Annotated in this window: 48 protein-coding genes and 2 tRNA genes (1 of these 50 running past the window's edge); 10 read left to right on the forward strand and 40 right to left on the reverse strand. The window is 67.6% G+C overall.

The genetic code is table 11. The annotated features are described in order from the left end of the window. Positions 1-455: 455 nt before the first annotated feature. A complete protein-coding gene (locus ACX93N_RS01250; RefSeq protein WP_459426570.1) occupies positions 456-914 on the forward strand; it encodes a RidA family protein in 459 nt (152 codons plus the stop codon). A gap of 250 nt (positions 915-1,164) precedes the next feature. Here ACX93N_RS01250 and ACX93N_RS01255 read toward each other — a convergent pair whose 3' ends face one another. Both ACX93N_RS01255 and ACX93N_RS01260 read right to left on the reverse strand, forming a co-directional pair. Beyond that, positions 1,165-2,094: an electron transfer flavoprotein subunit alpha/FixB family protein gene (locus ACX93N_RS01255; RefSeq protein ID WP_459426571.1), complete on the reverse strand. Its 930-nt coding sequence runs from the start codon at positions 2,092-2,094 to the stop codon at positions 1,165-1,167. Continuing rightward, a complete protein-coding gene (locus ACX93N_RS01260; RefSeq protein WP_459426572.1) occupies positions 2,094-2,843 on the reverse strand; it encodes an electron transfer flavoprotein subunit beta/FixA family protein in 750 nt (249 codons plus the stop codon). Before ACX93N_RS01260 ends, ACX93N_RS01255 begins: the two co-directional genes overlap by 1 nt. A gap of 272 nt (positions 2,844-3,115) precedes the next feature. Here ACX93N_RS01260 and ACX93N_RS01265 point away from each other — a divergent pair, with 272 nt between their 5' ends. From ACX93N_RS01265 to ACX93N_RS01285, 5 genes are all read left to right on the forward strand, one after another. Continuing rightward, positions 3,116-4,252, forward strand: a complete 1,137-nt coding sequence (locus ACX93N_RS01265; RefSeq protein ID WP_459426573.1) for a sulfotransferase — start codon at positions 3,116-3,118, stop codon at positions 4,250-4,252. Next, positions 4,249-5,379 carry a glycosyltransferase gene (locus tag ACX93N_RS01270; RefSeq protein WP_459426574.1) on the forward strand — a complete coding sequence of 377 codons (1,131 nt, stop codon included), beginning with the start codon at positions 4,249-4,251 and terminating at the stop codon, positions 5,377-5,379. The genes ACX93N_RS01265 and ACX93N_RS01270 overlap by 4 nt, the downstream gene beginning before the upstream one ends. Continuing rightward, a complete protein-coding gene (locus tag ACX93N_RS01275; protein ID WP_459426575.1) occupies positions 5,376-6,110 on the forward strand; it encodes a polysaccharide deacetylase family protein in 735 nt (244 codons plus the stop codon). The genes ACX93N_RS01270 and ACX93N_RS01275 overlap by 4 nt, the downstream gene beginning before the upstream one ends. Next, positions 6,101-7,363, forward strand: a complete 1,263-nt coding sequence (locus ACX93N_RS01280) for a valine--pyruvate transaminase (RefSeq protein WP_459426576.1) — start codon at positions 6,101-6,103, stop codon at positions 7,361-7,363. The genes ACX93N_RS01275 and ACX93N_RS01280 overlap by 10 nt, the downstream gene beginning before the upstream one ends. A gap of 103 nt (positions 7,364-7,466) precedes the next feature. Then, positions 7,467-9,122 (forward strand): electron transfer flavoprotein-ubiquinone oxidoreductase, encoded by a 1,656-nt coding sequence (locus ACX93N_RS01285; protein ID WP_459426577.1) that lies wholly within the window; start codon positions 7,467-7,469, stop codon positions 9,120-9,122. 26 nt (positions 9,123-9,148) lie between these two features. Here the strand turns inward: ACX93N_RS01285 and ACX93N_RS01290 are convergent, their stop codons facing one another. The 21 genes from ACX93N_RS01290 to ACX93N_RS01390 form a co-directional block, all read right to left on the reverse strand. Further along, a complete protein-coding gene (locus tag ACX93N_RS01290; RefSeq protein ID WP_459426578.1) occupies positions 9,149-9,685 on the reverse strand; it encodes a DUF1285 domain-containing protein in 537 nt (178 codons plus the stop codon). A 44-nt stretch (positions 9,686-9,729) separates the two neighbouring features. Continuing rightward, positions 9,730-11,610 carry a SurA N-terminal domain-containing protein gene (locus tag ACX93N_RS01295; RefSeq protein ID WP_459426579.1) on the reverse strand — a complete coding sequence of 627 codons (1,881 nt, stop codon included), beginning with the start codon at positions 11,608-11,610 and terminating at the stop codon, positions 9,730-9,732. Positions 11,611-11,743: 133 nt separating this feature from the next. Continuing rightward, entirely contained in the window at positions 11,744-12,019 is a 276-nt protein-coding gene (locus tag ACX93N_RS01300) for an HU family DNA-binding protein (RefSeq protein WP_350035467.1), read from the reverse strand. Positions 12,020-12,145: 126 nt separating this feature from the next. After that, complete coding sequence (gene lon / locus ACX93N_RS01305; protein ID WP_459426580.1) at positions 12,146-14,566, reverse strand: endopeptidase La; 2,421 nt, start codon at positions 14,564-14,566, stop codon at positions 12,146-12,148. A 131-nt stretch (positions 14,567-14,697) separates the two neighbouring features. Beyond that, positions 14,698-15,990, reverse strand: a complete 1,293-nt coding sequence (gene clpX, locus ACX93N_RS01310; RefSeq protein WP_459426581.1) for an ATP-dependent Clp protease ATP-binding subunit ClpX — start codon at positions 15,988-15,990, stop codon at positions 14,698-14,700. A 137-nt stretch (positions 15,991-16,127) separates the two neighbouring features. Beyond that, positions 16,128-16,775: an ATP-dependent Clp endopeptidase proteolytic subunit ClpP gene (gene clpP, locus ACX93N_RS01315; RefSeq protein WP_459426582.1), complete on the reverse strand. Its 648-nt coding sequence runs from the start codon at positions 16,773-16,775 to the stop codon at positions 16,128-16,130. Between the two features lie 81 nt (positions 16,776-16,856). Continuing rightward, positions 16,857-18,185 carry a trigger factor gene (gene tig / locus ACX93N_RS01320; RefSeq protein ID WP_459426583.1) on the reverse strand — a complete coding sequence of 443 codons (1,329 nt, stop codon included), beginning with the start codon at positions 18,183-18,185 and terminating at the stop codon, positions 16,857-16,859. A gap of 77 nt (positions 18,186-18,262) precedes the next feature. Then, a tRNA-Leu gene (locus tag ACX93N_RS01325) sits at positions 18,263-18,349 on the reverse strand. 163 nt (positions 18,350-18,512) lie between these two features. Then, the gene (locus tag ACX93N_RS01330; protein WP_459426584.1) at positions 18,513-19,580 is read right to left on the reverse strand and encodes a beta-N-acetylglucosaminidase domain-containing protein; all 1,068 of its coding nucleotides are present in this window, start codon (positions 19,578-19,580) and stop codon (positions 18,513-18,515) included. A 284-nt stretch (positions 19,581-19,864) separates the two neighbouring features. After that, positions 19,865-20,215 (reverse strand): PilZ domain-containing protein, encoded by a 351-nt coding sequence (locus tag ACX93N_RS01335; protein ID WP_459426585.1) that lies wholly within the window; start codon positions 20,213-20,215, stop codon positions 19,865-19,867. Then, complete coding sequence (gene holB, locus ACX93N_RS01340) at positions 20,212-21,228, reverse strand: DNA polymerase III subunit delta' (RefSeq protein WP_459426586.1); 1,017 nt, start codon at positions 21,226-21,228, stop codon at positions 20,212-20,214. Before holB ends, ACX93N_RS01335 begins: the two co-directional genes overlap by 4 nt. Next, complete coding sequence (gene tmk, locus ACX93N_RS01345; protein ID WP_459426587.1) at positions 21,225-21,872, reverse strand: dTMP kinase; 648 nt, start codon at positions 21,870-21,872, stop codon at positions 21,225-21,227. Before tmk ends, holB begins: the two co-directional genes overlap by 4 nt. Next, the gene (gene mltG / locus ACX93N_RS01350; RefSeq protein WP_459426588.1) at positions 21,873-22,904 is read right to left on the reverse strand and encodes an endolytic transglycosylase MltG; all 1,032 of its coding nucleotides are present in this window, start codon (positions 22,902-22,904) and stop codon (positions 21,873-21,875) included. It abuts the gene before it with no gap. Further along, positions 22,886-23,725: an aminodeoxychorismate lyase gene (gene pabC / locus ACX93N_RS01355; RefSeq protein WP_459426589.1), complete on the reverse strand. Its 840-nt coding sequence runs from the start codon at positions 23,723-23,725 to the stop codon at positions 22,886-22,888. The genes mltG and pabC overlap by 19 nt, the downstream gene beginning before the upstream one ends. Before the next feature lie 7 nt (positions 23,726-23,732). Next, positions 23,733-24,974, reverse strand: coding sequence for a beta-ketoacyl-ACP synthase II (gene fabF / locus ACX93N_RS01360; RefSeq protein ID WP_459426590.1), 1,242 nt, complete (start codon positions 24,972-24,974; stop codon positions 23,733-23,735). 128 nt (positions 24,975-25,102) lie between these two features. Continuing rightward, on the reverse strand, positions 25,103-25,339 hold the full coding sequence (gene acpP / locus ACX93N_RS01365; RefSeq protein ID WP_459426591.1) for an acyl carrier protein: 237 nt from the start codon (positions 25,337-25,339) through the stop codon (positions 25,103-25,105). 130 nt (positions 25,340-25,469) lie between these two features. Then, on the reverse strand, positions 25,470-26,213 hold the full coding sequence (fabG, locus tag ACX93N_RS01370) for a 3-oxoacyl-ACP reductase FabG (RefSeq protein WP_459426592.1): 744 nt from the start codon (positions 26,211-26,213) through the stop codon (positions 25,470-25,472). Then, positions 26,210-27,175: an ACP S-malonyltransferase gene (fabD, locus tag ACX93N_RS01375; RefSeq protein WP_459426593.1), complete on the reverse strand. Its 966-nt coding sequence runs from the start codon at positions 27,173-27,175 to the stop codon at positions 26,210-26,212. The genes fabG and fabD overlap by 4 nt, the downstream gene beginning before the upstream one ends. A gap of 113 nt (positions 27,176-27,288) precedes the next feature. Further along, entirely contained in the window at positions 27,289-27,471 is a 183-nt protein-coding gene (gene rpmF / locus ACX93N_RS01380) for a 50S ribosomal protein L32 (protein WP_459426594.1), read from the reverse strand. 4 nt (positions 27,472-27,475) lie between these two features. Then, positions 27,476-27,991: a YceD family protein gene (locus tag ACX93N_RS01385; protein ID WP_459426595.1), complete on the reverse strand. Its 516-nt coding sequence runs from the start codon at positions 27,989-27,991 to the stop codon at positions 27,476-27,478. Between the two features lie 165 nt (positions 27,992-28,156). Next, positions 28,157-29,140 (reverse strand): RluA family pseudouridine synthase, encoded by a 984-nt coding sequence (locus ACX93N_RS01390; protein WP_459426596.1) that lies wholly within the window; start codon positions 29,138-29,140, stop codon positions 28,157-28,159. Between the two features lie 589 nt (positions 29,141-29,729). Between ACX93N_RS01390 and rne the strand changes: the two genes are divergently transcribed. The 3 genes from rne (at position 29,730) to ACX93N_RS01405 (ending at position 33,764) form a co-directional block, all read left to right on the forward strand. Then, entirely contained in the window at positions 29,730-32,717 is a 2,988-nt protein-coding gene (gene rne / locus ACX93N_RS01395; protein ID WP_459426597.1) for a ribonuclease E, read from the forward strand. Positions 32,718-32,777: 60 nt separating this feature from the next. Further along, positions 32,778-32,865: transfer RNA gene (locus ACX93N_RS01400), tRNA-Ser, on the forward strand. A 131-nt stretch (positions 32,866-32,996) separates the two neighbouring features. Further along, positions 32,997-33,764 carry an enoyl-CoA hydratase/isomerase family protein gene (locus tag ACX93N_RS01405; RefSeq protein ID WP_459426598.1) on the forward strand — a complete coding sequence of 256 codons (768 nt, stop codon included), beginning with the start codon at positions 32,997-32,999 and terminating at the stop codon, positions 33,762-33,764. A gap of 1 nt (position 33,765) precedes the next feature. Here the strand turns inward: ACX93N_RS01405 and ACX93N_RS01410 are convergent, their stop codons facing one another. Then, positions 33,766-34,515 carry a class I SAM-dependent methyltransferase gene (locus tag ACX93N_RS01410; protein ID WP_459426599.1) on the reverse strand — a complete coding sequence of 250 codons (750 nt, stop codon included), beginning with the start codon at positions 34,513-34,515 and terminating at the stop codon, positions 33,766-33,768. A gap of 36 nt (positions 34,516-34,551) precedes the next feature. Further along, the gene (locus ACX93N_RS01415) at positions 34,552-35,052 is read right to left on the reverse strand and encodes an Lrp/AsnC family transcriptional regulator (protein ID WP_459426600.1); all 501 of its coding nucleotides are present in this window, start codon (positions 35,050-35,052) and stop codon (positions 34,552-34,554) included. 71 nt (positions 35,053-35,123) lie between these two features. Here ACX93N_RS01415 and ACX93N_RS01420 point away from each other — a divergent pair, with 71 nt between their 5' ends. Beyond that, on the forward strand, positions 35,124-36,359 hold the full coding sequence (locus tag ACX93N_RS01420) for an aminotransferase class I/II-fold pyridoxal phosphate-dependent enzyme (RefSeq protein WP_459426601.1): 1,236 nt from the start codon (positions 35,124-35,126) through the stop codon (positions 36,357-36,359). 734 nt (positions 36,360-37,093) lie between these two features. On the opposite strand, the gene ACX93N_RS01425 is transcribed toward ACX93N_RS01420, so the two are convergent. From ACX93N_RS01425 to ACX93N_RS01495, 15 genes are all read right to left on the reverse strand, one after another. After that, on the reverse strand, positions 37,094-38,173 hold the full coding sequence (locus tag ACX93N_RS01425) for an alpha/beta fold hydrolase (RefSeq protein ID WP_459426602.1): 1,080 nt from the start codon (positions 38,171-38,173) through the stop codon (positions 37,094-37,096). After that, the gene (locus ACX93N_RS01430) at positions 38,170-39,702 is read right to left on the reverse strand and encodes a serine hydrolase domain-containing protein (protein WP_459426603.1); all 1,533 of its coding nucleotides are present in this window, start codon (positions 39,700-39,702) and stop codon (positions 38,170-38,172) included. The genes ACX93N_RS01425 and ACX93N_RS01430 overlap by 4 nt, the downstream gene beginning before the upstream one ends. Before the next feature lie 76 nt (positions 39,703-39,778). Beyond that, positions 39,779-42,397 carry a TonB-dependent receptor gene (locus ACX93N_RS01435; protein WP_459426604.1) on the reverse strand — a complete coding sequence of 873 codons (2,619 nt, stop codon included), beginning with the start codon at positions 42,395-42,397 and terminating at the stop codon, positions 39,779-39,781. A 41-nt stretch (positions 42,398-42,438) separates the two neighbouring features. Beyond that, positions 42,439-43,440, reverse strand: coding sequence for a FecR family protein (locus ACX93N_RS01440; protein WP_459426605.1), 1,002 nt, complete (start codon positions 43,438-43,440; stop codon positions 42,439-42,441). 8 nt (positions 43,441-43,448) lie between these two features. Continuing rightward, complete coding sequence (locus ACX93N_RS01445) at positions 43,449-44,018, reverse strand: RNA polymerase sigma factor (protein ID WP_459426606.1); 570 nt, start codon at positions 44,016-44,018, stop codon at positions 43,449-43,451. A 200-nt stretch (positions 44,019-44,218) separates the two neighbouring features. Then, positions 44,219-46,576 (reverse strand): S9 family peptidase, encoded by a 2,358-nt coding sequence (locus ACX93N_RS01450; protein WP_459426607.1) that lies wholly within the window; start codon positions 46,574-46,576, stop codon positions 44,219-44,221. A gap of 47 nt (positions 46,577-46,623) precedes the next feature. Beyond that, the gene (locus ACX93N_RS01455; protein WP_459426608.1) at positions 46,624-48,255 is read right to left on the reverse strand and encodes a serine hydrolase domain-containing protein; all 1,632 of its coding nucleotides are present in this window, start codon (positions 48,253-48,255) and stop codon (positions 46,624-46,626) included. Positions 48,256-48,337: 82 nt separating this feature from the next. Further along, the gene (locus tag ACX93N_RS01460) at positions 48,338-48,886 is read right to left on the reverse strand and encodes a sarcosine oxidase subunit gamma family protein (RefSeq protein ID WP_459426609.1); all 549 of its coding nucleotides are present in this window, start codon (positions 48,884-48,886) and stop codon (positions 48,338-48,340) included. After that, positions 48,879-51,746, reverse strand: a complete 2,868-nt coding sequence (locus ACX93N_RS01465) for a 2Fe-2S iron-sulfur cluster-binding protein (RefSeq protein WP_459426610.1) — start codon at positions 51,744-51,746, stop codon at positions 48,879-48,881. The genes ACX93N_RS01460 and ACX93N_RS01465 overlap by 8 nt, the downstream gene beginning before the upstream one ends. Continuing rightward, positions 51,743-52,036: a sarcosine oxidase subunit delta gene (locus ACX93N_RS01470; RefSeq protein WP_459426611.1), complete on the reverse strand. Its 294-nt coding sequence runs from the start codon at positions 52,034-52,036 to the stop codon at positions 51,743-51,745. The genes ACX93N_RS01465 and ACX93N_RS01470 overlap by 4 nt, the downstream gene beginning before the upstream one ends. Before the next feature lie 26 nt (positions 52,037-52,062). Further along, complete coding sequence (locus ACX93N_RS01475; RefSeq protein WP_459426612.1) at positions 52,063-53,310, reverse strand: sarcosine oxidase subunit beta family protein; 1,248 nt, start codon at positions 53,308-53,310, stop codon at positions 52,063-52,065. A gap of 55 nt (positions 53,311-53,365) precedes the next feature. After that, positions 53,366-54,610: a metal-dependent hydrolase family protein gene (locus ACX93N_RS01480; RefSeq protein ID WP_459426613.1), complete on the reverse strand. Its 1,245-nt coding sequence runs from the start codon at positions 54,608-54,610 to the stop codon at positions 53,366-53,368. Continuing rightward, the gene (locus ACX93N_RS01485) at positions 54,607-55,773 is read right to left on the reverse strand and encodes a CapA family protein (protein ID WP_459426614.1); all 1,167 of its coding nucleotides are present in this window, start codon (positions 55,771-55,773) and stop codon (positions 54,607-54,609) included. The genes ACX93N_RS01480 and ACX93N_RS01485 overlap by 4 nt, the downstream gene beginning before the upstream one ends. Before the next feature lie 44 nt (positions 55,774-55,817). Next, positions 55,818-56,960, reverse strand: a complete 1,143-nt coding sequence (locus ACX93N_RS01490) for a DUF819 family protein (protein WP_459426615.1) — start codon at positions 56,958-56,960, stop codon at positions 55,818-55,820. Between the two features lies 1 nt (position 56,961). Then, positions 56,962-57,671 carry the end of a TonB-dependent receptor gene (locus tag ACX93N_RS01495; protein ID WP_459426616.1) on the reverse strand. 1,504 nt of this gene lie beyond the right edge of the window, so only the last 710 of its 2,214 coding nucleotides appear in the window; its start codon lies off the right edge, out of view; the stop codon is at positions 56,962-56,964.

Raw genomic sequence — 57,671 nt, forward strand, 5'->3', positions numbered from 1 at the left:
CCCACTGAGAGCCATGCTCTCCCTGATGCTCAAGCACCATGCGAACAGCTCGCTCCCGGAACTCCGGTGGATACTTCGGTCGTTTGTTCATCGCTCCATCCTCTCAAGGTCTGGAGCCTCCGACAAACCCGGAGCGATTCAATCAACGAATCGTTTCAACGATGTTCTTGCCATCAGCTGCATTGGTCGCAGAGGAAATGGTGCGGCTGCTCCAGAGCGACCATCCATGACCCTCGTTCTGACGCGCCAGCATGGGCCCAATCGCTGCGTGGCGGGTCGAAGACACCAGGGCAGGGCATTAGCCAACGCATTACGTCGGAAGCGGACGTTGGCACAATCTGCAGGCAAACGCCCGCTTTCGGCCAATGGCAGACAAGCTCGTAATCTGTTGTCATGTTTCTAGAGGCGACTGCTCAAAGCGGCACCGCACCATGCCAATCTGTCAGGAGGTACTCATGAGTGCCAGATTATTGATCATCTCGGTCCTTTTGCTTAACTGCTTGGTCTCGCGAGCCGAAGAACTTCGCCCTGAGTACTTCATGCTGCGGCCTGATGTAGAAAGGGCCTACGGATATACACATGCAGTGAAGATCGGAAGCGAAGTCAGGATATCCGGCGCCGTGAGCATGGACGACCAAGGGCAGCCCACTGCGGTGGGAGATATCCGGCAACAGATGATTAACGTCTACTCCGACCTGGCGAGGATACTCGCGCACTACGACTTAACTTTCTCCGATGTCGTCGTCGAAGACGTATTCACCACCGATATGGCGGCGTTTCTTGAAGTTTCGGGCGAGTACCGCAACGAGATTTACAAAGGTAGCTTCCCGACCGGAAGCTGGCTTGAGGTCAAGGGTCTGGCATTGCCCGAATTCATGATCGAGATCGAGTTGGAGGCGTACAGCCCCCATTAAGGCGCCCGAAATGTATTGGAGGCCAGTACTCCCAGTTTTCCTGTATGGCTCTTTTGGGTCGAAACCGGCCACCGAGAACTGTAGACCCTTCGGCCGATTCTCGACTGTACTTGACGGCATCGAGTGTGGGCGAACGGCCTTGCTCACTGCTTTAACGCGCCAAGCGGCGGCTCGGTGCCCGAGAAAGCAAAAAAAAGCCGGCACAAAGGCCGGCTTTCAGCAAGTGGTGCCCGCCGGGCAGGCGTGCCCGTCAGAGCTTGCCTTCCAGCTCCGGCAGGGCCTCGAACAGGTCCGCCACCAGGCCGTAGTCTGCGACCTGGAAGATCGGGGCATCCTCGTCCTTGTTAATGGCGACGATGACCTTCGAGTCCTTCATGCCGGCGAGGTGCTGGATGGCACCCGAGATGCCCACGGCGATGTAGAGCTCCGGGGCGACGATCTTGCCGGTCTGGCCGACCTGCATGTCGTTGGGCACGAAGCCGGCATCCACCGCGGCGCGGGAAGCACCGATGGCCGCACCGAGCTTGTCGGCGATGCCGTCGAGGAGCTTGAAGTTGTCGCCGTTCTGCATGCCCCGGCCGCCGGAGATCACTACCGGTGCGGCAGTCAGTTCCGGACGGTCGGACTGCGCCAGCTCTTCGCCGACGAAGCTGGACACACCCGCGTCGTGCACGGCGTCCACGGCTTCCACGGTCGCTGAACCGCCCTCGGCATCCGCGGCGTCAAAGGCCGTTGCCCGTACGGTGATGACCTTCTTGGCATCGGCCGTTTGTACCGTCGCGATGACGTTGCCGGCATAGATCGGGCGCTTGAACGTATCGGCGGACTCGACCGCGATGATGTCCGAGATCTGCGCGACGTCGAGGAGCGCAGCCACCCGCGGCATGACGTTCTTGCCGCTGGTGGTCGCGGCGGCGACGACGTTGTCGTAAGCGGCGGCCAGCTCGGCGACGAGCAGGCTCGTGTTCTCGGCCAGCGCATGGTCGTAGGCGGCGTTGTCGGCGACGAGCACCTTGCCGATGCCCGGCACCTTGGCCGCCGCCTCACCGACGGCGGCACAGCCGTTGCCGGCGACCAGGATGTCGATGTCAGCGCCGAGGGCCTGGGCGGCGGCAACCGCGTTCAGCGTGGCCGGGTTGAGGGTCGCGTTGTCGTGTTCGGCTACTACCAGGGTTCCCATCAGATCACCTTCGCTTCGTTCTTCAGTTTGTCGACCAGCTCATCGACGCTCTCGACCTTGATGCCGGCCTGGCGCTCGGCCGGCGGCTCGACCTTGACCAGCGTCAGGTGCTGCCTGACCTCCACGCCGAGGTCGGCCGGGGTGTAGACATCCAGCTGCTTCTTCTTGGCCTTCATGATGTTCGGCAGCGACGCGTAGCGCGGCTCGTTGAGGCGCAGGTCGGTGGTGACGATCGCCGGAAGCTTGAGGCTTACCGTCTGCAGGCCGCCGTCGACTTCCCGGGTGACCTGGACCTGCTCGCCTTCGACCTTCACCTCGGAGGCAAAGGTCCCCTGGGCCATGCCCGCGAGCGCGCCCAGCATTTGTCCGGTCTGGTTGTTGTCACCGTCGATGGACTGCTTGCCGAGGATGACCAGCTGCGGCGCTTCCTTCTCGACTACGCCCTTGAGCAGCTTGGCGACCACGAGCGGCTCGACGGGACCGTCGGTCTCGACCTGGATGCCGCGATCGGCGCCGAGGGCCAGGGCCGTGCGGATCTGCTCCTGGCAGGCCTTGTCGCCGATGGAGACGGCGATGACTTCCGTCGCGACGCCGGCTTCCTTCAGGCGCACGGCCTCTTCCACGGCGATCTCGCAGAACGGGTTGATGGACATCTTGACGTTATTGAGGTCGACGTTGGAACCGTCGGCCTTGGCGCGGACCTTGACGTTGTAGTCGACCACGCGCTTCACAGCGACCAAAACCTTCATGAAAACTCCAGTGTCGTGTGGTTGGAAGGGGGCGGGATCACGCGGCGAACTGACGGGCCGGGACCCGGGATGCGCCCCGGGGGGCGGAATCGGCGAGACATGTTGCCGAGTTTGCGCGGGGGGGTCAATAGGCATCCGGGACGACCCCTCGGGCGCCAGGCCCGCGCGGAGACGGTGGCCAGGAAGCGCCGGGGCGCCGCACACAACCGGTGCCGTTGCCGCCGCGTTGCCTGTAAACTGCGGGGCTTTTCGGGCCGGCCTCGCGGGGAACCATGCTGGAGAGCTTTCTGATCGCCATGGGCAGCTACGGCCGGTGCTACCTGGAAAGTGCCTGGCCGGGGCGCCACCCGGCAGCGCCCCTGCGGCCGCGGCGCCTGCTCTTCCTGCTTCTTTTCCCCCTCTTCCTCCTGGTGCAGCTCGGGCACTGGCTGGCCCTCGCCCTGGACGAGCTCCTCTATCCCGACTACCGCCAGCAGCCCGTCCGGGCGCCGGTCTTCATCACCGGCATCCCGCGCAGCGGCACGACCTACCTGCACCGGCTGCTCGCAGCCGGCGGTGCTTTCACCACGGTGCGCACCTGGGAGGCACTGCTCGCCCCCGCAATCTGCCAGCGCCGGGCACTGCGCGCGCTCGCCCGCCTGGACCGGCGCTTCGGTGCGCCCCTGCAGCGTCTCATCCAGGGCGCGATCGCCCGCGGCAGCGGCGACTTCGCAAGCGTTCACGCGGTGGGGCTCCACGACGCCGAGGAGGACTACCTCTGCCTGCTGCCGGCGGCCGGCTGCTTCCTCCTCCTCATGGCCTTTCCCTTCGACCGGGAACTCGAGCAGCTGGGCGCCCTCGGCGACCTCCCGCCACGACGCCGCCGTGCCCTCCTCACCTTCTATCACCGCATTATCCAGCGCCATTGCTACAGCCACCACGGGAAGCGTTTCCTGTCGAAGAACGCGGCCTTTGCCAGCTGGCCGCCCTATCTCGCGGAGCGCTACCCGGATGCGAGGTTTCTTCTCTGCGTGCGCCGCCCGAGCACGGCTCTCGCCTCCCAGCTCAGTGCGCTCAGGCCGGCCCGTCGGATCTTCGGCACCGACCTGGGCGGGGAGCACACGACAGCGCGCTTCCGCCGTCTCTATGGTGCTTTCCTCAATGACCTGGCGGCGTTTGCCGCGGCGCAGCCCGGGCGCGTGAAAGTCCTCGAACAGCGGGACCTGCGCGCCGCGCCGGCGGCGACAGCGGAAGCCCTCGCGGACTGGCTCGCGATCCCGCCACCACCCCTGCGGCCGGCCGAGGCCACGGGTAGCCACCGCTACGACCCCGCCGCCTTCGGCCTCTCCCCGGAGACGGTGGACGAGGAGCTTGGCGCGTCCTACGCGGCGCTCCTGGCCAGCCCCGCGCGGCTGGCAGTTGCCGCGTGAGCGCCTCTGCCGCTACCGGTGCCGCCGAGGCGCCGCTGCGCGTCGCCTTCTTCTCCGATGCCTTCCCGGAGCGGAACGGGACCGGGGCCTACTACCACGACCTGCTGCCGCAGCTCGCCCCGGGCCTGGCAGGCCTGGCGATGTTCCAGCCCAGCGACCAGCCACCCCGCCCCCTCCTTTCCATCGCCATGCCCGGCGACCCCAACCAGCGGCTCGAGGGGCCGCCGCTGCGCCGTATCAGCCGGCGCATGGGGGAGCTTCGCCCCGATGTCGTGGTCGTGGTCACGCCGGGGCTCTACGGCCTCCTGGGCGCCTGGTACGCCCGGCGCCGCGGCCTGCCCCTGGTCGCGGCCTTCCACACGGATTTCGAGCGCCTGGCCCGCCTCTACTGGCCACCGCTGGCACGCTGGCTGGTCAACGCCGTGGTCGGCACCGCCAACCGGCTCATCTGCCGGCGCGCCAGCCGGGTGCTGATCAATAACGCCGGCCTCACGGACGCGGTGCGCGCCTACGGCGCGACGCGCGTGCAGGTGGTCGGCACCCCGCTGCCCGGGGAGTTTCTCGAGCGCCCGCGGCGGGCCATCCCCGGGCGGCTGGCGCGGGTATGCTTCGCCGGCCGCCTCGCCCCGGAGAAGAACGTGGACCTGGTGATCGAGGCGGCGAAAACACTGCCGGCGGTCGAGTTCGTCATCGGTGGCGAGGGTCCTCTGCGCGAAACGCTGGAAAAACAGGCGGCCGGGCTCGGCAATGTGCATTTCACCGGCTGGCTGGACCGCTCGGCACTCATCGACCTGATTGACAGCTCGAGCCTCCTGCTCCTGCCCTCGCGCTTCGAGACCTTCGGCTCCATCGCGCTGGAGGCCATGGTCCGGGGGCGCCCGGCGCTCGTGTCTACGGCGGCGGGCATCCACGACTGGCCCTCCCTGCGCCCCGGCCTTGTCCCCTTTACCCCGGGTGAGAGCCTTGCAGACTGCCTGCGATCGCTGCAGGCTTATGGGCCCGGGCGCTGGGAGCAGCTCGAGCGCCGCTGCCACGCGGCGGCCGTGGCCCTCAACGCTGCGACAACCGCCGAATGGCATTCGCTCATCGAGTCGGTGGCCGGAAACGACTACGGGGAAACTGCATGAAACCGACGGCCCTTGTATCCGTGCACGACGTGATGCCGGACACGCTGCCCGCCGTGCAGGGCTGCCTGGCCATCCTCGCCCAGTTCGGCATCCGCCGGGCCGCGCTGCTGGTCGTGCCCGGAGCCGGCTGGGACGCCGCCGGAGTCGCCGTACTCCGGGAACTCGCGGACGCCGGTCACGAGCTGGTCGCCCATGGCTGGGTCCACCATACTGCGCCACGCTCGGCCTGGCACCGAACCCACGCGGCGCTCCTGTCGCGCAACGTTGCCGAGCACCTCGCCCTTGACCGCAGCGGCGCCATTGCCCTCACCCGGCGCAGCCGGGACTGGTTCATCGGCAGCGACCTGCCGGAACCGCAGACCTACATCCCGCCGGCCTGGGCCCTGGGGCGGCTGCGCGGCAGCGCGCTCAGGGAGCAGCCCTTTCCGGTGCTCGAGTCCCTGCGTGGCATCCACCTGCGCGAGGCGACCGGCGCCTACCGCTTCGTGTCCCTGCCCCTGGCCGGCTTCGAGGCGGACACGCGGCTGCGCGCCGAGGTGCTCGGCAAGTGGAACCGGCTGCAGCTGCGAAAGGCCCGCCGCCGCGGTCTCCCGCTGCGGATCGCGGTGCACCCGCGGGACCCGGAACTGCAGCTGGGGCAGCAGCTGCGCGCGGTTCTCGGCCTGGGCTGGACGCCGATCACCTATGCCTCCCTCTGCCCCGTGCAGGGCGCCGCCGCACTGTGCGCCTGAGCCGTTTCGGCGAAAAGTTCGCCGGCCGCTCCGGGGTCGTCGACCTGATGAGCGACCTCGGCGAGGCTCTGCGGGCCGACCCGGATCTCGTGTTCATGGGCGGCGGCAACCCCGCGCGGGTCCCGGCGGCCGAAAAGACCTTTCGCGACGCGCTGGCAACCCTGCTGGCGGACCCGGACGCCTGGCAGCGCCTTGCCGGCGCCTACCAGTCGCCGCAGGGGGACCCGGCCTTCCGCGAGGCACTCGCGCGCTACCTGCAGAACCACTATGGCTGGCACGTGGGGCCGGAACACATCGCCGTTGCCAACGGCAGCCAGTCCGCCTACTTCATTCTCTACAACCTCTTCGCCGGGGCCATGCCCGACGGCAGCGTGCGCCGCATTCACCTGCCTTTGGTGCCCGAGTACATCGGCTATGCCGACGCGGGCCTGGCGCCGGATTTCTTCTCCGCGACCGCGCCGGCCATCGAGTTGCTGGAAGACCGGCAGTTCCGCTACCACGTCGATTTCGACCGGGTGTCCATCGATGCCGGCGTCGGCGCGCTCAGCGTGTCACGGCCCACCAACCCCACGGGGAACGTGCTCGGCACCGAAGAGCTCACACGGCTACGGGCGCTTGCGCGCGAGGCCGACATCCCGCTGATCGTTGACGGCGCCTACGGCGAGCCCTTCCCGGGGATCACCTTTGCAGACGCCACGCCCCACTGGGACGAGGACACCGTCCTGACCCTCAGCCTCTCCAAGCTGGGGCTGCCCGGCGTGCGTACCGGCATCGTGATCGCCGCCGAACCGATCATCCAGGCCTTCGCGAGCGCCAGCACGATCATCAGCCTGGCGGCCGGCAACCTTGGCCCGGTGCTGGCCACCCGGCTTCTGGAGGACGGCACCCTGGACCGGCTCGGCAGCGGGGTACTGCGCCCCTTCTACCGCTCCCGCTGCGAAGAGACCCTGGGCGGGCTGCATCGCGAACTCGAGGGCCTGCCCTGGCGGGTGCACCGCGCGGATGGCGCCTTTTTCCTCTGGCTCTGGTTCGAGGACCTGCCGGTGCCCTCGAGCGAACTCTACCGGCGCCTCAAGGCCCGCGGTCTCCTCGCCATCCCCGGCGAGCGCTTTTTCATCGGCATCGATCCGGCCTGGGACCATGCCCGGCAGTGCCTGCGCCTGTCCTACGCCCAGGACCCGGCCGCCGTGGCCCGCGGCCTGCGCCTGCTCGGGGAGGAGCTTCGGCGCCTCTACGACACCGGAGGGCGCTAGTTTTTAGGCCCCGGGGGCCTTATAATCCCTTGTCTTTTCAATCCCTTACCCCCTATTCCGAAAGGACGCAGCACAGGACGCAGCGAACATGCAGGAGTCAGCCGTGGAACGCGAGTCAATGGAATTCGACGTGGTCATCGTGGGCGCGGGCCCGGCCGGGCTGTCTGCTGCCTGCCGCATCATGCAGCTCGCCCAGGCCCGGGAGCACGAGGTCACCGTCTGCGTGGTCGAGAAGGGCTCGGAAGTCGGCGCGCACATCCTCTCCGGTGCGGTCCTTGAACCCAGGGCCCTCGCCGAGCTGTTCCCCGACTGGCAGGACATGGACGCCCCGATCCAGACGCAGGTGACGGAAGACAACTTCTTTTTCTACACCAGCGAAAAAGGCGCCGTGAAGCTGCCGAACTTCGCGATCCCGAAGCCCACCCACAACGAGGGCAACTACATCGTCTCCATGGGTAACGTCTGCCGCTGGCTCGCCCAGCAGGCGGAGAACCTCGGTGTGGAGGTCTACCCGGGCTTCGCCGCCGCAGAGGTTCTCTATCACGACGACGGCCGCGTGAAGGGCATCGCCACCGGCGACATGGGCATCAGTGCCGACGGCGAGAAGAAAGACAGCTACATGCCGGGCATGGAGCTCCACGCCCGCTATACGCTGTTCTGCGAGGGCTGCCGCGGCCACCTGGGCAAGCAGCTCATGGAGCGCTTCGACCTCAACGCGGACCGCGACCCGCAGCACTACGGCATCGGCATCAAGGAGATCTGGGAGATCCCGGCCGAGCAGCACCAGGAGGGCCTCGTGGTGCACGGTCTCGGCTGGCCGCTCAAGGAGAGCGGCTCTTCCGGCGGGGCCTTCATGTACCACGCCGAGAACAACCAGGTGTACCTGGGCTTCATCACGGACCTCAACTACGAGAACCCGCATGTCTCGCCTTATGACGAGTTCCAGCGCTGGAAGCACCACCCGGAAACCCTCAAGTACCTCGAAGGCGGCTCGCGGCTCAGCTACGGTGCCCGCGCCATCACCAAGGGCGGCCTCAACTCCCTGCCGCGCATGCACTTCCCCGGCGGCCTGCTCCTCGGCTGTGACGCCGGCACGCTGAACGCGGTGAAGATCAAGGGCAACCACACGGCCATGAAAAGCGGCCTGGTCGCCGCCGAGGCCGTGGTAGAGGGCCTCCTCAAGGGGGACGACGCGCCGGCTGACCTGGCCAGCTTCGAAACGAAGTTCAAGGACTCCTGGGCTTACGACGAGCTCTACCGCACCCGCAACTTCTCCGGTTTCATGCACAAGTTCGGCTTCCTGCTCGGCTCGGGGATGGTCTGGCTGGACCAGAATATCTTCGGCGGCAAGCTGCCCTTTACCCTGAACGACACGAAGCCCGATCACGCCGCCATGAAGCCGGCCGACCAGTGCCCGAAGATCGACTATCCGAAGCCGGACAACGTCATCAGCTTCGACAAGCTGTCGTCGGTCTTCCTCTCCAACACCAACCACGAGGAAGACCAGCCCTGCCACCTCACGCTGAAGGACCCGGAGGTGCCCATCGGCACCAACCTGCCGCTCTACGACGAGCCGGCACAGCGCTACTGCCCGGCCGGCGTGTACGAGGTGGTGGAAGAGGCCGATGGCAGCAAGCGCTTCCAGATCAATGCGCAGAACTGCGTGCACTGCAAGACCTGCGACATCAAGGACCCGTCGCAGAACATCGTCTGGGTGACGCCCGAGGGCTTTGGCGGGCCGAACTACCCGAACATGTAGCCATAAGGCCCCGCCGCGGCGGGGCCTCAGGCGAGGGGGAAACGCTGGCCGGCGCTGTAGACTACCGCTTCTCCGTCCTCGTCCACCGAGAGGTCGACGAGCCGCGGCCAGGCCTTGCGACTGAACAGGGCCGTCAGCCCGCGTTCCAGGCGCACCACCGCCGCCCCGGCCGCCGCGGGTTCCGTGAACAGCGGATGCGCGGCATCGATGGCCACCTGGCGGCCCGTATTGCAGCTGGCGAGCAGTGTCACCTTGCCGCCCTCTTCCACCGCCTCCACATCCTCGACGACGAGCGGGTGCAGGTCCACGGTGATGCGCCACTTCTCGACCGGCGTGACCAGGTAGTAGGCGCCGTCGTCTTCCCGGCGCAGGATGCTCGCGAACAGCCGTACCAGGGCCTCCCGGCGGATCGGCTCACCCTCGTGCAGCCAGCTGCCGTCGGCAAGGATGCGGATATCGATCTCACCGGAAAGTGGCGGGTCCCACTGCTCCACCGGTGGTCCTCCGGGGGCGCGGCGCGCCGCGTCGAGTTGCCGCGTAAGGCTGTCCAGGCTGTCAGTCATGGGCGGGTCTCCAGCGTGGCGGCAGCGAAGCCGCCGCCGGATGCTCAGTAGACTTCGATCTCGGCCCCGGCACGCAGGGCGTTCTCGAAGGCACCGATGAGAACGCTGCCGTATTCGCCGGCGATACTCCGCCGAAGCAGCGCCTCACGCTGCGCGGACAGGGTCTCGAGGCTGCCGGGGGTGACCCGGGTCAACTCGACGAGGTAGATGTCGCCGGCCGGAGCGCCGACCAGTTCACGGACCGGACCCTCGCCCTCGGGCGCCGGCAGCGTGAAGGCGCGCCGACCAACCGGTGCCGGCAGCGCATTCGCCGCACGGGTCGCGCCCAGTTCGACCTGCCATTCGTAGTCACCGGCGTTCGCCAGCTCGTCCAGCGTTTCGCCGGCGGCCAGCGCGGCGAGCAGCCGCTCGCCTTCTGCCCGCGCGGCGGCCCGAGCGCGCTCCGCGGCAATCCGGGTCGCAATCTGGTCGCGAACGGCCTCCAGCGGCTGCCGCTCGGACAGGTGGTGGGTATCGGCGTGGACGACGACGAAGCGCTCCGGCGACAGCTCCAGCACGGGGCTGTTGTGCTTCTCGGCGAGCACCTCGTCGGAGAAGAGCGCGCTCTGCACCCGCGGGTCCGCGAAGAGACCCTCCCCCGCCCCGCGGGCGACGCCGCTCACGGTCTCGACGCTGAGGCCAAGTTCGCTGGCCGGGGCCGAGAGGTCCTCGGCGTTGAACGCGAGGTCGCGGAGCTCCTCGACCACCCGCAGCAGTTCATCGCGGGCCGCGCCCTCGCGCAGGCGCCGCTCCAGCTGGCCGCGGACCTCCTCGAAGGTGACGGCCTTGCCTTCGCGACGGTCGAGCACCTTGATGATGTGCGTGCCCGCCTCGGTTTCAACCGGGCCGGAGACGTCTCCCACGGCGAGGGCGGCAATCGCCTCCTCCATGGGCGCGGGAAAGGTGTCTCCAGCCGTGTAGCCAAGATCGCCACCCGCGGCCGAAGAACCGATGTCATCGGACAGGCGCCCGGCGACCGCACCGAAATCCTCACCTGCCGCGATGGCGTCCCCGGCCGCGGCAACACGCGCCGCGTAGGCCTCGTCGCTTTCGCCCGCCTCCCGGGTCAGCAGGATGTGGGCGACGCGCGCCTCGGTGGGCACCTCGAAGGTATCGCGGGTGAGCTCGAACTCTTCACGCAACGCCTCCTCGCTCACGGGCTCCTCGAAGTCCTCGAGGGTGAGCTCGATATAGCTCACGTCGACGTTCTCCGGCGTCATGAAACTGTCCGGGTTGTCCTCGTACCAGGCCTCGATGGCCGCTTCGTCGACGGTGGCGCTGTCATCGAAGCGGTCCACGGGAATCGCCAGGTAGCGCAGGTCCCGCTTCTCCCCGGCTATACGCGCCTGCACAGCGAGTTCGGCCGGGGTGGCGAAGTCACTCGCGGCGAAGCCGACGCGGAGCTGGTTCGTTACCAGGTCCTCGCGCAGGCTTTCCTTGAACAGCGCCGGCGTAAAACCTGCCGTGGCGAGCACGCTGCGGAACAGGTCCCGGTCAAACTGCCCGCCGACCTGGAACTGTTCCATGCTGCCGACGATGGCGCCGATGGTCTGTTCCGAGGTCGTCAGCCCGAGCTCTCCGGCAGCCTGGACCAGCAGTTCACGCTGGATCAGCGTCTCGATGGCCTGCGCCGTCAGCCGGTCCTCGTCGAGGAGTGACGGGTCCGCCTCATCGCCGAGCATGGCGAGGAGCTGCCGGCGCTGAAGATTGACCGTCTGCTGCACCTCGTAGGGCGTGATCGTCTCGCCATTGACCTCCGCGACACCGCTCTTGCCGCCGCCCAGGAGGATCGACTCGATGCCAAAGAGAGCGAAGGACACCACGATGAGGCCGATGATGATCTTGGCCAGGGTACCCTGGATGTTGGAACGGATATTCTGCAGCATGGGTCGTTGCGGTCGCGTTAGTCAGGATTGGAAAGGGCACTAGCGGGGTCGTATACAAAAAGAGCGCACCCGGTGAGTGCGCTCCCTGTGCCGGGGTCGACAGCCAGGCCCCGGTACCGGCGGCGGCCCGCGGTCAGCTGTTGACCGCGTCCTTGAGCGCCTTGCCGGCCTTGAAGCCCGGCACGTTGGACGGCGCGATCTGGATCGTGGCACCGGTTTGCGGATTGCGCCCCTCGCGCCCGGCCCGGTGCTTGACGGTGAAGGTGCCGAAGCCCACCAGGGAGACCTGGTCGCCCTTCTTCAGCGCCTTGGTGATGTTGTCGATCACCGCGTCGAGCGCCCGGCCCGCGTCGGACTTGTTGATGTCGGCGTCGGCCGCGATCGCGTCGATGAGTTCGGATTTGTTCACTATGATCCCCTTTGGTAATGGACGCCGTGCCGGCGTGCTGAGCGTTGTTTTATCAGGCCCGGAAAGGCCCGCGCAGGAAGGACGGCAGGTTATACCACGGCCCGCTGCGCGGTCAACTTGGCCGCGTCAATGGGTATTCATGCGCGCCTCGTCGCTCTCCTCGCCATCGCTGCCGGCGGGCTGCCGGTCTGGCGCGGGCGCGAGATAATCGTCGTCGCTCAGCGGCTCCGGCGTCTTCTCAAGCGCGATGGCCAGGACCTCGTCGATCCATTTCACGGCGACGATTTCAAGATCCTCCTTGATCTTGTCCGGTACTTCCTTCAGATCGCGCTCGTTTTCCCGGGGAATGATCACCGTCTTGATGCCGCCCCGGCGCGCGGCGAGGAGTTTCTCCTTCAGGCCGCCGATGGGCAGCACCTCGCCGCGGAGCGTGATCTCCCCGGTCATGGCGACGTCAGCGCGCACGGGTATCTGCGTCGCCACGGAGACCAGCGCCGTGGCCATGGCGATGCCTGCGCTCGGTCCGTCCTTGGGCGTGGCGCCTTCGGGCACGTGAATGTGCAGGTCGTGGGCGTCGTGGTAGCGTGCCGGGATGCCGAGCACCTGGGAGCGGCTGCGCACCACGGTGCTCGCCGCCTGGATGGACTCCTGCATGACATCGCCGAGAGACCCCGTCTTCACGTAACGCCCCTTGCCGGCAACCGCCGCCGCCTCGATGGTCAGCAGCTCGCCGCCCACGGAGGTCCACGCCAGGCCCGTGACCTGGCCGATCTTGTTCTCCTCCTCGGCCACGCCGTAGTTGAACTTGCGCACGCCGAGCAGGTCCTCGAGGCCATCGGGGCCGACCTCGGAGCTCGCCTCCGCCTCGCCGAGAGCGATTTTCTTGACCATCTTGCGGCAGACCTTGGCGATCTCCCGCTCCAGGGCGCGCACACCCGCCTCGCGGGTGTAGTAGCGGATGATGTCGATGATCGCCGCTTCACTCAGGGTGATCTCGCCCTTCTTGAGGCCATTGACCTTCACCTGCTTTGGCAGCAGGTAGCGCTGGGCGATGTTGAGTTTTTCGTCTTCCGTATAGCCGGGGATGCGGATCACTTCCATGCGGTCCAGCAGCGGCGTCGGGATGTTCATGGTGTTGGAGGTGCACACGAACATCACGTCAGAGAGGTCGTAGTCCACCTCCAGGTAATGGTCGTTGAAGGCGTGGTTCTGCTCCGGATCGAGCACCTCGAGCATGGCGGACGCCGGATCACCGCGGTGATCCATGCCCATCTTGTCGATCTCGTCGAGGAGGAAGAGCGGGTTGCGCACGCCCGCCTTGGCCATTTTCTGCAGCAGCTTGCCGGGCATGGAGCCGATGTAGGTACGGCGGTGACCGCGGATCTCAGCCTCGTCACGCACGCCGCCGAGGGCCATACGCACGAACTTGCGATTGGTGGCCCGCGCCAGGGATTCGCCGAGGGAGGTCTTGCCCACGCCGGGCGGGCCGACCAGGCAGAGCACGGGACCCTTGATCTTGCGCACGCGCTTCTGCACCGCGAGATACTCGACGATGCGTTCCTTGACCTCCTCGAGGCCGTAGTGGTCGGCGTCGAGAATCTCCTGGGCGCGCTTCAGATCGTGCTTGACCCGGCTGCGCTTCGACCAGGGCACGCTGACCATCCAGTCGAGATAGCTGCGCACCACGGAGGCCTCCGCCGACATAGGCGACATCATCTTCAGCTTGGAGAGTTCACCCAGGGCCTTTTCGCGCGCCTCCTCGGGCATCCGCGCCTCGTTGATCTTCGCCTCGAGCTCCTCCGCCTCGTTCGGCGCGTCGTCCATCTCCCCGAGCTCTTTCTGGATCGCCTTCATCTGCTCGTTGAGGTAGTACTCCCGCTGGCTCTTCTCCATCTGCTTCTTGACGCGGCCGCGGATGCGCTTCTCGACCTGGAAGAGGTCGATCTCCGCTTCCATGAGCCCCATGAGATGCTCGAGGCGGGGCTTCACGTCCGCGATTTCGAGGATGCGCTGTTTCTCCTCCAGGTCCACGCCCATGTGCGCGGCGATGGTGTCCGCGAGGCGGCCGGGCTCGTCGATCCCGGAGAGCGAGGTCAGCACCTCGGCCGGCACCTTCTTGCTCAGGTTCACGTACTTCTCGAACTGGCCGGAGGTGGAGCGGACGAGCCCCTCGGCTTCACTTTCGTCCGGCTCGGCGCCCTCGATCTCGCGGACGTCGGCCACGGCATAGGCCCCCTCGTCGTCAACGGACTCGACCGCGGCGCGATAGAGCCCCTCGACGAGTACCTTGATGGTGCCGTCGGGCAGCTTGAGCAGCTGGAGAATGTTGGAGACGGTGCCGACCTGGTAGATGTCGTCCGCGCCGGGGTTGTCCTCGGCGGCGTTCCGCTGGGCAACGAGCAGCACCTGCTTGTCGCCGTTCATGGCCGTTTCGAGCGCGTCGATGGATTTCTGCCGGCCCACGAACAGCGGCAGTACCATGTGCGGGTACACCACGACGTCGCGCAGGGGAAGCAGGGGTAGCTGCAAGGCGTTTACATCGCCCATAGGATTCTCCGGGTCAGTCACCTGTACTGATCAGTGTTGGGGCGCGGAGGCGACTTTACAAGCCCCGGCGCCTGCCGCGGGAATGCCGGTGGCCGACCCCGAGACGGCCGGGGTGGCCGGAGGGAGGACCGTCAGTCCTCCGGTGACGCGGCGCGTGCGGGCTCGCTGTTCTGGTACACCAGCAGCGGCTCGGAATCGCCGCGGATGACGGACTCGTCGATCACGACCTTGGCCACGTCGTCCCGGGACGGGATGTTGTACATGGAATCGAGGAGCACGCTCTCGAGGATGGAGCGCAGGCCGCGGGCGCCGGTCTTGCGCTCCATGGCCCTCTCCGCGACGGCGCGCAGGCCGTCCTCGCGGAAATCGACCTCCACCCCTTCCATCTCGAAGAGCTTGGCGTACTGCTTGGTCAGCGAGTTCTTCGGCTCCGTGAGAATCTTCACCAGCGCCGTGACGTCCAGCTCCTCCAGGGTCGCGATCACCGGCAGGCGGCCGACGAACTCGGGGATGAGGCCGTACTGGACCAGGTCCTCCGGCTCGAGCTCGAACAGCAGCTCACCCACGTTGCGGTTCTCGTCCTTGCTCTTGACCTCCGCGGAAAAGCCGATGCCGCCCTTCTCGGAGCGATTGCGGATCACCTTGTCGAGGCCGGCGAAGGCGCCGCCGCAGATGAACAGGATGTTGCCGGTATCGACCTGCAGGAACTCCTGCTGCGGGTGCTTGCGGCCGCCCTGGGGCGGTACGGACGCGACGGTGCCCTCGATGAGCTTGAGCAGCGCCTGCTGCACACCCTCCCCGGATACGTCGCGGGTAATCGAGGGGTTGTCGGACTTGCGCGAGATCTTGTCGATCTCGTCGATGTAGACGATACCCACCTGGGCCTTCTCCACATCGTAGTCGCACTTCTGCAGCAGCTTCTGGATGATGTTCTCGACATCCTCACCGACGTAGCCGGCCTCCGTCAGCGTCGTGGCGTCCGCGATGGTGAAGGGCACGTCCAGCAGCCGTGCGAGGGTCTCGGCGAGCAGGGTCTTGCCCGAGCCCGTGGGACCGACCAGCAGGATGTTGCTCTTGCTGAGCTCGACGTCCTCGCCGCGACCACTGCTGCCGTAGCGCAGGCGCTTGTAGTGGTTGTAAACGGCGACGGACAGGACCTTCTTGGCACGCTGCTGACCGATGACGTATTCGTCGAGGATGTCGTTGATCTCGCGCGGCGACGGCAGGCGGTCCTGCTTGTCTTCACCGCCCGCTTCCTGCACCTCCTCGCGGATGATGTCGTTGCAGAGGTCGACACACTCGTCGCAGATGAACACGGAAGGACCCGCAATCAGCTTGCGCACCTCGTGCTGGCTCTTGCCGCAGAAGGAACAGTACAGGAGCTTGCCGCTGTCGTCTCCGCTGCCGGAGGATTCCTTACTCATCTAACCGCCTGTGTCTCTGCCTGCTTGCTGGCAGCTCGGGAGCTGCCTCGATCGCGGCCAAACCGCGTCTTTCCTCACTTCAAGGGTGAGGTTTTTTCAGCGTCTTTGCAAGTCGCCGGGCCTTGCGGCCCGGGTGCTCAGACGCCTTCCGGGGCGGTGCCGCGGGCGCTGACGACGGCATCGACGAGACCGTAGTCGCAGCTCTGGGTGGCATCCATGAAGCGGTCCCGCTCGGTATCGCGCTCGATAACCTCGATCGGCTGCCCCGTATGCTCGGCCATCAGCCGGTTCAGGCGCTCGCGGATGATCAGGATCTCCCTGGCATGGATATCGATATCGGTCGCCTGCCCCTGGGCCCCGCCACTGGGCTGGTGGATCATGGTGCGCGCGTTGGGCAGGATGAAGCGCTTGCCCTTCGCGCCGCCGCAGAGGAGGAAGGCGCCCATGGACGCCGCCTGGCCGACGCACATGGTGCTCACGTCCGGCTTGATGAACTGCATCGTGTCGTAGATGGACAGCCCGGCCGTGACGGAGCCACCGGGGGAATTGATGTACAGGTGGACGTCCTTGTCGGGGTTCTCCGACTCCAGGAACAGGAGCTGCGCCACGATGAGATTCGCCATGTGGTCCTCGATCGGGCCCACGACGAAGATGACACGCTCCTTGAGCAGCCGGGAGAAGATGTCGTAGGAGCGCTCGCCCCGGGACGTCTGTTCCACCACCATCGGCACCAGGCCGAGGTTCTGTACCGGGTGCCGCTCGTAACCGCCGGGCTCGTTGGACATAGGTTCACTTCCTTTCGCACGGCGCCCGCCCGCGAGCGGGCGCTGGTTGGCGTCCGCCCCATGGCGGACGCGGGCTCAGGTTCAGGCGTTGTTTGCCTGCTGACCGAGGCTGATCGCCTCCTGGTAGCTGCAGGGCGCCTCACTGATCGAGGCCTGCTCGAGCAGGGACTCGACCGCCTGGTCCTCCAGCACCTTGGATTCTACGGCCTGGAGCTGCTCCTGGTTCCCGTAGTACCAGTTGATGACCTCTTCCGGCTCCTGGTAGGTGGAGGCCAGCTCCTCGATTTCGCCGCGCACCCTGTCCGGGTCCGCTTTGAGTTCCCGATCGCTGATGAGTTCCGCGAGCAGCAGGCCCAGTTTCACCCGGCGCTCGGCGCGCTCGGCAAACATCTCGTCCGGCAGCAGGGACTTGAGATCCAGGTTCTCGGCGCTGGCGCCGCCGAACTGCTGGAACATCTGCCGGCGCATGCCGTCGATTTCCTGGGCAACGAGGGCCTGGGGGATCTCGAGATCCTCATGGGCCTCGAGCAGCGCGTCCATGACCTGCTGCTTGACGCGCGCCTGGATCGCGTTGCGCAGTTCGCGCTCCATGTTCGCCGCCACTTCCTGGCGGAAGGCGGTCTCGTCATCACCCTCCACCCCGTAGGCGGAGAAGAGCTTTTCGTCGAGGGGGGCGAGCTCGAGTTCGCTGACGCTGTTGACCTTGACGGCGAACTCGACGGCAGCACCCTGGAGGCTCTCCTCCTGGTAATCCTCGGGGAAGGTGAGGGAGAGGGTCTTTTCCTCGCCGGCACTCATGCCGACGATGCCGTCCTCGAAGCCGGGAATCATGCGGCCGGAACCCAGCTCGAGTTCCGTACCCTCGGCGCTGCCGCCCTCGAAGGGCTCGCCGTCGCGGGTGCCGGTGAAGTCGATGTTGACCTTGTCGCCTTCCTGCGCTGCCCGCTCCACGACTTCCCAGCTGCCCTGCTGGCGGCGGAACACGTCAATGATGTTGTCCACGTCCTCGTCCGAAACGCTGGCCGCGGGCTTCTCGACGCTGAAGCCGCTCACGTCCTTGAGGGCAACCTCCGGGAAGACTTCAAAGGTAGCAACGTACTCGAGGTCCTTGCCGGCCTCGAGGTTGCGCGGCTCGATGGTGGGCTGGCCGGCGGGGCGCAGGTTCTCCTGCACGACCGCATCCTGGAAGCTCTGGCTCATGACCTCGCCGAGCACCTCCTGGCGCACCCCGGCGCCGAAGCGCTGGCGCATGACCCGCATCGGCACCTTTCCAGGCCGGAAACCCGGCAGCCGCACGTTCTTTTTCGCCTGCTGCAGCCGGTTGTCGACCTCCTGGTCGACCCGCTCGGCGGGCACCCCGACGGTCAGCCGCCGCTCGAGGCCGGAGGTCGTTTCGATGGAAACCTGCATGGTCTGTCCTCACAGTGGTTGCCGGCGGCGCCCGGCGCCGCACGCTGTCAATCGTCGGCCCGCGGGCCGCTTGTACCTGGTGCGGAAGGAGAGACTCGAACTCTCACGCCGTTTAAGGCACTGGAACCTAAATCCAGCGCGTCTACCAGTTCCGCCACTTCCGCCCGAACACGCTCTGCACCCGCCCGGCACAACGGCAATCGCGTCCTAATCTGGACCCAAGTCCATGATAATCAAGCGGATTTCGGTCGTATTGGCTGGCTGGCGGGCTCGCTTCAAGGCGCGAGATTCTGCCACAAGCCCCCTACCCGTTCAACTGGCTCGCAATCAGTCGGTGAGACAGTCAGGGTCGAAGGTCCAGGCCCCATCCAGCCAGGCCAGCAGTTCCTCCGGCGCCGCCCCGGGGAGCGCCGCATAGCGCTCGCGAAGCCGCCCCTCCTCCCGCGGATCCAGTTCGTCCCGGCGCCGGTGCTCGAGGAGCGCCGCATCCTCGGCGAGGGCCGTGGCAACGGCGGACCCCAGGCGGTCGGCCAGCCAGTCGTCGGCGCTCGCGAGGCGCCCATGCAGCTCCGCGAGGCCGGCCAGCGCAGGCAGCGAAAGGACGGGCTGGTTCATGGCGTTGCAAAGGTGACCTGCGCAGGTGCTGCTCAGGGCGCCCTCGCGCTCCGGCGGCGCGGCCAGGTAGAGATGAAGGGATCGCCTGGCACCGTCGTTGACCGGCCAGTTGTCCCAGAGCGTCAGGGACCGGCCGAAGGCCGCGGCGGCGTCGGCCATGTCTGCCTCCGCGATGGACGCGGCACAAACCGTCCGGCCGGTCCAGAAGATATCGACGCCCTCCGGCAGACCGGCGCCAAGGGCCTCGCGATAACCGGTCGGCCGCGGGCCGAAGACGCGGTCGAGCACCGGGTCATCGCTGTAATAAGTCGGGCAGACGAGCAGGCGCGCTGCGCCGCTCCAGGCCGCAACATCGGCCACGATCTCCGCCTGGCGCGCGGCGAGGTCGGGGGTGTCTCCGGGCATGTCGTCGAAAAGCACCGCCAGGAACGCCGCACCGAGCTCGTCGAGCTGGCGGATGCGCGCCTGCAGGGCCCGGCGCCTGGCTGGGCCGTAATCTGCGTACAGTCGGAAGGGCGAGAGACCCAGGCCAAAGGCGATGCCGGCACCCTGGCAGTGCAGGGACAAGCGCTCCAGCGCGGCCGCTTCCGCAGCCGGCCAGGGTTCCTCCCAGCGCCGCCGGAGATGAACATCCGCCTTGGGCGCATAGAGGTAGGCATCGAGGTCCAGGTCGGCAAGATCGCTGACCAGCTGCAATCGTTCCGCCGGCGACCACGGGCGGCCATAGAACCCCTCGATGGCCCCGGTCAGGCGGGCGGCGGGTGCGGCGTTAGCAGACATGGGGATTTCGCGACTCTGTATTTATAACAAAATGAACTAAATATTCCCCCAAAGGGGCATGGCAAATTGTCACATTTGAGCGATACTTGTCACGTGGTCCCATTTCCTCGCAGGAATGTGTGGTCGCAGGAGCAAGCCCAATTGCTCTTCGAAGGAAGAAATTCCTTTATGTTTCACTCCTAATGGTCTTCCTGGGCTCCTTCGTGGAGCCCACTTTTTTCTGTGGAAGCCCATATTTTTCAGTGGGTTAGGGAAGGAAATTAAAGAGAGTCGGCAAATGTGGCCTACATGGTGTGGGTCGGTTTTTCCGACGTGAGGAGGCCCGCCAGGTACTCCTCGACCTTCGCGTTCGCTGCCGCGTCCTGCTCGGAGAACTGCACGCCGATGCCCGCGGTGCGATTCCCCTGCGCTCCCCGGGGGGTCACCCAGATGACCCGGCCGGCAATAGGGATCTTTTCCGGCTCGTCCATGAGCGTGAGCAGCATGAAGACTTCGTCGCCCAGTTCGTAGGACTTGTTCGTCGGCACGAAGAGCCCGCCATTTTTCACGAACGGCATGTAGGCCGAGTAGAGGACGGCCTTGTCCTTGATGGTCAGGGAAAGAATACCCTGGCGGCTGTTCTGGTCGTCGCTCACAGGCGCGTCACCGGCGAAAATACGCTACGCAGTCTAGCATCGGCGGCCCGCTCCCCCAAGCGCGCCTCGAGGCCGCCGAGCAGCGTCGCCCGGGCGAGTTCCGGCTGCGGGTTGGCGCCGGCGGCCACGGCCCGGGCCGCGCCCTGCACCTCGTCGAGGCAGGCGAACAGGCCCTGGCCCCGCGGGCTGCGCAACGCCGCGGGGGACAGTGTCCGCAGCGCGTCCTGCAGAACGCGGACGAGTAGTTCGAGGAACGCATCCAGCGGCAGGTCCGCCAGGGCGGCATCGACGGCGGGCGCTGCCGCACGCCCCCCCAGCAGCGCCTCCACCGCTGCACGCTGCTTCGTCGCCGTCGCCAGCTCACCCTCCTGCAACAGTTCTGCCGCCCGCAAGGGCCGGCCCGCGGCGAGCGCGAGCGCCTGCCGGGCCGCCTCCTGGTCGCGCCCCTCGGCGAGCCAGGACAGGCAGTCGTCCTCCGCCGGCACGGGGAAGCGCAGCACCTGGCAGCGCGAGCGCACCGTCGCGGGCAGCCGGCTTTCCGCCCCGGTAACGAGGAGGAGGTAGGTATTCGCCGGCGGCTCCTCGAGGGTTTTCAGGAGCGCGTTGGCCGCCGCGGCATTCATGCGCTCCGCGGGCGCTATGAGCAGGACCTTGCACTGCCCGAGCCCCGGTGTCTGCGCACCGAACGCGATGGCATCGCGTACCTGCCCCACCGGGATGACCTGGCCCTTGCCCGTGGGTTCGAGGATGAGGAAATCGCCGTGCGCACCGCTCGCCGTAAGGCGGCACGCCTTGCAGTCGCCGCAGTTGGTGCCCTGCACCGGCGCCGCGCAGAGAAGGTAGCGGGCCAGGGCCAGGGCAAAGCGTTCGCACCCCGTGCCGGGCAGGCCGGCGAGGAGCAGCGCATGGGGCAGGCTGCCGCCCTTCCGGCTGGCGAGGAGCCGCTCCCAGGCCGCGTGCTGCCAGGGCAGCGGCGGCGTTACCGGCGGCAGCGAGCTCGACTCGCCAGTCACGGCCGGTCGCCGTTGCGGCAGGCGAGGAGCTCGTCGCAGATCTCGTCGAGCTGTGCCTGCACCGCGGGCAGGTCCCGGCTCGCGTCGATCACCCGGTAGCGTCCGCTGCTCTCGCGGGCGAGACGCAGGTAGGTCGCGCGCACCCGCTCGAAGAATGCCACCTGCTCGCGCTCGAAGCGGTCCAGGTCGCCGCGGCCGCGGGCGCGCTCGATACCGAGCGCCACCGGCGCGTCGAGAAGCAGCGTGCAGTCCGGGCGCAATTCGCCCTGGACGAGGGTTTCCAGCTGCTGGACCCAGTGCGCGGGCAGCTCGCGACCACCCGACTGGTAGGCGTAGGTCGCATCCGTGAACCGGTCACAGAGCACCCACTGTCCCGCCGCCAGCGCCGGGCGGATGCGCCGCGCCAGGTGCTGCGCCCGCGCCGCGAAGATCAGCAGCAGCTCGGCGAGGTCATCGACCGGTTCTTCGCGCACGGCGAGGAGCAGCTCGCGTATATCCTCCGCAAGCACACTGCCCCCCGGTTCGCGGGTGGTGACCAGCGGCACACCGGCCTCCCGCAGGCGGCCTGCGACGTGGTGAAGGGCCGTGGACTTGCCCACGCCCTCGCCCCCTTCCAGGGTCAGGAACAGCCCGCGCCCCGTCATCTAGCCGGGCCCCGGCGTCGAGCGGTAGTCGGCCCGGCGCTTGAGCTGGTACTCGCGGACCGCGCGCCGGTGCGCCTCCAGCGTGTCGCTGAAGACGTGGCTGCCGTCGCCGCGGGCGACAAAATAGAGCGCCGTACCCTCGGCCGGCTGCAGTGCGGCGCGCAAAGCCTCACGCCCGGGCAGCGCGATGGGCGTGGGCGGCAGGCCGTCATGGCGATAGGTGTTCCAGGGATTACTGTCATCCTTGAGGTGCTCCCGGCGCAGGTTGCCATCATAGGCCGCCCCGAGGCCATAGATCACCGTCGGGTCGGTCTGCAGGCGCATACCGCGCTGCAGGCGACGCACGAACACGCCCGCTATACGGCCGCGCTCCGCGGGCACGCCCGTCTCGCGCTCGACGATCGACGCCAGCACGAGGGCCTCGTAGGGATCGGCGAGCGGCACCGCCGGGTCGCGCTCCCTCCAGGCGTCCGCCAGGGCCACCTCCAGCGCCGCATGGGCGCGCTGGAGCAGCGCCCAGTCGCTCTCCCCCCGGCGATAACGGTAGGTCTCCGGGAGAAACAGGCCTTCCGCGGAGGCCCGCCCCGGCGCCAGGGCCAGCAAGCGCGGGTCGCGCGGCCCTTCGAGGACCGTGACCAGTGGTTCCTGCCGGCCGAGAATCGCCAGCGCCTGTGCCAGCGTGATGCCTTCCGGCAAGGTCACCGTGTACTCGATCACCGCGCCCCGGACGAGCTGGTCGAGGATGTCCGCCGCCGTCAGGGTGCCGGTCAGCCGGTACTCTCCCCGGTGGATACGGGCATCGAGACCCGTGTAGCGGCCGTAGAGATCGAGCAGCAACGCGCTCTTGATGATGCCATCGGCTTCCAGGCGGCGGCTGAGGGAAGACAGGGACTCCCCCGCTCCCACGGTCAGCGTATAGCCGCCTCCGGGCAGGCTCGCCGGCTCCCGCCAGCAATCCAGAACCCGGAGCGCGCCCAGGGCGATGCCGAGGCACAGCACGAGGAACCCGAAGGCTAGCCAAGGTTTGCGCACAGGGCCTCCCGGTACGCCGCCTGCAATCGCTCGATCACGGGGTGTGCCCTCCACTGTCGCTGCTCGTGGCGCCCGACAGCTACGATACCGCGGAGGCTGTTGCAGCAGAATACCGCATCGGCCGAGGCGAGCGCCCCGGGCGCCAGCGCAGCCACCTCGACTTCGAGCCCCAGGGCCGGTGCCAGCGTGTCGAGCACCAGCCGCCGGCGTGTGCCGGCAATGCCGCAGGCAGCCAGGTCCGGCGTTGCGAGCACATCGCCGCGGAGGAGAAACAGGTTGCCCCGGGTGGCGGCAACGAGCCACCCCGCCGTGTCGCAGACCAGCAGCTCGTCGAGCCCGCGCTCACGGCATTCCCGGGCGGCAAGCACCTGCTCCAGCCGGTTCAGGTGCTTGAGGCCGGCGAGGGCCGGCTGTTGCGCCCAGCGCAGGGTTGCGGTCGCCGTGCGCAGCGGCGCGGGCGCGACGAGCGGGTCCAGCGGCGCCGGGGCGATCTCGATGACGGTGCGCGGCAGAGGCGTTGCCGGGGGCGGGTAACCGCGGGGACCCCCGCCGCGGGTCACGGTGAGGCGCAGCGTGAGCCAGGCTTCCGCCGGCGCATCGTAGGCCGCGAGGCTGGCCGCGAGGTGCTCGCGCCAGGGCGGCGCGGGGATACCCAGCTGCGCGAGTCCCGTTGCGAGGCGATCGGCATGCAACGCGAGCCAGGCCGGCGCAACGCCTCGAACCAGCAGGGTCTCGAACAGGCCGTCACCATAGGCGAAGCCGCGATCGGGCAGCGGCAGGGATGCCGCCGGGCGGCCGTCGACGAACAGGCCGGGCGCCACGGGGCGCTCAGTCGAGCTGGCTGAAGACCAGGGAGCCGTTGGTGCCGCCAAAGCCGAAAGAGTTAGTGAGTACGTGGCGGATCGGTCGCTCCTGCGCCGTGTTCGGCACGTAGTCGAGGTTGCAGCCCTCGTCCACGTTGTCGAGGTTGATGGTCGGCGGGGCCACCTGGTCGCGCAGCGCGAGGATCGAGATGATCGCCTCGACCGCACCGGCGGCCCCCAGCAGGTGCCCGATCATGGACTTGGTGGAACTGACGGCTACCGTTGAAGCCGCGGTGCCGAGGACGTCCTCGATGGCCCGGCTCTCGGCGAGATCACCGGCCTGCGTGGAGGTCCCGTGGGCGTTGATGTAGTCGATGGCCTCCGGGGGGAGTTCCGCATCGATCAGCGCATTGCGCATGGCCAGCGCCGCGCCGTGCCCGTCTTCCGGCGGCAGGGTCATGTGGTAGGCATCGCCACTCATGCCGAACCCGGTGAGCTCCGCGTAGATCTGCGCACCGCGGGCCCGGGCACTCTCGTACTCCTCGAGCAGCAGCACACCGGCCCCATCCCCGAGGACGAAACCGTCCCGATCCCGGTCCCAGGGCCTGGACGCCCGCTCCGGCTCGTCATTGCGTGTGGACAGGGCCCGCGCCGCGGCAAAGCCGCCGAGCCCCACGGGCGTAGTGGCCATTTCCGCACCGCCGACCAGCATGGCGTCCGCATCGCCCTGGGCGATGAGGCGACCGCCGAGGCCGATGTTGTGCGTGCCTGTCGTACAGGCAGTCACCAGGGCGAGATTGGGCCCCTGCATGCCGTAGCGCACGGAGAGGCTGCCGGCGATCATGTTGATGATGGAGCCCGGTACGAAGAACGGCGAGATCCGCCGCGGCCCGGCCGTGCGCACGATCTCGGTGTTCTTCTCGATCTGGCCGATACCGCCGATACCGGAGCCGATGGCACAGCCCACGCGGGCGGCGTTGGCCTCCGTGACCTCCAGGCCCGCGTCCTCCATGGCCTGGATACCGGCCGCGGCCCCGTACTGCACGAAGGTGTCGAGCTTCCGCGCCTCCTTGCTGCTGAGGTAGGGCGAGACGTCGAAGTCGCGCACGCTGGCGGAGAAGCGGGTGCTGTAATCGGACACGTCGAAGGCCGTGATCGGCGTCGCACCGCTGCGGCCGGCGAGGAGCGCTTCCCAGCTCGTGGCGACACTGTGCCCCACGGAGGTGACCGCGCCCATGCCCGTGACGACAACTCTTCTGCCCTTCAAGGCTCCCGCTCTCCTAGTCCAGGTTCCAGCCCGTACTGACCGTCACGCCCTGCCCGAGGTGAAAAGCGCCATAAAAAAAGCCGCCCTATCGCGCAATAGAGGCGGCCTCGGTCGGGCTGTTACAACAATCAGGCGAGGTGTTCGTTGATGTAGTCGATGGCCAGCTTGACCGTGGTGATCTTCTCCGCTTCCTCGTCGGGAATTTCCGTTTCGAATTCCTCCTCGAGAGCCATCACCAGTTCGACCGTGTCCAGGGAGTCCGCGCCGAGATCTTCGACGAACGATGCCTCGGTCTTAACTTCTTCCTCTTTGACGCCGAGTTGCTCGGCCACGATCTTCTTCACGCGTTCTTCGATGCTGCTCATGACTGTTGTTGTCTCCTGCTGCTGTAGGGGGTATACCCGATTGAGGCGCCCTCTCAGGGGCCGAAGTTTACAAGTTTTTCCCGGGCAGTAATAGGACTTTTCCGGCACGCCCGCCGGGCCCGGGCACGCGCTAGGCCATGTACATCCCGCCGTTGATATGCACGGTTTCACCGGTGACGTAGGCGGCGTGCCCGGAACACAGGAACGCAACCAGGGCCGCGATTTCCTCCGGTGCACCGAGCCGGCCCAGGGGAATCTGCGCGAGCATGGCCGCGCGCTGCTCTTCGCCGAGCTCCCGCGTCATGTCTGTATCGATGAACCCCGGGGCCACGCAGTTCACGGTGATGTTGCGCCCCCCGAGTTCACGGGCGAGCGCGCGCGTAAAACCGCCGGCGCCGGCCTTGCTGGCGGCGTAGTTGCTCTGGCCGGCGTTGCCCATCGCGCCGACCACGGACGTGATATTCACGATGCGGCCCCAGCGGGCGCGGGTCATGGCCCGGGCGCAGGCCTTGCTGACCCGGTAAAGGGCGCCGAGGTTCGTGTCGATAACGTCGTCCCACTCCTCGGGTTTCATGCGCATGAGCAGGTTGTCACGCGTGATGCCCGCGTTGTTGACCAGGATGAGCGGCGCCCCGAACTCCTCGGTCACTGCCTTGACGGTGCTCTCGACCGACGCCGCATCGGCGACGTCGAGAACGCGCCCCGCACCGCGCCCGCCCAGGTCCTCATCGATGCGCGCCGCACCGGCCTCGCTGGTTGCCGTGCCGACGACGCGATGACCGGCATCGGCGAGGGCGTGGGCGATGGCGCGGCCGATGCCGCGGCTGGCGCCGGTCACCAGAGCGACACGGGCTTCCGTTGCTTCTTCACTCATGCTGTTCTCCCGCGTTCTGCCAGGGCGGCGTGCAGCGCCTCCAGGTCCGCCGGCGCCTCGAGGTACCAGCTCTCGAGACCGCGGTCGATTCGGCGGTTGAGGCCGCCGAGCACCTTGCCCGGGCCGCATTCGGCAACGCGCATGACGCCGGCGGCTGCCATCGCACGGACGCAGTCGGTCCAGCGCACGGGGCTCGAGATCTGCTTGACAAGAAGCATTCGGATCACTGCAGGGTCACTTGCCGTTTCCGCATTGACATTGTGCACCACCGGTATCGCCGGCGCCTCCAGGGGCAGCTCCGCCAGGGCTTCGCGCAGGCGCTCTCCCGCCGGCGTCATCAGGGTGGTGTGGAAAGGTGCGCTCACCGGCAGTGGCACGGCGCGGCGGGCACCGGCTTCTTTCAGGGCCACGACCGCGCGGTCGAGAGCGGCGCGCTCCCCGGCGATCACCACCTGACCGGGGGCGTTGTAGTTGACCGCCTCGACAATACCGCTGCCAGCCGCCGTCACCGCCGCACAGACCCGCTCGACAGCCGCGTCCTCCAGCCCCAGCACAGCGGCCATGGCGCCCTCGCCCACCGGCACCGCGCCCTGCATGGCCTGGCCGCGCAGGCGAACGAGCCGAACCGCATCGTCGAAGGAAAAGCTGCCGGCGCAGGTCAGTGCCGAGAACTCGCCGAGGCTGTGACCGGCCATCATCGCGGGCGCGGGGCCGCCGACCGCCTGCCAGGCACGCCAGAGCGCCACACTGCAGGTGAGCAGCACGGGCTGGGTGATCTCGGTGAGGTTCAGCGGTTCCTGGTCATCGCCGCTGACAAGCACCCACAGATCCTCTTCCAGGGCGTCGGAAGCCTGCTGGAACGTATCGCGCACGCAGGCGAAGCGCGCGTGGGCATCCTTTAGCATCCCAGTCCGCTGCGATCCCTGGCCGGGAAAGACGAACGCGAGGCGCCTGTCGGTCATCGGTGCGCTCCTGGCACGGTTGTCGAGCGTGTTCGTCGGTGGGCGGCGCCCCGGGGACGCCGACGCCGCCAGATGCCCCACACCGGGCAGGACACCCTCCGGCGCAGCCGGGGTCAGTCGTCGTTACGGGTTTCGACGACCTTCTTGCCCCGGTAGAAACCATCCGCCGTGACGTGGTGCCGACGGTGCGTTTCGCCGGACACCTGGTCCACGGACAGCGTGTTTCCGCCGAGCGCATCGTGGGAACGGCGCATGCCGCGGCGCGAACGCGTCTTCTTGTTCTGCTGAACTGCCATGGTGCTAGTCTCCTGGGTCCTGGTCCCGCTTCAATTGCGCCAGGACCTCGAATGGGTTGTCTCTCGCCGGCGCCTCTGCCGGTGCTTCCTGCTGCACCCCGCCCGGGGCCAGCCTGTCGATGCAGGCCGGGTCGTCGTGATAGGAGAAGGGCGGCAATGCCAGCACCAGTTCTTCCTCCACAAGCTCCCAGAGATCGACTTCCTCCGCGTCGGTGAGCACGGGCTCCAGGCTCGCCGGCAGGTGCCGGGCCTGGTCGTCGCTCCACACCGCCGCCAACTCGCTGCGCGGCGCCAGGGTCTCGCTGACCGTTTCGAGGCAGCGCTGGCACTGGACCGGCAGCACGGCATCAACCGCAAGGCTGGCGAGGAACCGACCCTCATCGTCCCGGTGGAAGTCGATGGTCACCATGATGGTGCCGTCGGTCCCCGCGAGGAGCGGTGCCAGGCGCGGGAGATCACCAGGCCGCAGGCTTCCACTGACGCGCGCTTCCCGGGTCGCCGCCCTGCGAAAATCCAGCATCCGCGGGAGGGGGCCAGTCGACATAGGCGCGCACTATAGGGCCGCCCCCCGGCGTTGTCAAAAAATTCTTTACAGAACAAGGGCTTCAATGACGCCGGCATGGGCCGATGCGCGGCGGGTGCGGCCGGACAGCCCGACGAGGCCAATAAATATTTTTTATTTCAGTCAGTTACGCAGGCCTTCGAGAAATCGCTCGAGCTCCTCGTCCAGCGGCGCCTCGAGGTCGTAGGCCCGCGGCGGGTCACCGAGGGTGAACCGCAGCCGCCAGGCGTGCAGGAAAAGACGGTCCAGACCCCCGGCCTCCGCCAGCGCCGCCTCCCGTTCCCCCTGGTACTTCACATCCCCCACCAGCGGGTGCCCGGCATGCAGCGCGTGCACCCGGATCTGGTGAGTCCGACCGGTGAGCGGCCTCGCCTCCACCAGGGTCGCATTCCTGAAACGCTCGACCACCCGGAAGCGGGTCACGGACCGCCGCCCGGCGGCAGCGACGCGGACCACACGCTCACCAGAGGCCCGGGCCTGCTTCTCGAGCGGCGCATCCACCTCGGAAAGGCCCCGCGGCCAGCGGCCCGCGACCAGGGCGAGATAGACCTTTTCCACCCCGTCCCCGCGCAGCTGGGCGTGCAGTTCCCGGAGCACCCGGGGCCGGCGTGCCACGAGGATCAGCCCGGAGGTATCGCGATCAAGCCGGTGGACCAGTTCGAGCTCGCGGCCCTGGGGCCGCACCTGGCGCAGGCATTCGATCAGGCCCAGGTCCACCCCACTGCCGCCGTGCACGGCGAGCCCCGCGGGCTTGTTGACCACCAGCAGGTCGTCGTCCTCAAGAACGATACGACCGGCGAGGCGATCCGCCCAGTACCAGGGCACCGGGGGCGGCTTGCGCCGGGCGGGCTGGTGCAGCGGCGGCAGGCGCACGCTATCGCCCTCCGACAATCGCTGACCGGGCTTCGCCCGCCCCTTGTTGACACGGATCTCGCCCTTGCGCAGCGCCTTGTAGAGCCGGGTTTTCGGCACCCCGGGCAGTTCGCGAAGCAGGAAATTGTCGAGACGCTGGCCGTCGCTGCGGGCGGTTACGGTAACCGTGCGCACAGCGCTGCGCTCCGGGGAGTGCGCCCTGCCGGCATCACCTTCGGCGTGCTGCTCAGCCATCGTGCGACCGCTCTTCCATCTTATATTTGAGTGGCGTGGGAATAGTTGCTATGCTCCGCTCCGTGCGAGGCCGGGCTACTGTATACACCCCATGCCGGGCTGACAAATCGGCGCTGCCGAATACCGCCTGGGGCGGCATCGCAGCGGCCGACGCACGCCAAGGACCCGGTGCAGGAGGCACGGGCAGCGGCGCGAGACCAAGAGCCGGCGACGCCTTTGGCAGGCAGCTTGCAACCCATGCAGCGCCAGCAAAGCCCCGCCAGAGCCGCGCGCTACGCCAGCCAGGAGACGAAACCTGCCCCCGCCCCCGGGAAGAACCGAAAAAGCAAGGTTATCCGGAAAGACAGAGACAGCATCGCCCGGCGCCCCAGGGCTGCCGGGCCCGGCCACCGGGTGGTGGCCCCCGGCGAGCGGCACGCCGCCGCGCCGGCGCATGTCATAACACCCGTGCGAGCAGCAAGGAGATTCCCCAGCGTCGTGTTCACCAGGGCCTTTCCCAGGTAGACCGGCCGCCACAGCCGCGAGGCCATGCCCGCGGGAGCCCGCACGGGTGCCTTTCCGGCGAGCCTTTTACAAGGTGAGTCGCAGCATGAAGAAAATGCTTATCAACGCCACGCAGCCGGAAGAACTGCGCGTGGCCCTCGTGGACGGGCAGCGCCTGTACGATCTCGACATCGAGAACCGCACCCGCCTGCAGAAGAAAGCCAACATCTACGTCGGCAAGATCACCCGCGTGGAGCCCAGCCTCGAGGCGGCCTTCCTCGACTTCGGCGCCGAGCGCCACGGCTTCCTCCCCCTCAAGGAAATCGCCCGCGAGTACTTCTACCGCAAGGCCTCCGAGGGCGACGGCAAGACGAAGATCAAGGATGTCGTCAAGGAAGGCACCAAGGTCATCGTGCAGGTCGACAAGGAAGAGCGCGGCACCAAGGGGGCGGCCCTGACCACGTTCATCAGCCTCGCCGGCCGCTACATGGTGCTCATGCCCAACAACCCCCGCGCCGGCGGCATCTCCCGCCGCATCGAGGGTGACGACCGCGCCGAGCTGCGCGAGGCCCTCAGCGTCCTCGACATCCCCGACGGCATGGGCGTGATCATCCGTACCGCCGGCGTCGGCCGCAGCGCCGAAGAACTGCAGTGGGACCTCGCCTACCTGCTGCAGCTGTGGGACTCCATCAGCAAGGCCGGTGAAGAAAACGCCAGGCCGGTGCTCCTGTACCAGGAGAGCAACGTCATCATCCGCGCCGTGCGCGACTACCTCCGCGACGACGTCGACCAGGTGCTCATCGACTCTCCCGAGGCCCACCGCCAGGCCACGGACTTCGTCGGCATGGTGATGCCGAAGTACCTGAACCGCATCAAGCTCTACGACGACAACATCCCTCTCTTCAACCGCTTCCAGATCGAGAGCCAGATCGAGACCGCCTTCCAGCGCGAAGTGCGCCTGCCCTCCGGCGGCTCCATCGTCATCGACCCGACGGAAGCGCTCGTGTCCATCGACATCAACTCGGCCCGCGCCACCAAGGGCTCGAACATCGAGGACACCGCACTGCAGACCAACCTGGAGGCTGCCGACGAGATCGCCCGCCAGCTCCGCCTGCGGGACATGGGCGGCCTCATCGTCATCGACTTCATCGACATGTCCGCCTCGCGCAACCAGCGCCAGGTGGAAAACCGCATGCGCGATGCCCTGGCCCTGGATCGCGCCCGGGTCCAGGTGGGACGCATCTCCCGCTTCGGCCTGCTGGAAATGTCCCGGCAGCGCCTGCGCCCCTCCCTGGGCGAGACCAGTGCCATCGTCTGCCCGCGCTGCACCGGCCAGGGCACGATCCGCGACACCAAGTCCCTGGCCCTCTCCATCCTCCGGCTCATGGAGGAGGAAGCCATCAAGGAGCGCAGCGCGGAAGTCCGCGCCATCGTCCCCGTGGACGTGGCCGCCTACCTGCTCAACGAGAAGCGCAACGCGCTGACCGACATCGAGCGCGTCACCCGGGCCCGGGTGCTCGTGGTGCCCAACCCGAACCTGGAAACCCCCCACTTCGACGTGCAGCGCCTGCGCGACGACGAGGTGAACGGCGACCACGAAACCAGCTACAAGATCGACGTGGAAGTCCCCGAGGCCGAGCAGATAAGCGACGCCCATGACGCCGTCCCGCCGCCACCGAAAGCCATCGTCGAGGCGCCGCGCCCGACGCAGCCGGCCCCGGCCGCCCGGGAAGCGGCAGTGCCGGAGCCGGAGCCGCCGACGGCCGAACCGGCGCCGAAGGCTGCGGCGCCCGCGCCCGCGCAGCAACCCGCTCCCGCGGCGGCCCCCGCGCCGCGCGACGGCCTCCTCCGCCGCCTGGCGGTCACCCTTTTTGGCCCCGCCGAGCCCGTGGCACCGGCTGCGCCGGCCCCCGAGCCGGCCCCGGAAGCCCGCAAGGCGCAGGACGACGGCAAAGCGCGTAAAGAGACGCGCAACGACACCCAGGGTGGTGAGCGCAGCGAAGAGCGACGCGAGGGCTCCAGCCGCCGCCGGCGCAAGCCGCGCAAGCCGCGGGAAGACGCCGCGCCGGGCACGGCAAAGGAGGCCGGGCAGGAGACGACCCGGGAAGCCGCAGAGGCGGCCGACGGCGACGGGAACCAGGCCCCGGGGAAAAGCAATGGCGAGCAGAAGTCGGGCAGCAGCCGGCGCCGGCGCCGGCGCAAGCCGCGCCGCAGCGACGACGGCGCCAGCGCCAGCAGCAGCCAGGCCGACAACCGCTCCGACGATTACGACACCGACTACAACCCGGACGAGGACGACTCGCTGGAGGCAATGGACAGCAACGAGGATAACCTCGCCCTGCGCCGCCGCCCGAGCGACATGAAGCGTGCGCGGCCGCAGCGCCGCCGGCGCGAGACAGAGGCCCTGGACCTGCCGGAGAACCTGACCGGTGGCGATGGCGCCAACGTCGAGCTGCCCAGGGCCCTGGCGGACAAGGTCGCTCGGGAGGCACCGGCGGAAGGCGATGACCAGAACGCCGAAGCCGCAACCGCGCGTGACGTTGCGAGCGCGGAAGCCACAGCCCCCCCGGCGGGAGAGCCGCCGGCACCCGAAGAGGCCCCGGCTGCTGAAGCACCCGTGAAGGCAGAAGCCTCACCGGGCGATGCGGAAAGCGCAGTGGCCGGGGACCCCGCCGCGGCAGGGGAAGCTGTCGTCGAGGAAAGCGGCGAGGAGGAAAGCGTCGGGGTAACGACCCGGCCCGCTGCTGAAAGGGAGGCCGCCCCCGAAGTCGAGCAGGCACCGGCGGCGAAAGAAGCCGCGGAGCCGTCCCGCCCAGAGCCCGTACGCAGCCAGGCAGCCGCCAACGAGCAGCAGCCCGGTTGCGGCACGACCGCGGCAGGTGCCGGGGGCATGACTGCGCAGGGACGCGCCGGCAATGACCCGCGCGTCGCACCGGCACCGGTCACGGAGGTCCGTATCGAAACGGCCCACATGACCCTGTTCAGCGACACCCCGGCCCCGGCCGTCGAGCCCCCGGCACGCAATGTGCCGCGGGCCAGCAACGACCCCCGCGGCCCGCGCCGCAACGAGGGCGCCGCCGGTCAGCAGGGCTGACGGCAGCGGCACCGCCGGCGGTTGTTAGCCGCCGGCGGTGCCGTATAATCGCGCATTCATGGTGGGCTGGCTGAGTGGTCGAAAGCGGCGGTCTTGAAAACCGTTGAACCGAGAGGTTCCCGGGGTTCGAATCCCTGGCCCACCGCCACAACCCGGCAAGGGGTGCCGAACGGCGCCCCTTGCCGCTTTGAAGCGCCGAACGAACAAGAGACTGTTTCGACCCGCCAGTCACCGCAGCCACAGCGGTATACCGATAAGAAGCTGCGGCAGGAAAACGCCATGTACCAGACCCTCCACATCGACAGGCACGGCTCCGTCGCGCACCTCTGGCTCAACCGGCCCGACAAGCTCAATCCCCTGTCGGTACACGCGCTGGAGGAGATCGCGGCGGCGGCGCGGGAACTCGACGGCGACCCGGACATCCGCGTCATTGTCGTCGGCGGCCGCGGACGCAGCTTCTCGGCCGGGGCTGATCTCTCCGGCTTCCCGGGCCCGGGCGATAGCGGTGCGCGCGAGGCCGCCGACGCGGGACGCCGGATGGCGGATGCTCTCGAGGCGGTGCACGCCATCACCATCGCCCGCATCCAGGGCTGGTGCGTCGGTGGCGGCCTCGTCCTCGCCGCCGCCTGTGACCTGCGGGTCGCGGCGGACTCGGCCCGCTTCTCGATCCCCGAAGTGGACCTCGGAATTCCCCTGGCCTGGGGCGGTATCCCGCGGCTGCTGCGGGAACTCGGCCCGGCGCTGACCAAGGAACTGGTGATCACCTGCCGTCCCTTCGATGCCGACGAGGCCGCGCGGGCGGGCTTCCTGAACCGGGTGGTGGCAGAGGCGGCGCTCGACCAGGCCGTCGAGGGTCTTGCCCGGGAAGTGGTGCAGCGCCCCGCCCTGCCCGTGCAGGCCACCAAGCGACACGTCGATGCCGTGACCGCCAACCAGGTCGGCCTCAACCGCGCCTGGTCCGACGCCGACAGCCTCCTCGCGGCGCTGATGGACCCGGAATGCGAGGAGGCGCGGGCGCGCTACCTCGCGGCCCGCGGCCGCCGCTGAATCAGGTCCGCCGGGCCACGTAGTAGCCGTAGCTGACGAAGGCGCGATTGCGCTCGTAGAGCGCGATCTCCTCTCGCTCCGCGGCCACGATCGCCTTCGCCGCTTCGGCGTTGTCGAAACGATCGAGAAACGCGGGGAAGCGCGCCTGCAGCGGTCGGTAGTAATTGTCCAGCCAGCAGCGCTCCGGTAGCGGAAAATAGCCCAGCGGCGCATAGCCGCTATCCTCAAGGGTGGCCAGCTTGGCGCCGGCCGTCGCCACCTCGGGATACTCGCGCAGCCAGTGCTGCGTCAGTTCTTTCGGCCGTTCCGCGGTGAGCCAGGTGAGCTCGGAGACTGCGAGGATGCCGCCGGGCTTGAGAAAGCGGCGCCAGGCGCGGACACCGTTCGCAAAACCCATAGTGTAGATCGCGCCTTCCGACCAGATCGCATCAAGCCCCGCGTCGTCGAAGGGCAGGTCCTCCATCGGCGCGGTCAGCGTCTCGACCCGCCCGGCAAGCCCGTCTGCCACCGCGATCTCCTCGAGCCGGGCGAGAAACGCCGGCAGGAAATCCACCGCCGTAACGACCGCGTCCAGCTCCCGTGCCAGCACGCGCGTCGACGCCCCGGTGCCACAGCCGATGTCGGCGATGCGCAGCGCCGATCGCTGCCGGAGCCCCGACAGCGTGATCGCGAGGCGCGTTTCGTCGTCGCCACCGGGGCCCTGCCGGTCGCCCTGCTCATGCAGGGCCGTAAGAAGCGTCAGCTCATCCATCGGGGTATGCGCGGACGGTTCTGCCGTGTGACCACATTATCGCCAGCCCTCCCCGGCTTCCACACAGGAAAAGATCAGCCCCGTCTCCAGGTGCGCCACTTCCGGCCGGGTGGTGAGCGCATTCATGGCGAAATCGCGCAGCGCCTCGGGATCGCGCACGCCCACGTGCACCAGGAAGTCATTGGCGCCGGCCACGTGGTAGAAGCGCATGACCTCGGGCAGGCCGAGCACGTAGTCCTGGAATGCCGCCACGTCGGCCGCGGTGTGCTCGCGCAGGCGCACGGCGATCAGCGCCTGCAGGCCGATGCCGAGGGCCGCCGGGTCCAGGGTGGCGTGGTAACCGCGAATGATGCCGGCGCGTTCGAGTTGCCGCGTGCGCACCAGGGTCGTGGAGGGCGCGAGGCCCACCCGCCCGGCAAGCGCCTTGTTGCTCAGGCGAGCATTGTTCTGCAGCTGGCGAAGAATCTCGAAGTCCGTTTCGTCGAGGTTTGCGCCGCGGCTCGCAACCGCATTTTCTTCACTGTTGATACTTTTCATCAAATAAAGCTCAAGATTAGGGGCGAAATCCGAAACCTAATACAGCATAACAGCGCTCCGGGAGAACCACCATGGCCAGCAGCGACACTCATAACGACCCCATCGAAGCCCTCGCCTCCCTCCGCCACGAGTTCGGCGAGCACGGTGGCGTGAACATGTCCATCGAAGCGAGCTCCACCTTCACGGTGGTGGACCCGGCGACCATGCCGGACATCTTCGCCGGGCGTAAGGGGCCGGAAGCCGGCGGCTGCTACCTCTACGGTCGTCACTTCAACCCCACGGTGTACAACCTCGGCCGCCAGCTCGCCGCGCTGGAGGGCACCGAGGCCGCCTATTGCAGCGCCAGCGGCATGGGTGCCATCTCCGCGGTGATCCTGGCCCTGTGCAACGCCGGTGACCATGTTGTGGCCAGCCACACGATCTACGGCGGCACCTGGGCGCTGCTGCACGACTTCATGCCGGCCAAGACGGGGGTGACCACGGCCTTTGTCGACACGACGGACCTCGCCGCAGTAAAGAACGCCATCACCGACCGCACCCGCCTGCTCTACGTCGAGAGCCAGTCCAACCCCACGCTGCGCGTGGCCGACATCCCGGGTCTGGCCGCCATCGCCCGCGAGGCCGGCATCCCCCTGGTGGTGGACAACACTTTCACGCCCCTGGTGCTCTCCCCGGCCCGTCTCGGTGCCGACATCGTGGTGCACAGCCTGACCAAGTTCATCGGCGGCGCCTCGGACCTGATCGGCGGCGCGGTCTGTGCCAGCGCGGACTTCATCGGCAACCTCATGGACTTGCACACGGGGCCGCTGATGATCCTCGGCCCGACCATGGACCCCACCGTGGCGGCCGGCGTCGCCCTGCGCGTGCCGCACCTGCCGCTGCGCATGGCGGCCCACAGCGAGCGCGCCCTGGCCCTGGCCGAGCGCACCGCCGCCCTCGGGGTACCGGTCGCCTACCCTGGCCTTGCGTCACACCCGGACCATGCGCTGATCCAGCAGCTGCGCCACGCGGACTACGGCCACGGCGGCCTGCTGACGATCGATGCCGGCACGGAAGAGAAAGCCATGGCGCTCATGCACACGCTGCAGAACGAGCACCAGTTCGGCTACGTGGCCGTGAGCCTCGGCTACTTCGACACCCTCATGTCCTGCTCGGCCACGAGCACCTCGAGCGAGATGCCGGAAGAGGCCCTCGAGGCGGCGGCGATCCGGCCGGGGCTGGTGCGCATGGCGGTGGGGTATACGGGGACGCTGGAGCAGCGCTGGGGGCAACTGCGGACGGCCCTGGAATCCGTCGGGCTCGCCTGAGCAATGTAGACCCTCTAGAAGTTGTCGCTCGACGTGTAATTGCAGGTGGCGTGAGCGTGTTCCAGCTACCTGCCATCCTCCCGCAGCCGGCCTTCCACATACTTATGCAGGATGCTTGCAATGAGCGTCTGGTAGGGGATGCCCTCCTCCAGCGCCCGCTTCTGCAGGCCACGCAGATCCTTGGACGACAGGCGGATATTGACCCTGGCATCTTTCTTGACGAGGGCCTCCGCATAGCTTCGGTGACGCCGGGCGATCTCCTGGCCATCCGGTGAGCGTCGTAAACTGCCTTGCTAGAGGGCATCGAGAATATCCTGTTCTTCGCGGGAAAGCTCGCCCATGTGTCTGCTCCCAAACAGTCTCGCGTCGCCTTGCGGCTCGGAATAACGGTCTTCAGGAAGACCTCGGCGTCGGATTCCACAAACGGCACCAGGTAGACGCACTCCTCGATCGCGATCACGTGTATCCGCTGGCCGGGGTAGCGCGCCTGGTTCGGGTGCTCAAAGGTGTCCAGGATATCGCTGGCCATGATGTGGAACACCACGTCCTCGAAGGACATAGCGCGCTCGGCTTTGAGCAACGCGTTTTCTTCGGGGCTCCAGAGGATCGTTTTCACTACCCAACTTCGAACAATGTGTGCCTTTTACATTCATCACGCCCGTGCCCGATAGCAGCGACGCGGCGGTAGTATAGCGCCGGTTGAGTGCCACAGCAGCGTAGGGCTGGCCAGGCAGCTACGACGCGTCATGGGCTTCGACCCGGTCGAGGAGCGCGTCCATATCGCGCAGGAACCAAGCCGGGCGCATGGGATGTGCCGCGTGCGGGGTGTCCGGGTACTCCACCACGTCAATCAGGTCCGGATGCATCGCGCGGAGGCGTTCGAACGCCGCCCCCGGGTCGAACTCGTCCCCCGTCGGGTCGATGATCAGCATCGGCACGTCCAGGTTGCGGTAGGTGATGATCGGGTGTGTGCGGCGCCAGGACTGGGCCAGCAGCGGCAGCTCGTGGCTGCGGGCCGGGTCGATGGTCGCGGGCCCCTCACCGAGCAGCCGCGGCCCGTCGTAGTGCGGGACGAACTCGCCCTCCGCGTTCACCCCGATCCAGGATTGGAAGGTCGGCGCCACCCGCGCCGGCATGGTTCCCCCCCAGCCGGGCAGGTAGAAGCCGGCCAGCGCCTGAAAGGCCTGAAATCGCGTGGGAAAGACGAGGTCATCGTGCTTCGGGAAGCTGCCGGCCAGCGCCTTCATCGCTTCGAAATTGCGCTCGGTGCGGGCCTGTACCGGATCCGCACCACCGTCCTCCAGCACGAGCGCCAGGGCCCGCTCCGGGTAGTGATCGTAGAACGCGGTGGTGACACCGCCACCGAGGGAAAGGCCGCCGATGACCGCGCGCTCGATGCCGAGCTGGTCCATCATCGCCGCGATGTCGTCGGCGATGTGGGACAGGGAGAACGCGTAGTCCTCGACCTCGGTCTGACCGTGGCCACGGTAGGTGATGGCGTAGACGTGATAACCCAGCTCGGCAAGCTGCGGGCCGACATTGACCAGCTCGAAGCCGGTGCTGGAGTAACCGTGGGACCAGACCAGGGGCACCCCGCCCTCCTCGCCCCATTCGAGGTAATGCATGCGGATGCCATTGACCTCGATGAAGTGGCCGTGGTCCGCGTCGATGCGCTCGTACTCGGCCAGGGACTCCTTCACCAGCGCACGATTTGCCGGTGTGTCCGGAAAGACCGGTGGCTGTGCCTCGGCGGCGAACAGGCCGCTCGTGAGCAGGGCGGCAACGAGGGCGCCGGCCATGTGATTGACGTTCATGAGCTGTCTCCTGTCGTCTCGGCCGCCGGTGCGGCGCTGACTGTGTTGGGGGATGGCGACCCCGCCGGGTCATCGCCGGTGCCGGCAGGCAGCGCCGCCAGGATGGCGGCAACGTGGCGATTGAGATCAAAGCGGCCGCCGTTGGTCCAGCCGGCCCGCACGATGACCGCGTCGCGGGACGGCACGACGATGATGTACTCGTCATTGAAGCCCGCGGCCATGTACAGGTCCCGGGGCGCATCAGGCAGTTCGCGCTTTTCGGGAGCGGCCGGGTCACCGGCGTTGAGCCAGAACTGGCCGCCGTAGCGCCGGTCCGGCGCCTGAGTAATCGGGGTCGTGGCGAAGGCAACGTACGCCGGCGACAACAGCTGCCGGCCGTTGATCCTGCCCCCGTTCAGCAGCAGGAGTCCGAAGCGCGCCCAGTCCCGGGCGCTGGCATAGAAGTAGGAGCTGCCCACCTGCGCACCGGACACGTCGACCTCGAACACGGCGCTGTGCATCCCCGCCGGTGCGAAGAAACGCTCCCACACATAGCGCTGCAGTGCCGGCAGCTCGCCGCCGGCGGCATCGAACAGGATCTGCGACAGCAGGTTGGTTGTGCCGGAGGAATAGGACCAGTGAGTGCCTGGCGGGTGCGCCAGCGGCTTGCGCGCCGTGTAAGCCGCCATGTCCGGCACCTTGAACAGCATGTTGGTGCTGTCGTTCCCTGGCCCGTAGGGATGCTCCACGAAATCCAGCCCGTCGGTCATCGTCAGCATGTGCCGAAGGGTAATCGCGCCGCGGGGGTCGCCGGGCTCGCGCCAGGCAGCGATCGGTGCGGGCGCATCCAGGGCCAGCACGCCGTCGGTGACCAGCGTGCCGATCAGTGCGCTGGTTATGCTCTTACTCGCCGACCAGGCCAGGAAACGGGAATCGGGGCCGAAGCCAGGCGCGTAGCGCTCTGCGATCAGCCGCCCGCGGTGCACCACCAGCAGCGCACGGGTGTCGATCGTGACCCCGGGGGTATCCTCCGCGAAGGCCGCATCGATGGCCTGCGCCAGCGCGGCATGATCCAGACCCTCTACCGACGGCGCGGGCGCCACATCGCGCCCGCGCGGCCACCGTGCCTGCGGGTCCGGGGGGGCCGGCGGTGCCGCCAGCGCGCGGCTCTGGGCGAGCAGTTCGTCGCGCGTGGTATCGATCATCAGGGTGCAGCCAAGCCCGGGCCGGTACAGCGCCGTGCGCTTGAAAAACCCGAAATAGGAGGCCGAGGCGGTCGCCGCTGAGGCATCGAATTCAAAGCGCGCATGGGAGAGGAGCGGTGCCATGAAGGGTCGCAGATCACGGGCGATGACGGCCTCCGGCGCGCGCCCCTGAAGGTAAACACCGGAACAGGCGAGCTTGGCGCCCACGCCGGTGCCCATGGTCATCTCGCTCACGGACAGGAACGGCAGCCCGCGGTCGTGGACGATCCACGCCGCCGCGGCGCCGAGCAAGAGCAGCGGAACCAGCAGCAGAGCGCCGGTGCGGATTACGCTTGCTCGGGGCATAGGGCGTCTCCAGCTTCTGCGCGACGGGGGCCGCAACCACCACCGCTGACCCTCGAGCGCGGGGTGCTTGTCACGGTCAGAAGTCGTAGGTCAGGTTGAGCCCCACGGTGCGCGGCGGGTTGGTGGGAATCTGCTCGAAGACCGGCCCCTGCCGGTCGATCGTGTAGGGGATGGCCTCATCGAACAGATTGTGCGCGAACAGCGACACGCTGTAACCCCGGGCGCTGCGCACGCCGACGTTGAGATCCATCAGCTCGTAATCGCCGAGGGCAACGTCGAGGTCGGTGTTGAAGTCATTGAGACGGTCGCCGACGTAGCGGTACACCAGGGAGCCGAACAGGTTGAACTGACCCCCCAGCGGCCGGTCGTAGTTGGCGCTGACCGTGAACTGCTCCTCGGCCGCCCCGGGCAGCGTGTCCCCTTCCTTGCCGGATACACCGCCGGGTACGTCCTCCTGCAGCTCCGGCCGCGTGACGGAGCCGGCCACGGAGATATCGAGGTGCTGCGTCAGCATCGCCGCAACGCTGAACTCGAAGCCGGGAATCTCCGCGGCGCCGGCGTTCTGCGTCGTTCGCGCGAAGGTGACCGGGTCCTGCACTACCAGCTGGATATCGTCCCAGTCGATGAAAAACAGCGCCGCGTTGGCCACCAGGCGCCCGTCCAGCCAGGTGCTCTTCAGCCCCAGTTCGTAGCTCCACAGCGTGTCCGAGTCGTAGGTGCTGAAGGGAGCGATGGCCGTGGGCTGGTTGAAGCCGCCGCGCCGGTAGCCGGAGGCTGCGGTGACGTAGCCGAACAGGTCCTCGTTGAAGGCGTGCTCCAGCGACACTTTGTAGGTGTCCACATCTTCCTGGGTGGCGAACTCGATGCCGCGGATCGCCGCAGTGCCATCGAATTCGAGGAAGAAGCCATCGGTCTTGGTAAAGGTGGTCGCGAATTCGACATCGGACCGACGGTAGCCGACGGTGAGCCTGGTGGCATCGGTGAACGCCCACCCCAGCTCACCGTAGACGGCTCGCTCGCTGCTGGGTCTTTCGGCTTCCGAGTCGATGGCGAGTGCGCCATCCTCCACCGGCAGGAAGCCGAACACGGCATCGCCACTGCCGAGGTAGACGATGTTCTGATAACCCTCGTCCTGCACGTCCTCGTAGTAGGCACCGGCTATCCAGTCGAGCCGGCCGCCACCGGTCGAGACCAGGCGGAGTTCCAGCAGATCCGTGTCGATGGTGCCACCGCTCGGCTGGGCGACACCGTCACAGACGCAACCGTTGGTGATGGCGACGAACTCTCGCTGATCGAACACGAAACCCCATTCCTCCTCGGTCCGCGTCGCCAGCAGCTTGGCCGTGAAGCTGTCGAAACGGTATTCGAGGTCGAGATTCAGGATCTCGTAGTCGCTGCTGGATTCCTGCACCACGGCGCCGATGGCGCGGCGCGAGGCGGGGTCCGCCGGGGTGATCGCACCGGCGGGATCCGAGGCCGGGGTGCGGATGGTCGTGGTCCAGTTGTTGCCGGCATCGATCTCCTGGTAGAGGTAGAGAACGTCCGCGGTGAAGGCCTCGCTGGGTGTCCAGCGCAGTGCCAGGCGGCCGCCAACGGTATCCTCCTCGTTGATATCGTCCTCGCCAAGCTCGACATTGTCGATATAGCCGTCGTGCTGGTAGCTGTAACCGACCGCGCGCAGCGCCAGCGTATCGCCGAGAGGCAAATTGATGTAACCGTAACCGCCGGCGTTGTCACCGCCGTCTTCGGTCTGCGAGAGGTAGCCGTTTATACCGCCCGTGAGTGCCGTTGTGTCCGGCATATTGGCGATGTAGCGAATAATGCCGCCCATGGCGCTGCGGCCGAACAGCGTGCCCTGCGGTCCCTTCAGCACCTCGACGCGGTCAATGTCCACGAGGCGCAGCGGCGGCGCGCTCGAAGTGACACCCGAGATGACGAAGTCGTTCAGGTAGGCGGCCGTCGTCGGCGCGCCGGTTTCCTGCGTGGAGGTGGCAATATTGCGGATGATGACCCGGTTATCGGCCGGCCCGGTATTGAACGCCGTTACGCCGGGCACCGCATCGAGAAACTGGGCGGCATTGGTGTAGACATTGTCATCCAGCGCCTCGCCGCTCAGGGCGCTGATCGACAGCGCCGTCTCCTGCACGCCGGACTGCCTGCGCGTGGCGGTGACGATCACCTCCTCGAGCAGGCGTGCCCCGTCTTCACCGTTCTCCTGGGCGAGCAGCCCGCCGCTGAAAAAGGTCGCCAGCGCCGTCAGCAGGAAACCGCCTGCGCGCGCGGCATCGCTACCGGTGTGTTCCTCGTGGGTCACATCCTTCATGTTCTTTTCCCTCTCCCCCCGGGCCGCGGCAGCCACCGGCTGCACCACGATTACCCCGTCAGCATTGATCCGACCGGTATAGCCGGAACCGGTGAGCAGGGCCGCCAGCGCCTCGCCGGGCGTGTAGCTGCCGGCCAGGGCGGGCCCATCGAGCGCGCTCAGCGCATCGAAGGGAAACAGCGTCTGTGCGTCCAGTGCCTCGGCCAGGGCACGCAGGGACCGGTCCAGGCGCTGGGCCGGGATATCCAGCACCAGGCGCGCCGGCTCCCGGGCTCCGGCCGGCTGCCCGCCGAGCACGAAGGCCACGATGATCAGCGCAAGGAGCGCCCGCCGCGGCCACGCGGCCTGCTCGCTATACAGGACAGGCAGCATCAGGAAACCCCCCAAGGGGATTTCGCCGGGGGCGCGGCGGATCATCGGCGGGCGAGGAGGTGTACGGTCCCGTCGGCGTCGCGCCGCACGTCGATGGGGAAACCCGCCTCGAGGGCCTGCAGCATGGCGCCGGTGTCGCCGGCGCGGAAGTAGCCGCCGATGCGCAGGTCGCGCAGCGCGGGATCGTTGATCACGATCCGCGCCTCCGTGTAGCGGCCGATCTCGTCGATGACCTCGGCCAGCGGCTCCCCGGCGAACGAGAGCATGCCCTCGCGCCAGGCGAGCTCGCGGGCCAGATCCTCGGTGGAGACGGGCTCGGCGAGCTCCAGCGTTTCCGCCAGGCGGACCCGCTGGCCGCGCTTCACCGTGCCGAGGATGGTCCTGCGCTCGCCGAGCAGCGAGCTGCCCGGGCCGCGCTCGGCGAGCTCGACCACGCCTTCCGTCACCAGCACCTCGAGGCCGGCGCTATCCCGGCGCAGGGAGAAGGCCGTGCCCACGGCTCGCACGCTGCGGCCATCGACGTGTACCACGAAGGGCCTGGCGGGATCGTGGCTTACCTCGAAGTAGCCCTCCCCCGCCAGCAGGTAGAGATCGCGGCTGCGCTCCCCGTAGGCCACCCGCAGCTGGCTGCCGGTGTTGAGCTGCACCGTGGACCCGTCCGCCAGGCTGATGCTGCGCTGCTCACCGATGGCCGTCGCGTAGAGGACCGGCGCCTCGCTCGCGTTCTCGTTCCGGGTGAGCACGGGCGCGAGCACCACGGCCAGCAGTAGCGCGGCGACCCCGGCGAAGGCGAGCGCCGGGCGCCAGCGCGGGACACGCGCCCGCTGCGGCGGACGCGGTGCCGCCAGCTCCGTGAGGACGTTCAGCTCGCCCCAGAGCGTCGCCAGGCGGTCGATCGCCTCGCGGTGCCGGGGGCTGCGGTTGACCCATTCCCGGAAGGCGTCGAGATCCGCCGGCGAGGGCTCCTCACCGTCAAACTGGGCAATCCAGGCGCAGGCCTCCTGGTCGATGGCCGAGCGTTGATGGCTGGGGGATTCGGGCATGGTCAGGGTTACCTTTGCTGTTCTTGAGCGCCGTTCTCGAGGGTGCGGTCCACTGCCCCGACGCCGCGTTCGTCGTCCATGGCCGCCATGAACTGGCTGCACCGGTACAGGCCGGTGGCAATGTGCTTCTCCACCGTGCTCGTCGAGACGGACAGCGCCGCGGCGATCTCCCGGTGCGAATAACCATACACCTTGCGCATCAGGAAAGCGCGGCGGCACTGGGGCGGCAGGCGCGCGGCCGCCCGGCAGAAGAGCGCCAGCCGCTGCTCCCCCTGGTACTGCTCCTCCAGGCTCGGTGACTCGCCCGGCTCCCCGCCACCGGTGGCGTCTTCAATGTAGTCAGTCAGCGCCCGCGCTTTCCGCGACAGCTCGTTCAGCGCGACATTCCGGGCTACGCGGAACAGGAAAGCCCGCGGCGAGCGCACCTCCTGCCCGCGCTCCGCCTCGAAGGCCCGCAGGTACGCCTCCTGCGCCACATCGTCGATGTCACGCGGATCGACGAAGAAGCGCGCCAGGAAGCGCTTGAGGAAGTCCCGGTTTTCCAGGTAGGCGCTTGAAACGCGGGAACGCCCGGTCATGCCTTTCCTTGGACTCATCCCCGACAGCTCCCCGGGTGCAGCGGATACCGTCGCTACGCCCTTTTTTCACGATAACTGTATGAGACAGGCCAGCGGGCGGAAACCCCCAGCCGAACTCGGATCCGGGACCTCGCCCGCCCGCCCCCGCAGCATTCCCCGGGCGCCGCCGGGGCGCAACGCGTCGCCATGCCTGCGAGCCGTCAGCGCCCCGCTGCCAGGTGTTCGACGAAGAACCGGCGCTGCCGCTTCACGATAAAGGGATGCGAGCCTGCGCCCAGGTGATCGGCATTCGGCACCACATAGCTGGTGAAATCCTTGTCGGCCTGCATCAGCGACTCGAAAATCTGCATGGCGGCCCGCAGCGGGACGTTTTCGTCGATTTCCCCATAGACGAGCATCAGCTCCGCCTGCAAGCCATCGAGCAGGGGCAGGTTGCTCACCCGCTCGCGGACGCCGTCGGGATCACCGGGGGGACCGAAGAAGCGTTCGTTCACCACGCCGGAAAAACTCGAGCTCTCGTACTCGTGGGGCCCCACATGCGAGACCACGACGTCGAAGAAAGCGGGGAACAGGAGCGCGGCACGCAGAGAGCCGTAGCCCCCGTAGGAGAGGCCCGTCACGCCGACCCGCGACAGATCGAGATAGGGCCGCTGCCGCGCCAGCTGTTCCAGCGCGGCCCTGTGGTCCACCGCGCCGAAAACATCCTCCTGCCCCGCAAAGGCGTAGCGGAAGGCAGCATCACGGCCCGTGGTACCGCGACCGTCTACGGATACCACGATAAAACCGGCCTCCGCGGTCGCCTGGGCATTGAACGCGGTACTCGGGACAAAGTTATCTTTGAAGGACTTCGGCGCACTGGTGCGCTGCGGCCCGGGATACATCTGGTCGATAACGGGATAGCGTTTTCGCTCGTCGAAGGTCGTCGGCTTGAACAGCACGCCATGCAGCGGCGTCACGCCATCGGCAGCCGGCACGACAAAGCGCTCGGGGGGCGTCCACCCGGTTGCCAGCAGTGCCTCGATGTCGGCGCGCAGCAGCTCACTGACCAGTTCGCCATCGCGGTTCCGCACCACCAGCGTCGGCGGTGCATCCGTCGTCGAGAAACTGTCCACGAAATAGTTGCCGGATGGCGAAAGGCTTGAAGCCGGGGCGGCAAAACCCGCTGTGGGGAGCACGCTGCGCGCGAAGTCGTGCATGGCGTCCTCCGGCGTCAGCAGTACCGGTTCGCCGCCATCCATACTGACACGATAGAGATGCGCGTAATACGGGTTGCGACCCTCCTCGACACCCCCCGCCGTGTAGTACACCTCGCGGCGTTCCTCGTCCACGCGAAGCAGGTCAAAGACCACGCCGGCACCGCTGGACAAGCGGCGCTTGAGGTCACCGGTGACGGCGTCGTAAAGATAGAGCTGCCCCGACCCTTCACGCTGGGAGTACCAGAGGAACTCACTCCCGTCCGCGCTGTAGTGAAACGCCGGAAAGTGGTAATCATGGGCGTTGAAGCCGTACCAGTGTGCCTGCTCCTCCGCGATCAGTTCCCGGGTCGTCCCGCTCTTCAGGCTGATCTCGATCAGGCCGTAGCGCTCTCCCCCAGAGGTGGCGGTGACCAGCACGAGCGTCCCTTTCTCGACGCTCCACCAGACCACACCGAAGGAAAGATAAAGATCCGCATAGTCCTGCAGCAGCGCCGGATCAATATCGATGACCCTTTTAACGCCCGTTTGCGTGTCGAAAACGGCCACCTCGGTAGCGACCTGGACGCGGTCTGCCGGGAACACAGTCCGATCCAGGTGGCCAACGGTAAAAGGCTGATCAGGGGGGAGGTGCTCAACGACATAGGGCCGCCGCGGGATGCTGCGCAGGTCGCGCCTGCCCGTCAGCAGGTAGCGTCCGTCTGGTGACCAGTGCACTGAGGCCAGCGGCGCATCCTTGCCTGCGCGCCGCCGCGCGACCCGGCTGAAGTCGATAGCCAGCTGCCCGTAGCTGAAACCGGCCTCGCCATCACTGCTGAGGCGCTGCTCTTCCCCGCTCGCCACGTCCAGCAACCACAGGTCGTGATCGCGCAGGAACACCACCCGCGTTCCCGCCGGATCGGGTATCCCGTTGACCATCGGCCCGGCGGCCCCGGCGGCTTCACAGGCCAGTGGTTCTCCGGAACAGCGGAAGCGCCTGCCCGCCAGCGAAACGGTGAGTCCATCTGCCTCCGGATTCAGGCTGTCAAGCGGCAGCCGGTCGGCAGCGAAACGATCGCCGGTAGCAAGGCTCAGTGCCCGCGCCAGGGCGTCATGATCGAAGGCGGATGATCTTGAGGCCGTCCTGGCATCGAAGATCCAATAGTGCCAGCCGCCGTCGCGCGTTTCTTCACGAAACCACAAGCGGTCGCTACTGCCAAGCCAGCGTGGCGCGACATGCAGGTTACGGATTTTTTCGAGCAGCCTGGCGGTCTCGAAATCAGCCGGGGCCGCCGAAAGGCCCACCGAGGTCAGAAGCAGGGCGACCAGTGCGACCCACGCCGGCCCGCTCCACTTCCCTTTGAAAAACACGCTTGCTCGCTCCATAAAAGATTCCTCACGCATCGGCTCGCGGGCTGGATCCGGACCCGTTGTCAGTCGTCTGCCAACAGCAGCCCGCCCAGCGACCGGAACGGCGCCGGCTCAAGCTGAAGATACGGCGCAAGCACCCGGGCCTCGTCGAGGGTAATAGCCAGCCCGCCCTCCTGGATGAAGGCCCGCAGTGCCGCAGGCGTCGAGCCCGCCGTGAGCATCGCCCGGCAACCGGCGAGGAAACCGCTCTCGTCCCAGAGCGCCGGAACCCCGGCAGGCCTGTGGGCTGGACGGGCCTTCGCGGCGATGCGCTCAAGGCTGTCCGGCGGTACCGGCATCGTCATCCCCAGGCCGTGGCGATAGGCCTCCATGAACAGCGCACCGCGCAGATAGGAAGCCTTCCAGGCCGCGTTCTCCACGGCCGGCGGCTCTTCCCGGGGCAAGGGCGGGGGCTGGTTGTCCAGCCAGCTCTGCACCAGCGCCTCGATCGGCGCGATCAGGCTCCGGTCGTGGGCGAGGTTCCACTGGTTCACGGCAAGCACCAGCGCGGTGCCGTGCGCCGGCCAGGCGATGCCCATGGTCCGCCATCCGAACATGTGCCCGCCACCGTGGTGAAAAGCCCGCCCGGGGGAGCTCCAGTCGCGCAGCCACCAGATGAGCCCCTGGGACTCCCCCGGCAGCGGCTTGCCATAGTGGGCAATGGGCCCGTCGAAGGCGGGCGTGAGCATGCGCCGGGCACTCTCCTCCGACAGAATCCGCGCGTCGCCGTGGCGCCCCCCCGCCATCATCATCAGCAGCACTTTCAGGTGATCACGGGGGATGGACAACATGCCACCGGCCGGATACTCCTCGAGGAGCACCGGCAGGGATTCAAGCCAGACGGGCCCAAGGGCGGCGTAGCCTTTGCTGGTCATGGACCACAGGGCAGCGTCAACATGGTCGGGCGACTGCACCGGTGGCAGGGCCGAGTGGTCCATACCCAGCGGTGCAAGGATTTCCCGTGCCACGAATTCCGGGAAGCTCAGCTTCTCGGCGTTGACCGACTGTACGACAAGACCCAGCAATGCAACGCCGAGGTTCGAGTACTGACGTGTCGCGCCGACCGGTGCGGTCCACGTGGGTATTCCGCCAAGGCCGGGTTGCACCGGGGCGGAAAGCCGCGCCCGCACGGCCTCGGCAAGAGAACGGGGGTTTTCGTGGACGGGGCTGGCGACATCACCACCCAGCCCTGAGCTGTGATTGAGCAGATGCCCGATCGTCACGGTACCGCCGCCAAGGGGGTTGCTCACATCGAAAGCGAGGTGTTCTGCCACGGGGTCAGCCAGCGCCAGTTCCCCGCGGTCAACCAGGATCATGGTTGCAATGCCGGCGTAAACCTTGGCCATGGAACCGGAGTGGAACACGGTTTCCGGGGTCTGCGGGACAGCGCCGGCCACATCCGACCAGCCGTAGGCACCCTCCCAGGCCAGCTTCCCGTCAACGGCCAGCGCGATATTGAGCCCGGGCGCGCCGTGGGCGTGCAACAGCGCGGGAATCAGCGCATCGAGCGCCTGCGCCAGGCGGAGCGCCGCCCCCGTGCTGCTGTGGAGCCGGGAAAGCTTCGGCAGCTCGCTCGCCACCCCTTGCGGTGCGGCGTAGGCGTCGCTCAGCACGGCCAGCAGCACCACTGCGGCGCAGTAACGCGCCAGGCGCAAGCATTGCTTCCCGCGCTTCGCCTGCTGCTCCGTCCGGCCGCGTTGTCGACAAAGCACCGGACGGCGCTGAACGCCGTTGCCTTCAGACGAGCGCTTCATGACACCACCTCCAGAGGTACGCCGCGTGCGGTCGGGCTGCGAGCAGAAGCATCGCGTCGCTCTCCGCAACGAGGACGGCAGCCACGCCGGCAAAGCGCGTCCTCGCACAGTGACCGGGACGAACGGCACCGACGTCCATGGTCGTGCCGCGGGCAAGCAGGCGATGCCGTTCCCCGCCCCCGATGCGCAAGGTCACCAGCCCGTCACTGGTCACCGTCGCGGCCGCTGCACCGAGCCGGGCCTGCAAGTGTAATGCGGCGTCGATCGGCGATTCATCATGCAGCCGGTCCGCATCCAGCAACAGCCAGTCTCCCGGTGCGCAGCCCGCAAGGCGGCAGCCATCGACCGTGACCACGTCACCGGTGGCGGGAAGTCCCCGGCCCAACGCTTCTTCGACCCGCCGAACAGCGGACGCATCCTGCGCCAGAAGCCGCAGCCGCAGTACGGCCTGCCTCTGAACAGCCTCAAGGACGACAGCTCCCCGGGTGACGGCTTTTTCAGCAAGCGGCGGCGCCGCGACAAGTTCAGCCATGAAGGCGCTCTCCGTCCGGGTCGTAAAAGGCGGGGGCAACCAGCCGCGCAGCGGTCTGCTCACCCTGGTACCAGACCTGCACGGTCTCTCCGCGTCGCTCCACCGCCGCCTCAACCAGGCCCAGCGCCACGGTACGACTCAGCGTCGGGCTGTGATGGGCTGAGGTCACGTAACCGGCTGATCGCTGTCCATCGGCCGAGAGCACGTGGGCACCATCGGTAAGCGCCACCCCGGGCTCGAGCGGTTCAATGCCTGTGAACTGGCGGCGCCCCGGCTCCCGGCCCGCCGGCAGCATCAGCGAACGCCGTCCGACAAAGTCAGCCTCCTGCTTCGAAATGGCCCGGCCCCAGCCATAGTCCTGGGGCATACTGGTCCCGTCCGTGTCCGTGCCCACGTGGACGTAGCCCTTCTCCAGACGCAGCACCAGCAGCGCCTCCAGCCCGAAGGGCTGCAGCCCCAGGTCCGCGCCAGCCGCCAGCAGGCTCTCCCACAGGGCCTGGCCGAAACTTGCCGGAACGCTGATCTCGAAGGACACCTCGCCGGTAAAGCTTGCCCGCAAGACACGGCAGGGGACGCCACAGAGTGTCCCGCTGCGGAAACGCATGTGCGGGAAAGCTGCGGCGTCCAGCGGCAGGTCCGAAGGCAGGCGCGCAAGAACCTGGCGGGAGGCCGGGCCGCTGAGCATGATCGTGGCCCAGGCCGCCGTGACACCACTCACCAGCACAGCCAGGTCCCGCCATTCGCACTGCAACCATTCCTCCATGTGCTCGTGGACCATCGCCGCCCCGCCGGACGTCGCGTGGACCAGAAAGTGATCGTCAGCGATGCAGACCACCACGCCGTCATCGATGATAATGCCCTCCTCGTTGAGCAGGAGCACGTAGCGCGCCGCCCCGGGGCGGAGCGTCAGCAGGTTGTTCACATACAGGCGATTCAGGAACACGCGCGCATCCGGCCCGCGCACCTCGATCTTGCCCAGGGAGGAGTAATCGAGAAGACCCGCGGCACGGCGCACTGCGAGTACTTCGCGCTGCACGGCGTCGTCCTCGGTCTCACCGGACCGCAGGTAGCAGGCCGGCCGCTGCCAGCCGCCGTATTCCTCGAGCTTACCGCCCAGCGCCCGGTGCGCGTCATGCGCGGGAAGCTCACGCCAGGGGTGGTACAGCGCGCCCACTTCGACGCCGCCGAAGGCGCCGAGCGTTGCCGGGTGGTAGGGAGGCCGGAATCGCGTGGTCCCCACCGCCGGCACCGGCTGCCCGGTGAGCTGCGCCAGCAGGCCAAGCGCGTTGACGTTGCTCGTCTTGCCCTGGTCGATGGACATCCCCGCTGTGGTGTAGCGCTTCAGGTGCTCGACCGAGCGGTAGTTCTCGCGCACGGCGAGTTCGATGTCGGCAACGGTGACGTCGTACTGCAGGTCGACCCACTGTCGATGAGCGCTGGGGCCCGGCGTCCGCCACCAGGGGAGGAGGTTCAGGGGCTCGCCGAAGTCACCGGCGGCGCGGCCGACGACCGCCATCGGGGCATCCGTTGCATCCGGCACGAAACAGGCATCCGCCTCCCGCCAGCTCAGCTTGCCGCCTGCCTGGGAGTACAGATGCACCGTGGGCGACCAGCCACCGGCGACCGCCAGCAGATCGCAGGCCAGGCGCGTGCCCGGGCCCACCAGCCGGTCCCCGGCTTCCGTGAGCGACTGCACCGTGATCGCCGAGACAGCGCGCCGGCCATGCACCGCGACCACCGCGTGGCCCAGGTACTGAACGATCCCCGCGGCGGAAGCGGCCTCCTGCAGGGCCGGGTCCACCTCGCGGCGCAGGTCAACGATGCGGGCGACCGGCACGCCCCGGGCGCTAAGCTCAAGGGCACGACGCCAGGCGCTGTCGTTGTTTGCATAGACGGCCAGCTGCCGCCCCGGCACGACGCCGTAACGCAACGCATACTCCACCACGGCAGAGGCCAGCATGATCCCGGGGCGGTCGTTATCGGGGAACACCAGGGGACGCTCGAGCGCGCCGGTCGCAAGCACAACCCGGCCCGCGAAGAGACGCCAGAAACGCTGCCGGGGCTCATCCGTTGGCGCGGCGGTGCCGAGATGGTTCGTACAGCGCTCGAGCGCGGCCAGCGTCCGATGGTCATAGCAGCCGTTCACCGTCGTCCGCGGCAGCAGCCGCACATTCGGCCGCCGGTCCAGCTCAGCAACGGCCTCTGCAAGCCAGCGCGCATCATCCTTGCACTGGCTCGCCAGCAGGCGCCCGCCGAGGCGTTCCTGCTCGTCCACCACCCACACTCGGCACTGTGGATCCGTGCTGGCTTCGAGCGCCGCGGTCAGCCCCGAGCGCCCCGCGCCGATGACCACAACGTCCGCGTGGGCGTTCTCCTTGACGTAGCGCTGGTCATCCGCCATTGCCGGTGCGCGCCCAAGGCCCGCGGCGCGGCGCACCAGCGGCTCCCAGAAGTGCCAGCTGGGCCATTTGAAGGTCTTGTAGTAAAAGGACGCCGGCAGCAGGGGGCGGACGAGATCCAGCAGACTTCCGACGTCACACCGGACGTTCGGCCAGGCGTTCTGCCCGCTTGCCCGGAGGCCGTCATAGAGCGGCACAAGCGTTGCCCGGGTATTGGGCTCGCCGCGGGCACCCTCCTCCAGCTGCACAAACGCACCGGCTTCCTCGACCCCTGCCGCGAAGACACCGCGAGGCCGGTGAAACTTGAAGCTGCGCCCGGCAATGGCGACGCCGTTGGCAAGCAATGCGGAGGCCAGCGTATCACCGGCGTAACCGCGGTAACGCCGACCATCAAAAGAGAACTCGACCGGAGTGGAGCGGTCGACCTGTGCGCAGGCGAGGCGTTCAACGGAGCGGATCACGTCCCGCCCTCCACTGCCAGGTTGGGCTGCGGCTCTCCCATCGCGTACACCGCCAGCACCTCGTGACTCACAAGATCCCGCGCCAGGTTGAACCACTGGCCACAGCCGTAGCGATGGTGCCAGCGCTCGAGCTGCGTACCCTTGGGATTCTCACGAAGATAGAGGTAGGCCGCCCACGTCTGATCATCCACTGCCGCGGGATCCGCCGGCCGCTCGATGTGGGCCTCACCGCCGCAGCGGAACTCGTCCTCGCTGCGCAGTCCGCAATGAGGACACGCGATTCGCATCATCAGGAAATCTCTCTCTTCACCATTAATCAGTGGGCCACGCCGGCGGCAGCGCCCTCATCGATCAGCCGGCCCTGGGCAAAGCGATCCAGCCCGAAGGGTTCGATGAGTTCGTGGGGCCGGTCTTCAGCCATGGTGAACGCCAGGGTCTCGCCACCGGCGGGGATCGCCTTGTAGCCACCGGTGCCCCAGCCGGTACTCAGATAGAGACCGGTAATGGGGGTCTTGCCGACGATGGGGCTGGCATCCGGCGCAATATCCACGATGCCCCCCCACTGCCGCAGTTGGCGCAGCCGGGAAAGGCGCGGGTACAGCGCCACCACGGCGTTGAGTACCGCCTCGGTGCCGCGAAGGGAGCCACGCTGGGAATAGCTGGGGTAGAGGTCCGTACCGCCGCCGATAATCAGCTCACCCCGGTCGGACTGTGACAGGTAACAGTGAACGCTGGGGCAGATCACCAGGTGGTCCAGGCACGGCTTCACCGGCTCGCTCACCATGGCCTGCAGGGTCTGGCTGACAATCGGCAGCCGGAGGCCTGCCTTTGCCGCCAGCACGGAACTGTGCCCGGCAACCGCGAGCGCCACCTTGTCGGTCTGCACGCGGCCGCGAGTGGTCTCTAAGCCTTTAACCCTGCCGTCACTGATGTCGAAACCGGTGACCTCGCAGTGCTGGATAAGGTCCACCCCGAGCGAGTCCGCGGCGCGCGCGTAGCCCCAGGCCACGGCGTCATGGCGGGAGATCCCGGCCCTTCGTTGCATGAAACCGCCATAGACGGGGTAGCGCGCGCTCGCGCTCATGTTCAGCAGCGGCACACGTTCAGCAATCTCCTCCCGCGACAGCAGCTCGCTGTCCACACCATTGAGCTGGATAGCATTCACCCAGCGCCGGAAGGTCTCCATCTCATGCCGGCTGCACGCGAGGCCGATCTGCCCATGCTGGCTGAGCATGATATTGAAGTTGAGCTCCCTGCCCAGCCCCTCGTAGAGCCGCAGCGCCCGCTCGTAGAAGCGCGTGCTCTCGGGATAGAAGTAGTTCGAGCGGCTGACTGCCGTATTGCGTCCCGTGTTCCCGCCACCGAGCCAGCCCTTTTCCAGCACCGCGATATTGCTCATACCGTGCTCTTTGGCCAGGTAGTAGGCCGTGGCCAGGCCGTGTCCCCCGCCACCGACGATGACCGCATCATAGCGTTCACGAAGCGAAGGGCTGCGCCAGGCCTGGGGCCAGCCGGCATGGCCCGTCGCCGCACCGCGAAGCAGTGACAGGAACGAGTACCTCATCGGCCTGCCGCGCACATCGCGGGGCGCTTTCCCGGTTGGCTGCTCCACGCCCATTTCAAGCCGTCACCCGGTCGCGGATGAGTTCGCCGTTGCGCACGATGACACTGATCGTCTCTTCGCCGCGGCTCAGCAGGCTGATATCGTCGAGCGGATTGCCGTCGACGAGGATCAGGTCCGCATAGGCCCCGGCAGCGATCACGCCCAGCCTGCCCTTTTCCTGGAGTATCTCCCCGGCAAGGCTGGTCGCCGACCGCAGCACCTGGAGCGGCGGCTCCAACTCGGCCCGGAGCACAAACTCCATGCCCTGACGGTGGTGCTGACCGGCCAGGAGGTCGGTGCCGAAACCGAGTTTCACGCCGGCGTTGACGAGGTTCTCCAGGCCCTGAAGCGTCGCCTCGTAGAAGCCTCGCAGCTTGTCCTGGCTGGCCTGCGGCAGGCCGAGTGCCGCGCCGTCGTCGGTCAGTGCGCGGGCCACAGAGAGCGTCGGAACGGCATAGACACCCTTCTCGGCGAGGAACGCGGCCGTCTCCGGAGACGCCATGGAGGCATGCTCGATGCTGCGTATTCCCAGCTCCGCGGCGCGCCGGATCGCGGCATCCGAGTGGCAGTGCGCCATGACATAGCTGCCCCGCACCTCCGCCTCGTGAACGGCAGCACGGATCTCCTCATCAGTGAACTGGAGCGGAAGCAGCGGATCCGTCGGACTCGCCACGCCGCCGGAACACATGAGCTTTACGGCCTTCGATCCGCGACGGAACTCACCCCGGACCGCCTTGCGCACCTCGTCGGCACCGTCGGCGATGGCGGTGAAGCGGGCCATGGCGGGCGCGTGGCAGGCACAGGTGACGAAATCCTGCTCGCGCGGGGAACGGAAGTCGCCGTGGCCGCCGGTCTGGGAGATGAAACGCCCGGTCAGATAAAAGCGGGGGGCCTGGACAAAACCGCGTTCGAAGGCCATCGCGTAGCCCGCATCGGTCCCGCCAGCGTCGCGAAGACAGGTAAAGCCCCGCTGCAGGCTCGCCTGAACAAAACCCGCGGCAAACATCGCCAGATACTCGCTCGGCGCCTGGCTCAACGCCGTGGTATCCAGGTCGGCAGCCGCAATGTGCACGTGGAGGTCTATCAACCCGGGCATGAGCGTCCTGCCGCCGGCGTCAATGACGCGATCCGCGGATAGCTGCAGCTCGCTGTCGGAAAACTCTTTGATCGTTCCATCCTCGACGTAGACGGAGCCGTTCTCCACAAGGTCGCCGCTCTCGCCATCGAAGACCGTTGCATGCTTGATCAAAAGGCTGCTCATCGTCCCTCCTCCGCGCCCGGGCGAACCTCAATGCAGGCACCAAAGCCCTCGCGCTCTACGGCTACAAGTTCACTGCGAATGCCCTGAGAGCGATTGCAGTGCTCGACATAGGCAACGACCTCGGCGCCCTCCTCCGAATCCGGCGCTACCGCGACAACGCGTCCGTCGGGCCGCAGGCGGCAGGGCACGAACCCCGCGCCGGTAATCTCTTCGCCGCTCGCAGTGACGTAAGCAAAGGCCGTAAGTCGCGCGTCCTCGTGCATGGGCAATAACGGCCAACCTTCCCTTGGCGCCAGCTGATAGCCGGCGGCATCCGGCGGCAGGGCCGCGAACATCGCCCTGGCCTCGTCGCTGAGCTGAAGCTTGAGATCGAATACGAAATGCCCGAGACCATAGAAAATCGGCTTGTTCCGATACCAGTCGATGCCCCGAAGCGTGTGATGATGGCAACCGGCAACGACGTCCACGCCCGCATCGATAGCAAGGCGCGCCAGTTCCTTCTCCAGGTCCGTCAGGTGATAGGGCCGCAGGAAGTCGCCCCAGTGGATACTGGCGATCACGATGTCCGCACGTTCGCGTGCTGCGGCAATATCGGCCCGCAGCGCGGCCAGGTCATTTTCGTCGAGAATCGTTCGGGTCTTTGGCGGTGTGCCGGGGATATGGTAGTTCTCATAGGCCGGCTGCCAGAAGTCGTAGCCACGCATGGGCACGACCCCCGGCACGTTGGAACGCGCTTCATAGCCCATGGGAAAGACACAGGCATAGCCGAGGACGGCGATGGTGCTATCCCCCGCCTGCACGAGCGCCGGCTCGCGGGCGGCCTGTAACGTCGGGCCTGCGCCGCAGGTCTGGCAACCGGCCTTGCGTAGCCGCTCCCGGTTCTCGAGCATGGCGGCATGGCCCGCATCGATGCTGTGGTTGTTCGCGAGGGACAGCACATCGAAGCCGGCCTGCGGCAGTGCATCGAGATAGCGCGCCCTGGGAATCACGGGGATTCCCACACTGGGGGCGGGTTGCGGGTCATCGGCGTAGACGCCCTCGCAGTTACCGATGAGCACATCCGGCCAGGACAGGAGGCGCTGCACCTGGTCGAACGCCTCGAGCGGATCCTCCCGATCCACGAGAAGGTCGCCGACGATCCCCAGCTTTGTTTCGTTTTTCATGATGCACTCCGGTTTCTAGTGCGGGGTTTCCCTGCTCGTCGCCTTCACAGCTGGAGCAACCCCGCCAGCGTGATACCAATGACGTTCGCCGAGGCGTAGCCGATCAAGCCCACGAGCAGACCCGGCGTTACCAGGTCACTCCAGCGCATCGCACCTGCCATTCCGGCGGCTAGCGGGGGGCCTCCGACGCAAGCGGCGGAGGCAATCAGCAATTCCCTGCCCGGCACGCGCAGTAGCCGACCGAGAACGCCGAGCAGCACCGCATGGGTGAGAAGGAGCGTTGCGGTGAAAAGCATGAACGCCAGGCCCTCTGACAGCGCCAGCTGCAGATCGACCTGCGCACCGATCGCGGCGAAGAAAAGATAGATGAGAAACTGCCCGAGAGGCTGTGTTCCTGCCAGCCGCACCGATCCCCCGGAGACACAGGTCGCGACGGCGAGCGCAAGGACGGTCAGCAGCAGGTACTTGACCGCCTGCGAGCCGAGCGCGTAGGCGGCAAGATCACTGCAGGCAACGATGGCCATCGCCACGAGGAGACAGCGGGCAAGCGACAGCTCGCTGATGACCTGCCCGGCGGGCCCGGGATCGTCGCTGGCGGGAGCCGGCTCCTCCCCTTCGCCGTTTTCGCCGTTTGCGCCGTGCCCGCCGCGGGCAAAGATACCGGTGGCCGGCAGTACCGCCAGGGCAATGAAATAGGGGATCACCAGCGCGTATACCGAAGCTGCGACCAGCACGAAGCGTGGATCATTGACGAGGCCGAGGGCACCCGCGACGGCTACCGAGTTTGCCGATCCGCCTATGAAGCCAGCGCTTATGATACTGGCCCAGGCGGTGTCATTCTCACCGAGCAGACCGAGAACGGTCCCCAGCACCGCACCGCAGAGAACGCCCGCCACAGCGAGCAGGAAGGCCTTCAACATCGGCTGCGCCTCACGCCCTACGCGGGACAGGTTGACCTCGAGGAGAAAAAGCGTGATCGCAAGCGGTACGAAGTGCTCGTTAATCAGCGCGTAGACGGGCGACGCACCGGGCAGTAGCCCCAGGCCACCCAGCAGGGCGCCGGCAGCAATGGCGGCACTGACGCCAAACTGCCTGACGCCGGGCCGGGCGGCCACCCAGAGCCCCAGGGCCGCCACCGCAAGCAGCAGGGCAGCAACAAGGGAGTCGGCCTGCAGAGCCTCCGGCATCCTAGAAGCTGTACCTGAGCGTCGCTCCCAGTACGCGCGGATCGCCAACGATCAGGCCATTGCCCGACCCGACACCGTCGATGCCGTACTCCAGTACCTCATCCAGCAGGTTGGTGACGAAGACATCGACACCCCAGTTAGAAAAATCAGCGCCGACGCGAAGATTCAGTAACTTGCGTGCTTCGAGCTCGCGGAACGCACCGCCGACGACGACGCCAGTGGACGGACCGGTTGCCAGGTCCGGGTACTGCCCCCCCGTGTACTGATAATCGATGCGGGCGAACCCGTCTCCGCCGCCCGGAGCGTCGAAGCCGAGTTCCGCGAAGGCGCTGCCGCTCCATTCGGGCGTATTCGTCAGGGGCTGGCCGGCAACGATGTCCGAGCCCGGCGGCACTTCGGTCAGCTCCGAGTCGAGGTAGGCGAGCGAAATACCCGCGGTGAAGCGGTCCAGAGGACTGAATACCAGGTCCACCTCGGCGCCGCTTATCTCGGCGGCGCCGGCATTGCTCTGGAAGCCGAAGGGGTTGTCGGCGACGATCACCGAGTCCGTGATCTGCACATCCTGCCATTCGGAATAGAAAAGCGCCGCATTCAGCTGCAGCCGGCCGTCGTCCGACTGAAATTTCGCGCCGATCTCGAAATTGTCCAGGGTATCCGGTTCGTACAGCATCGGAACGCCGGGCACCAGCGCGGAGTTCAGGTTCGGCCCGC

Source organism: Pseudohaliea sp., from assembly GCF_054552115.1.

Coding starts and splice junctions, on each gene's coding strand:
- ACX93N_RS01250 (WP_459426570.1), top strand. CDS start 456: ATGAGTGCCAGATTATTGATCATCTCGGTCCTTTTGCTTAACTGCTTG.
- ACX93N_RS01255 (WP_459426571.1), bottom strand. CDS start 2,094: ATGGGAACCCTGGTAGTAGCCGAACACGACAACGCGACCCTCAACCCG.
- ACX93N_RS01260 (WP_459426572.1), bottom strand. CDS start 2,843: ATGAAGGTTTTGGTCGCTGTGAAGCGCGTGGTCGACTACAACGTCAAG.
- ACX93N_RS01265 (WP_459426573.1), top strand. CDS start 3,116: ATGCTGGAGAGCTTTCTGATCGCCATGGGCAGCTACGGCCGGTGCTAC.
- ACX93N_RS01275 (WP_459426575.1), top strand. CDS start 5,376: ATGAAACCGACGGCCCTTGTATCCGTGCACGACGTGATGCCGGACACG.
- ACX93N_RS01290 (WP_459426578.1), bottom strand. CDS start 9,685: ATGACTGACAGCCTGGACAGCCTTACGCGGCAACTCGACGCGGCGCGC.
- ACX93N_RS01295 (WP_459426579.1), bottom strand. CDS start 11,610: ATGCTGCAGAATATCCGTTCCAACATCCAGGGTACCCTGGCCAAGATC.
- lon (WP_459426580.1), bottom strand. CDS start 14,566: ATGGGCGATGTAAACGCCTTGCAGCTACCCCTGCTTCCCCTGCGCGAC.
- clpX (WP_459426581.1), bottom strand. CDS start 15,990: ATGAGTAAGGAATCCTCCGGCAGCGGAGACGACAGCGGCAAGCTCCTG.
- clpP (WP_459426582.1), bottom strand. CDS start 16,775: ATGTCCAACGAGCCCGGCGGTTACGAGCGGCACCCGGTACAGAACCTC.
- tig (WP_459426583.1), bottom strand. CDS start 18,185: ATGCAGGTTTCCATCGAAACGACCTCCGGCCTCGAGCGGCGGCTGACC.
- ACX93N_RS01330 (WP_459426584.1), bottom strand. CDS start 19,580: ATGTCTGCTAACGCCGCACCCGCCGCCCGCCTGACCGGGGCCATCGAG.
- tmk (WP_459426587.1), bottom strand. CDS start 21,872: ATGACGGGGCGCGGGCTGTTCCTGACCCTGGAAGGGGGCGAGGGCGTG.
- acpP (WP_459426591.1), bottom strand. CDS start 25,339: ATGAGCAGCATCGAAGAACGCGTGAAGAAGATCGTGGCCGAGCAACTC.
- fabG (WP_459426592.1), bottom strand. CDS start 26,213: ATGAGTGAAGAAGCAACGGAAGCCCGTGTCGCTCTGGTGACCGGCGCC.
- fabD (WP_459426593.1), bottom strand. CDS start 27,175: ATGACCGACAGGCGCCTCGCGTTCGTCTTTCCCGGCCAGGGATCGCAG.
- rpmF (WP_459426594.1), bottom strand. CDS start 27,471: ATGGCAGTTCAGCAGAACAAGAAGACGCGTTCGCGCCGCGGCATGCGC.
- ACX93N_RS01385 (WP_459426595.1), bottom strand. CDS start 27,991: ATGCTGGATTTTCGCAGGGCGGCGACCCGGGAAGCGCGCGTCAGTGGA.
- ACX93N_RS01390 (WP_459426596.1), bottom strand. CDS start 29,140: ATGGCTGAGCAGCACGCCGAAGGTGATGCCGGCAGGGCGCACTCCCCG.
- rne (WP_459426597.1), top strand. CDS start 29,730: ATGAAGAAAATGCTTATCAACGCCACGCAGCCGGAAGAACTGCGCGTG.
- ACX93N_RS01405 (WP_459426598.1), top strand. CDS start 32,997: ATGTACCAGACCCTCCACATCGACAGGCACGGCTCCGTCGCGCACCTC.
- ACX93N_RS01410 (WP_459426599.1), bottom strand. CDS start 34,515: ATGGATGAGCTGACGCTTCTTACGGCCCTGCATGAGCAGGGCGACCGG.
- ACX93N_RS01415 (WP_459426600.1), bottom strand. CDS start 35,052: ATGAAAAGTATCAACAGTGAAGAAAATGCGGTTGCGAGCCGCGGCGCA.
- ACX93N_RS01420 (WP_459426601.1), top strand. CDS start 35,124: ATGGCCAGCAGCGACACTCATAACGACCCCATCGAAGCCCTCGCCTCC.
- ACX93N_RS01425 (WP_459426602.1), bottom strand. CDS start 38,173: ATGAACGTCAATCACATGGCCGGCGCCCTCGTTGCCGCCCTGCTCACG.
- ACX93N_RS01430 (WP_459426603.1), bottom strand. CDS start 39,702: ATGCCCCGAGCAAGCGTAATCCGCACCGGCGCTCTGCTGCTGGTTCCG.
- ACX93N_RS01435 (WP_459426604.1), bottom strand. CDS start 42,397: ATGCTGCCTGTCCTGTATAGCGAGCAGGCCGCGTGGCCGCGGCGGGCG.
- ACX93N_RS01440 (WP_459426605.1), bottom strand. CDS start 43,440: ATGCCCGAATCCCCCAGCCATCAACGCTCGGCCATCGACCAGGAGGCC.
- ACX93N_RS01445 (WP_459426606.1), bottom strand. CDS start 44,018: ATGACCGGGCGTTCCCGCGTTTCAAGCGCCTACCTGGAAAACCGGGAC.
- ACX93N_RS01450 (WP_459426607.1), bottom strand. CDS start 46,576: ATGGAGCGAGCAAGCGTGTTTTTCAAAGGGAAGTGGAGCGGGCCGGCG.
- ACX93N_RS01460 (WP_459426609.1), bottom strand. CDS start 48,886: ATGGCTGAACTTGTCGCGGCGCCGCCGCTTGCTGAAAAAGCCGTCACC.
- ACX93N_RS01470 (WP_459426611.1), bottom strand. CDS start 52,036: ATGATGCGAATCGCGTGTCCTCATTGCGGACTGCGCAGCGAGGACGAG.
- ACX93N_RS01475 (WP_459426612.1), bottom strand. CDS start 53,310: ATGAGGTACTCGTTCCTGTCACTGCTTCGCGGTGCGGCGACGGGCCAT.
- ACX93N_RS01480 (WP_459426613.1), bottom strand. CDS start 54,610: ATGAGCAGCCTTTTGATCAAGCATGCAACGGTCTTCGATGGCGAGAGC.
- ACX93N_RS01485 (WP_459426614.1), bottom strand. CDS start 55,773: ATGAAAAACGAAACAAAGCTGGGGATCGTCGGCGACCTTCTCGTGGAT.
- ACX93N_RS01490 (WP_459426615.1), bottom strand. CDS start 56,960: ATGCCGGAGGCTCTGCAGGCCGACTCCCTTGTTGCTGCCCTGCTGCTT.